The sequence below is a fragment of the Yersinia sp. SCPM-O-B-9106 (C-191) genome (assembly GCF_026183365.1).
Classification (GTDB): Bacteria; Pseudomonadota; Gammaproteobacteria; order Enterobacterales; family Enterobacteriaceae; genus Yersinia; species Yersinia rochesterensis.
The window spans coordinates 2,419,486-2,477,156 of the sequence record NZ_CP110791.1 but is presented as its reverse complement, the minus strand read 5'-3'; the positions used below and the strand labels follow the sequence as shown (position 1 = coordinate 2,477,156).

Genomic DNA, 57,671 nt, shown 5'->3' with positions numbered 1-57,671 from the left:
TGAATCTCATAACGCGCTAAATTTCCGAAAGATGCCGGAGTATGCTTAAAAGCTGCTCCGGTTTTTTATTGGTCAGTTCCGGTCAGTCCTGACTACCCCAAAAGCCTGCATGGTTCGCCCAGCAGGCTTTTTTATTTCCCCAAACTGGGGAGGTGGAGCATGAAAATGCCTGAAAAAACATCCTTGGCTTCGTACATTACTGGGGTGGTGATGGTGATTATTGGCAAGTTAGGGAGGCTGTTAAATGATTTAACCCTCAATGATTGGGCCATTGTTATCGGCATCATTATCTGCGTCGCCACGTTCTTCTTAAATGCCTATTGGCAACGTCGTCAAACCAAAGCCATAGAGAAAGCCGCCCGCGAAGGATACGCCATCATTCGAGGAGTTAAATAATGACCATATCCAAACGTTTAATGACGAAGATTGCCTGTGTCGCTGCTGGTGGTGCGATGGCTATTACCATTGCCTTGATTGGTGGTCATGACGGATTAGAAGGGCGAGAATATACCCCTTACCCTGATGTGGTTGGTGTGCTGACAGTGTGTGATGGCCATACTGGCAAAGATATTATTCCTAGCAAACGTTATAGCGATGCTGAATGTGATGCTTTGCTACACCAAGACTTGATCCCGGTATTTGCCGCCATTGACCGCATCGTTAACGTTCCAATGCCCGATTTCCGTAAAGCTGCCTTGGCATCATTTGGCTACAACGTCGGTATTACTGCCATGACCAACTCCACCATGGTGAGAAAACTCAACCGTGGCGACACTTCCGGCGCGTGCGATGAGTTGCGCAGGTGGATTAAGGCCGGTGGTAAGGTCTGGAAGGGGTTAGTCAATCGCCGAGAAGTCGAGCGCGAATTATGTCTGATGCCATAAAACCGTTATAAATTAGCTAATAACACCTATTTTTAAGCTGTTTTGGTAACGCTACGTGAAATCTGAATCACTGGTGAATGCCATTACCCCTGCTTTTTTCATAGTAAACGGCATTAAGCCTGGATCCTGATATGTCCACAAAACTCCTTATCGCGATTGCCAGCGTTCTGCTGGTGGTGATCCTGTGCCTTGGCGGTACCGCTTTCTATTTCCACAAAGTTGCTGTTGAAAAGGACGGGCAATTATCACAACTGCAAAGTGATCTGGATGAATCAAAAGCCACCCAGGCATTACAGGCTTTTCAGTTCCAGCGCTCCAATGAGATAGCGGCGCAGGCCGGTAGCTATAACGTCACCATTTCTGCCAAAAGCGAGGAAAGGCAAATTGAAAACCGCAAAGACCTCAAAGTTGAGGAATGTGCTGATCGGTATCTCCCTGATGCTACTGCTCAGCGGATGTACGACTATACGGACGGTTTACGTGCCAGGGCAATGCGCCATTCCGGCCAACCTGACGGAACCGCTACTGGTGCCACTTCCCCCCACAGAATGACATACCGCCAAGCAGTGCTGTGGCTTGACCCGTTGCTGACCCTGTTAGACCGGGCCAATAACGATAGAGAGTTGATCCGCAGTCTGCCATCACAACAATCCACGGGGAATAAATGAGCTGGAGTCAGTCATTACAGAGCTACTTCCCCAGAGGTGGCTCAATAATGGCCCACAACAGACCAATAGAACACTATGGCAAAGCATGATTGGGAAGCGTTACAAACTGCCTTTCTGGCTGATAACGCGGATACCGGGATTACCGCTCAGCAATGGTGTGAACAGCATGGACTTAATTACCAATCTGCACGCCGCTATATCAAACCTCGTGCTGCGCAGTCTGCGCAAAAGAAACCCCGTAGAACTGCGCACAATGCGCAATCCGACACTACTGCGCAACAGTGCGCAAACAGTGATGACGTGCAACAGGAAGAACAGAAATTATCATCGGACGCAGACGATGACCGCGATCCCGAGTCAGAGCCAACGGAGAAACCGAACTCCGGCCGATCGGGCAACGGGCAATTCACTAAAGGCAATCGTCATTCAGAAGGTAATGCAGGTAATCCTAATCCGGTGGGTGCTTTTACTCCCGGCAATCAGGCAGCCAGAAAGCATGGCGCTTATGCGCGCTATCTGAATGCAGATGATTTGTTTGAAGCGGCGGCTGATTCAGATCTTCATGACGAACTGATATTCACCCGCGCTCGGGCCTTATCGGTGACTAAAACCATGCGCAAAATCCACGAGGATTTAGCAGCAGCAGAATCCGTTGAAGCGCGTATAGAACTGTATGACAAGTTACTGAAAGCGGAATCAGCGCTGGATAGAAATATTGGTCGCATTGAATCCATTGAGAACAGTTTGAGCAAGCTAAGGTTGGATGCCATTAACGGGCCTCGTTTAACGGCGGACATGTATCGTATCAAAGCGGCCACTTCTAAGCTGAAGGCAGAAACACAGAAACTCACCTCAGAAGGCAAGGGCGTGACAACGCCGCTCAGTGAAGCAGTGAAAGAAGTTAGGGACTCAGGACAGGACGGTTTGCTGTGAAACAAGACGATAGACTTAACGATGCCGATATTGCCGCAATGAGTGAAGCAGAACAGATAACTTATATCAAAGCTCACTTATCTGATGTTTGGTGGCGGTTGAATAACCTGTACAAGATCGTCAATGAAGAGGGCGAACTAGTGACCTTTCGCATGCGCCCGGCACAGCGAGAGTTGTTCAAGAATATGCACTATCGAAATATCATTCTAAAAGCTCGCCAATTGGGCTTCTCAACAGGGATAGATATCTACCTGCTAGATCAGGCGCTTTTTAACAAAAATCTCTCCTGTGGGATCATTGCTCAGGATTTACCGGCGGCAGGGGAAATATTCAGTACCAAAATATCTATTCCGTTCGATAACTTGCCTGTTTGGTTACGCGCAACGTTTCAAATCAATACCCGACGTGAAGGTGCCAATGGTGGGCATATCGAGTTTGCTCATGGCTCCAAGATCCGTGTATCAACCTCCTTTCGCTCCGGGACGGTACAACGGCTACATATTTCAGAGCATGGAAAGATTTGCGCCAAGTATCCGGCCAAGGCGAAAGAGGTCAGAACGGGAACGCTCAACGCCATCAAAGACGGCTGCATTGTCTTTATTGAATCTACCGCTGAAGGTGTTGGTGGTGATTTCCACACCATGAGCACGCGAGCCATGGATTTAGGCCAATTAAAGCTACCGCTCACATCACAAGATTATAAATTCCATTTCTTTGCCTGGTGGCAGGATCCTAAATATCAGACCTCAGTGCCAACGGGTGGCCTGCGTTTAAGTAAATACCATCAGGAGTATTTTGCTGCTGTTGAGCAAACGATGGGTATCACTTTGCTCGATGAACAAAAGCAGTGGTATATCCGCAAAGAGATTGAGCAGCAGGAGGAAATGAAACAGGAATTTCCCAGCACGCCGTCTGAGGCATTTCTAACATCTGGCCGCCGCGTATTCGCCGCCATCAATGTCATGCAGGCCGAAGGTCAGTGTAAGTCTCCGTTGCTGGTATATGACATTGAGCCTGTCACTGGCAAACGAACCAAAGTTCAGGCGTTACGTGCAGGTAATGCAGAAGAACTTCAACGCACATTGCTGAATCACTTATTAGTTTGGGAGTTGCCAGACCCTGATGAGGATTACGCTATTGGTGGGGATGTGGCTGAGGGCTTGGAAAATGGCGACCGATCATCATTTGATGTGGTGAAAAAGTCTAGCGGGGAACAGGTCGCCCACTGGTTCGGCTATCTGGATGCTGAGTTATTCGCTCAACTGATGGCCCACGTTGGCCGCTGGTACAACATGGCATTTATTGGGCCTGAGCGTAACAACCACGGCCATGCTGTCATACAGAAGTTACGTGAAGTTTACCCGCACCGCGCTATCTACTCAGAGCAATATCTCGATCGTGACCATGATGATGAAACGCCAAAACTGGGCTGGCTAACTACCGCACAAAGTAAGCCGGTCATCATCGAGGGGCTTAAATCACTGCTTCGAGAGAATGCTTCTGGCGTCCGCTGGATTGGTACCATCAATGAATTGAATACCTACGTTTACGATGCAAGAGGTCGCATGAATGCCCAAACCGGTTGTTTTGATGACCAGGTGATGAGCTATGCCATTGCACAAGAAATGAGAGCCCGTATGCCAGCACGCCCTAAACATACGCCTATTGACCGTTCGAAACCTAAACACTGGATGGCTATCTGATGAATACCGCGACCAATCAACCTGAGCCTGCTCAGCCAGTCAACCGCGACCGATTTACGCTTGAGCGCTTGATGGATATCTCTTCAGATATTGACCATCAGCCAGACTGGCGCACCAGTGCTAACACGGCTTGTGCTTATTACGATGGAGATCAACTTGCGCCGGAAGTGGTGGCCAAGCTGCGGGAGCGCGGGCAACCATTGACGCAGCATAACCTTATCGCGCCCACTATCGACGGCGTGCTGGGTATGGAAGCCAAGACCCGCACCGATCTCATGGTGATTGCCGATGATCCCAATGAGGAAATGGAAGTGATGGCCGAAGCCGTCAATGCTGAGTTTGCTGATGCCTGCCGATTAAGTGGTTTGAATAAGGCCCGCAGTGATGCCTATGCCGAGCAAATCAAAGCCGGTTTATCATGGGTTGAGGTACGCCGCAACAGTGACCCATTCGATAATAAATTCAAAGTCTCTACCGTTCATCGTAATGAAGTGTTCTGGGATTGGTTCAGCCGCGAGGCGGATCTAAGTGATTGCCGTTGGTTAATGCGTAAGCGCTGGCTGGATGTAGACGAGGTGAAAGGGACTTTCCCCGATAAAGCACAAATCATCGATTATTCCCTCAATGAATGGAAAGGCTTTGTTGATACCGTTCTGGCTGCCGGGCAAGAGTCTGACCTGATCAGTGCCTACGAAGAGTATCAATCGTGGAGTCGTGAGAGTACCGAGTGGGTAACAGCCAACCGCAAGCGCGTGCTGCTTCAGGTTATCTATTATCGCACCTTCCAACGCCTGCCAATCCTGCAATTAAGCAATGGCCGCGTTGTAGAATATGACAAGAACAACGTAATGCATGCTGTGGCGGTGGCCACTGACCGGGTTCAGGTCACCATGGCGCGAGTCAGCCGGATCCGCGAATCGTGGTTTGTCGGCCCTCATTGCATCATTGACCGCCCCTGTACCGCGCCGCAAGGCATGTTTCCGCTGATCCCGTTCTGGGGCTATCGTAAAGATAAGACCGGAGCACCCTATGGTTTGGCTTGTCGTGCCATTCCCGCACAGGATGAAGTCAATTTCCGCCGCATTAAACTGACCTGGCTATTGCAGGCCAAGCGCGTGATTAAAGATGCGGATGCGACCAACATGACTGATAAACAGTTGGCCGAAGAAATCGAGCGCCCGGACGGGGTGATTAACCTCAATCCCAACCGCGCCAATAAAACCACAGCGGCAGATGCATTAAACATCCAACAGGACTTTCAAGTTGCACAGCAGCAGTTCCAGGTTATGCAGGAATCCATGAAGTTGATTCAGGACGGATTGGGGGTTTACTCAGCGTTCCTCGGGCAAGACTCTAACGCATCCAGTGGTGTTGCAATCAGTAACTTGGTAGAGCAGGGTGCGACTACCTTGGCGGAAATCAACGATAACTATCAGTTTGCTTGCCAACAAGTGGGACAGTTATTGTTGTGCTATTTGCTGGAAGAGTTAACCAAGCGCCGAAATTATCCGGTAGTGATTAATCGTGATGATCCACGCAAGCGCAAAGAGGTGGTATTGAATGCCGCCGAAGAGGCTGGCCGGATGAATAACGATGTCTCGCGTTTACGGGCGCATATCGCGCTGGCACCAATTCAACAGACGCCAGCCTATAAATCTCAACTGGCACAACGGTTATCTGAAGTTATTGTCGGGTTGCCACCGCAGATTCAGGTTAGCGTGTTGGATATGTGGGTAGAACTGTTAGACCTGCCAAATAAACAAGAATTCGTTGAGCGGATCCGTGGCGCATTGGGTACACCAAAATCGCCGGATGAGATGACACCAGAAGAACAGCAGGCGGCACAGCAGGAACAACAGTTACAGCAGCAACAGCAAGAGCTGGCAATGCGTGAGTTAGCAGCGAAAGTTGAACGCTTAGAGGCAGAGGCTAAACGCATTAATGCCCAAGCGGAGCGCGAGGCCACATTGGCAAATGGTCAACGTTTCAATGACGCTTATACTCAGGCGAAAACCGGGCAGGTGCTGCAAGATATGCAGAATGTGACTGAAGAAATAGGTGCGTTACATGAAGAAATGATGCAGAGCATTCAGGGGCAAATTGACCAAATACCACTCTAGCTATTGCATGCCCGCAAGATACGCGCTAAATTTCCGAAAGATGCACTACATTGCATTGAATTAAGCCTCGCCTAACCGCGGGGCTTTTTGCTTTCTGGTATCTCTGATTTTCATCTGAATTACTTGCCCACAATTCGTGGGCTTTTCTTTTTCTACCATCAAGGTTCATGCCGCTGAGCGCTCTTATCCAAGAGTGCTTATTCGCATGGGCAGCGATACGCCTTTCTCATTCGGATCTATCCGGTAAATAGTCATGCAGGAGTCATAACGTGGACATTGAATTAACAGGTAATGAAACGCCAGAAGAGTTGGAAGCACTGATCGATGGATTTGGTGATGTGGATATTTCTGATGTAACACAGACAGCCGCGGTAACGACTACCCCAGCAGCTGTTGTTGTGGACAATACTACTGAAGATACCAATGCAGTAGTCAATACGGGCGATAAGAAAGACGAGCTGACGCCGGGCGCGACTACAGCACAAACCACTGAGACTACAACAGCCGAAAGCACTGAGAAGCCGAAAGGTATTCTCAGCAAAGACGGTCAGCATGTTATTCCTTATGACGTACTGGTGGCTGAGCGGACAGAAAAACAGCGCTTAGCAGGCACCAATCAGCAAACGGCAACGGAGTTAGCTGAAGCGAAACGCCAACTGGCAGCGTTAACGCGACAAATTAACTCTGCTGGTATGCAGCCCGTTCCCTTACCTGAAAAAGCACAGGTTACCCCTGAGCAAATCAATTTCATCCGTGAAAACTTTCCTGAGATGGCGGCAGTGCTGGACACCGTGGTGCAGAAAATCGATTACCTGCAACAAGGCCAGCCAGCACAAGCTACCCATCAGCCGAGTAGTAATCCAGTTGCAGATGCCATCAATGCCGTACCTGATTTGAAGTCATGGCAGGATCAAGACCCTGACCGCTTCACACTGGCGGTACACATTGATACTAATCTGCAAAATGACCCTGCATGGAAAGACAAGTCTTTAACTGAGCGCTTTGCGGAAGTAGCGAAACGCACCAAGGCCGCTTACGGTGAATCGGTCGAACCGGTTCAACAACAGTCAGTTCAACAACAGTCAGTTCAACAACAGCCGGATACGACATCCACCACCACTGCGGCCACGCAGAGCACCGCAGATGTGCAACGGATTGCAGCCGAGAAACTGGCCGCTGCCACTGCGGCGACTCAAGTCCCTGGCTCACCGTCGGATCTTGGCGTAACAACAACTCATACAGCTTCGCCCTTGGAGCAGGCCGCTAATGCTTCTCCGGATCAGCTACAAGCCATGTTTGCCGGGATGACGGATGCCCAAATTGAGGCGTTGTTAGACCAGGCAATCTAGTCATCCAATTGACTTAAACCTCAACCCGCTTTGGCGGGTTTTTTATTTATGGAGTATCTATGACCACTATCACCTCTGCCCAAGCGAATAAGCTGATGCAGGTAGCGCTGTTCACGGCTGCAAACCGTAACCGCTCATTTGTTAACGTGTTAACCGAACAACAGGAAGCGCCGAAGTCGGTCAATCCTGATAAGAAAGGCACCACGCAAACCAGCCACAATGCGCCAGTTGTGCGTATCACTGACCTGCAAAAGCAGAAGGGTGATGAAGTGGATATGCAGATCGTCCATAAACTGTCTAAGCGCCCCACTATGGGCGATGAGAAATTGGCTGGTCGCGGTGAAAATCTGGCATTTGCGGATTTCGCACTAAAGATTAACCAAGGCCGCCACTTGGTTGATGCGGGCGGGAAGATGTCTGAGCAGCGTTTCAAGCACAACCTGAATAAGACCGCCCGCACCTTGCTGGGGACTTACTTCAATGATGTGCAGGATCAGTCTGCTACCTTCCATCTGGCCGGTGCGCGTGGCGATTACATGGCCGATGACACCATTGTGCCGCTGGCAGATCATGGTGAGTTTGGCAAAATCATGATCAACGATGTATTGCCGCCCACTTATGACCGTCATTTCTATTCTGGTGATGCCACCTCCATGGAAACCTTGGATGCAGCGGACCTGTTCACGCTGGCTACTGTCGATAACATCGCCTTGTTCCTTGATGAAATGGCTCATCCATTACAGCCGATCCGCATGTCTAAAGATGAGCTGGCTAATGAGGATCCGTACTTTGTGCTGTACGTGACACCGCGTCAGTGGAATGACTGGTATACCTCCACGTCCGGTAAAGACTGGCAAGCCATGATGACCCGAGCAGTGCAGCGTTCTAAGGGCTTTGATCACCCGCTATTCAAAGGCGAATGTGCGATGTGGCGTAACGTGCTGGTTCGGAAATATGGTGGTACGCCAGTCCGTTTCAATGCCGGTTCTAAAGTGCTGGTATCCAATAATGACTTGGCGGCCTCAACCAAGATTATCACCACCGGCACCACCATTGACCGCGCTATGTTGTTAGGCGGTCAGGCATTGGCGAATGCTTACGGTACCGGTGATGGCGGTGGTTTCTTCGGTTATAACGAAGAGAAAGTGGACCACAACAATGGTACTGAAGTGTCAATTCGTTGGATTAACGGTTTGAAGAAGATCCGCTTCAAACAGAAAGATGGCCGAGTCAATGACCACGGCGTCATGGTGGTGGACTCAGCGGTCACTCTGGGCAAGTAACGCCCAGGAATACCATTCATCAATGCTACAAGGAGCAGACATCGGTCTGCTTTCTTTTTGTCTGGAGAAAAATGTTATGACCATTATTAAAGCGCCGTCTATTGGTGACGCGGTATATCAAGGCCCACAAGGCAACTTATCGTTGGCTGAAGGGCAGATTATTTTAAAAAATGCCGCTGTGGGTGACGTGATTGAGTTTCTGGAACTCCCTATCGGCATGCGTATTTATGGGGTGAGTGTCGTCAGTGAAGCCCTTGGCGCGGCTGTTACCGTAGAAGTTAAAAGTGGAACTACCTTACTCGTCGCGGCTACCAGCCATGCCGCTGCTGTCGCGAAGAATGTGCCAATTGTTCCTTACAGCACGCAAGCCGCTGGCGAGAAAGTGACTGCGGTGATTGCGGGCGGTGTTGCCAGTGGACGCCTGGTGATTAATATCCTGTATGTCGCTGTCGGTTACTAATTTCACATTATTCCCCTCTAAGCCCACTTCGGTGGGCTTTTTACTGTCTGCAATCTGGAGTTTCCCATGCCTAACAAAATCGCCGTGGTCTATATCGGCCTAAAAGAAAAAAAACGTGACACCATTACCGGTAGTCGCTTGGTATTTCCGCGCCATAAACCGGTTGAGGTTGAAAGTGCTATTGCCCATCAACTGCTGGATTTCCCAACGGTATTTATTCGTCACGATGAGTTGGAGGATGCGTTGAATCTGCAACAAGCCTCAGAACAAGAACATGCAGAGCTGGCGGCGCACCTCATAGAACAAGCCAAACTTGAGGCAGCAAAAAATAGCTTTGTCCTGAAGATGGGGAGCGATGAGGTTGATATTGCCAAATTGACTTCTGTTCAACTAGCAACGTTAGTCGAATCTGAAGATCTGGATATCAAGCAGGGTGCTCAGGAAAAGGTCGATGATTTCCGCGTGCGTGTTCGTGAAGCCATTCAGGTCAAGAACGCTGTTATCACTGGGGCCGAATAACCATGGCAACACTTGACGCATTTCTGCCGACCATACGAAAGCATATCAGCGGCCCGCTGGATATCATGATGAAGCAGGCCGCATTGGAATCTGCGATCACCTTTTGTCGTGAGTCATTACTCTGTCGTGAAACTGTCACTTTTAATGATGTTATTCAGGGTGCAACTTGTATCCTGACGGACAGTGATCTGGTGAAATGCGTCAAGCGTCTACGGGTATTAAACCTCACAAATCAGGTGAGTAATGCCAGTGCGCCGGGTGTTCTGTTGACGGCTGGCATTGAGTTTACCGTAAAGTCTGCCAATCAAATCATTTTCAATCAGCCGTTTACCAAAGTGACTGTGGATTTTGCCATTGAACCCAAGCGTGAGGTGACTGAAGTGCCTGACGTTCTGGCAGACGATTACGCAGATGTGATCGCCATTGGCGCTCTTGAAGATTTATTTATTATGCCGGGCAAACCGTGGACGGATCCGCAACGCTCACAATACTTTGGCGCGCGTTTTGTTGATGGTTACCGCCGGGCATTCCGTGAGGCACTGGATAACTCCCCGATCACTGCTTTCAATAACCCTGTCCGCAAACACGAGTTCTTCTAATGGTCACCATTGCCGAGATTATTGGGCGGGTTAACACCCAGCTAAAAGATACTGCATGGCTACGCTGGCCGTTGGCGGAGCTATGTGATTATTACAATGATGCTGTCCGGGCAGTCATTCTGGCGCGGCCAGATGCCGGAGCCACGACCGAAGTGATTACCACTGACGTAGGGACTAAACAGAAGTTGCCCGCCGGTGCGATCCGCTTAATCGAGATGATTCGTTTAGTAGACGGCAGGGCGTTAAGGCCGGTACCGAGAGATGTACTGGATAGTCAATATCCTGACTGGCATCAGATGACGGGTCCCGTTGAACGTTACACCTATAACGAATTGACACCCAAAGTGTATTACCTGTTTCCAGGAGCGGTGAAATCCATAGGCATTGAGGCAGTAGTTGCCAGAGTTCCTGCGGCGGTTGCTATCAATGATCTGGCAGATAAAACACCGGTACCGATTGATGAGCTCTATGTGAATCCACTGGTGGACTGGATGCTGTATCGCTCATTTAGCAAAGATGGTGACGCTGGGGCCAATCTCAATTTAGCCATGCAGCATTACCAGGCATTTAGCGATCAGTTGGGCGTTAAGCAAAACTCTGAGAGTTTCGCCCAACAATTGAAAGAAGCACAGTATCAGGGAGGTGGGCAGTGAGTATAAAAGTCTCCGGCATTATGATTAATCCTGCGGGTGAGTCGGTTGCGAATGCACAAATCACCCTAAGAGCAGTTACCAACAGCCTTACGGTACTCACTGGATTTTCAGTAACAGTTAAAACAAGCAGTTCTGGTGCGTACAGCGTGCAATTAGAGCCAGGAAGCTACTCACTGACAGTGGCGGCTAATGGGCACAGTTTTGTCTATGGGGCTATCACTCTGGATGAGACTACTGGCCCCAGTACGCTCAATCAGTTGTTGAAGCAACAACTCATGGAGTCTGATTTAACACCTGACTTAATTCTGTATTTCCGACAGATTCAACAGCAGGTAAGCAACGACCTAACAACAATCAAAACTCTGGAAAAGAGTGCGAGTGATTCAGCGACAAATGCCAGTAACTCTCGAAATGAAGCCAAACAGTATGCAACTGACCTTTCAACGGCGTTAGCAACCGCAAAAGGGTATCGTGACCAATCAGGAGTCAGTGCTAATACGGCCAAAGGCTTTAGAGATGAAGCAGAAATCTTTGCTAATAGGGCTAAAAGCTCTGCGGAAAGCATTGATACTCCGGCCTTAGAGCAGAAGATAAATAGTAAACTACCACTGGCGGGCGGGACGCTAACCGGGGGGTTGGTACTGCGTTATAGTGCATCGATTACTCTCACTCCCGTTGACGCAACCGCCTACAACTGGATTCACTGGACTCAAGTTGACGGCTCACCGGGTTTTCGTATGGGGCGTTTAGCTAATGATGGAGCGCTCATTATTCAAGACTATCGCACAGGTGGTGCTAGAGCGCTTAGTCTAGAGAATGGTCAATATATTTGGACTAGTGGAAATCTTAATGCAGATAACGCTGCGCAAAAGTTAGGACTAGGGTCGGCCGCTAGCAAGAATGCGCAGGCAAACACTACAGATGCAGATGCAAGTAAATTGATGGGTGTTGGGGGGTTTGGTATTGGGTCCACTGCTGGGATTAATTTAGCTCAAGATAATACAGCCAATGCTACAACGCTAAAAAACGGGTTCTATAATAGCTTAACGCAATGGGTTGGTACGCCGGGAGGTATATCTGGTCAGCAATCTGGAATTATCAACATTGCAGTACACCCGTCTGGCGACGCGTGGAGATCACAGATTCTACTATCGTATAGCGCGCAAGGAAAAATGTTCTTTAGAGCGACGTCAGAGGGGGTATGGAATACATGGCGTGAAGTATGGCATTCAGCTAACACAACAGTAGACTCCAATGGCTTCCTTAAAAAAGCTTCCCCGGTTGTGAAGTTATACGGCGATGGTAGCTCTGAAACAAATGAAGAGTCGGTGGCGGTAACAACAGAACGCATTAGTGAGGGCGTTTATAAAATATCTGGCGTACTAGGTTTTAACGCTGATGATAGTTGGGGTGGTGTAGATGGGGGCATAGAAATCCCGACAGACAAAAATAAACAGCCATTAATTTGGATTGATTATGAGCTGGAAGAAGATGGTAATTTAATCATTAAAACCTATCACCGCACACACCCGACTTCCCCCGAGTTTGCACAGAATATCATCAAAGATTACGAAGATGGTCAACCGATTGATATCCCTGTGGGGCGTTTTGTTGATCTGCGCGTTCAGATGCCAGAGGTTGAAAAAAATTCAGTATCAATTGATACTGAGTAATTAACGCGCTACATTACCCAAAGATGCCAAGCCTCACTCTTTAGTGGGGCTTTTTTTATGCCTGTCGGAAATCCTCCCCTATGTCAGCTATCGATATCACTACCATGCGTGGCGAAATGCCTCGGGCAGTGCCACATCTATTGCCAGAGCAAGCGGCGACTATTGCCAAAAATTGTCATTTTCGCCACGGCGTGATTACACCCATCATGGCTGATGTTGATGGTGGGAAAACATTCAAGTTGAAGCCAACCACCATCTTCCGTTATCGCGATAATTATTGGTTTGCCTGGACTGACTTGGTAGATGCAATCCGCAGTCCGGTGGCTCAGGATCAATATGAGCGTGTGTATTTCACTGACGGTAAATATCCAAAAGTCACTAGCAATCAAATTGCCACGCAAGGTACCGGTAATTTCCCTGCGGCGAGTTATCGTTTGGGCATTCCTGCGCCGAGCAATCCAATTGAAATCACTTCAATTAAACCGCCGGCTGATCATAAAGAAGATGACCCGACCGATGATGATACCCGTTTTTATGTTGAAACTTATGTCACTGGTTATGGTGAAGAGGGGCCACCGGGGCCGGTTTCGCAGGAAGTCACCATCGTCCATCCCGGCAGTACCGTGAACCTTGCTCTGCAACCGCCCGGCAGCCAAAACTCCAATATAACCCGCCGCCGTATTTATCGTTCTGCATCGGGTGGTGGCGTTGCCGATTATCTGCTGTTGATGGAATTGCCCGTTGCTGTACTTACTTATCAGGATATTTCACTGGATAAAGAGCTCGGGCCGGTATTGGAAACAGAAAACTTCCTGATGCCGCCTGATGAAATGATTGGTCTGTGTCTGATGGCAAATGGCATTGCCGCAGGTTTTGCTGGTAATCAGGTGATGTTCTCCGAGGCTTTTCTCCCTTATGCCTGGCCGGAAAGTTACAAGCAAAGCACCGAGCACGCTATTGTGGCCATTGCCCCTATTGGTGCTGGGCTGGTGGTGGGAACAAAAGGGCGGCTCTACTTGTTCAGTGGCATTACCCCGTCAAATATTACCAACGCTAAGTTACCGGTGATGCAAGCCTGTGTGAGCCGTCGCAGTATGGTGAGCATGGACAACTTTGCCATTTATGCCTCACCCAATGGCTTGGTGTCGGTAGATGGTGCTGGGAATGCGTTAGTCGCGACTGAGCAAATTATCGAACCGCGTCAGTGGCGTAAAAACTTCAATCCGGAAAGCATAAAAGCATGGCAGGTTGAGGGGGAATATCTGGCTATTTACCAGACAGCGAAAGGAACTAGCGCTGGATTTATTTTCGACCCGCAAGCCATGGATATTCGCCATCTGACTACTGTCTTTGACACAGCATTTAATGATTTAGAGACTGATACGCTCTACACCATCAAAGGTGACAAGCTCACTATATCGCAGAATAGCACGACACCTTTGCCCATAACATGGCGTAGTAAGCCATTCCTTGCGCCTGCCGGTACATCATTTTCATGTTTGAGAATTATGAGTGACAGGGTGATCCGAGTAGGCGTCAATTTGATTGTTGATGACGTGCTGGTATTGTCTCTGCCGCCAGGTAGTTTAATCGATGGCCTTTTGAAGCTCCCCCCTATTACTGGCCGGAAATGGATCATTGAAGTGTGGGGTTATGCTCAAGTTGATCGCATTACTCTGAGTACCTCTATGGTGGAGATGCCAGCATGACCAAAGGTTTCCGCGCGGGTCGTGATGCGGCTGCAATCTCTGAAAATATTGAGGTGTTGACCGGGCAACGGGGTGACGGTCGCAATCGCGCCGTGACTTATGCAGACTTGGCTGATCTGGATTTGGCAAAATTACGTTCTGGGGCAGGCGGTAAATTACAGCTCAAACCCAGTCCAAATGATAATACTGGCCCAGTCCCCTCTTTTCCCACCCAGCCGCGAAATTTTAAAGCCAACGGTGGTTTTAGCGCCGTACTGCTTGAATGGGACATGCCTAATTATCGTGGACATTCAATAACCGAAATTTATCGCAGCACCGAAGATAACCTGGCTAATGCTGTGATGGTGGCCAGTTCTGCTGCGGCTGTCTACGGCGACCCGGTTGATCCGGGCTGGCAGGGTTTTTACTGGATTCGTTTTGTCAATTCCGCCGGTGTTGAGGGGCCATTCAATGCCAGTAAGGGAACGCCTGCAAAAACGGCAGTCGATATTGATGAGCTGATTGACCTGATTAATAAAGAGATAAATGATTCTCCATTAATCGGTGAGTTGGCGAACAGCGTCGGTGATTTAGATAAAAACGGTGGTCAAGCATTTCAAAAAATGTGGAGCACCAAGGTTAATGCCAGTGGCATAACTGCCGGGATCGGAATAGTCGCAGGCAAAGATGCCAGCGGAAAACCGATATCTCAAGTTGCTATATCGGCCAGTCAGTTTTTTGTCTTTGACCCGAATAATCCAACGGATACTGGAACCTATGCAATCCCATTCTCAGTTGTCGGCGGGAAAGTCGTCATTACAGAGGCTGTGATTCGTGAAGCCACTATCAAAATTTTGAACGCCCAAACGATTATCGCTGATGAAGTTAAAGCAGGGATCAGTATTTCTACCCCGACACTTAAGAGCGCCACTATTAACAACGGCAAGTTTACGGTTGACGCCGCCGGTAACCTGAAAATTGGTGACCTCTTTAGTGTTTCAAATACCGGCAGAATCACTATTAGGCAAGGTGCGGGCAGTATCGGCTTGGTTATTACTAACGATAGAATAGAGGTTTATGATGAAAAAGGTGCGCTTATGGTTCGTCTTGGCAAGCTTGATTAGTTTAACGGCTTGTATGTCAGTGGGTAAGAATCCTCCACCTGAGTTTAACTTTAATGGTGTATGGCAGTGTCGCGCTACGGTTTAGAAGTATTTCGCCCGGATGGCACATCAATTGTTATGGATAACAAAACAACGATCACAAAGATTGTTGGTATGGGCAGTAAGGATAATTCGTTCGGGGAATGGAATACGGGGATTACTGTACCCGTTGGCTATGACTATTTCTTATGGATGTCTTCTTATGCCTGGCTTGATTACACCGTTAGTGGTAGTCAGTGGGTACCTGGTGGATTCGCTTATAATCAACCTTATTTGGATGCTAATCGTACACTGAAAGTAAACTCAGTTAATTACTATGGTGCTATTCCATCCTCATATTATGGTGTTTATATCTGGCCCGCTTCTGGATCGGTGGGCGGTTATGGTATCCAATTTATGGGGGTTAATAACTTCACCGGTATTAGCAATATCAGCCAATTCTCTTGCTTACTGTTTAAGGGAGAAATTGATATTTATGATGGTTGGCTTCCCAGTAATATTAATCCGGCATTCGCAGCCGATCAGGTGATGTGTTATTTCTACACAACAGATGCCAGTAAAACAATTTGCATGTCGCCTGACCCCAATGACCGCCGATATCGGGTTTTTTATGTCAATGGTGGAGGCGGGGCGACCATCAGAGCCAAAGTATGCATTTTTGGCAGTGGTGTTTTAACCCGAAGCCAATATGGCTTGGAAATATACTCTAAACAGAATGGCTCAGTGGTTTATAACTCTGGCTACGATATTCTGGCGCGGCCTAAATTGGTCCCTTTGACGGATGCCCCATTAGGCTCAATGCGCTCTGTTGAGGGGATTGCCCGGCCAATGTATGCGCCCTGTAATATTGGTGCGATGTACAGTTATCCGTGGCAGGTCTATGTCTGGGTAAACAGCAATGGCACGGAGATTGGCCCCTCGTGGGGCTGGGCTAAAAATCAGCCCGCGTCTCATGGCCCCTTTACCTATTACGTCTCAACTATCCCCATCATGGTGTTGGATGCGGCAAACTATTTTAAATTCTAAACTGGCGCGTATCGCCAGCGATGCCGGAGATCCGGATCTGCTTATTCATGTCCAAGACGCCTGCCGTAAAAAGCAGGCGTTTTGCTTTTCGGCAGATGATGCGGTGATCGTCCTGCGCCCACGCATCAAACAGGGCATCCCTTATGTGGTGGTCTGGCTTGGTATCAGTAGCGGGCAACAAGGTTTGGTTAAGTACACCCCAGAGGTTCAGCAACTGACTCGCATGATAGGCGGGCGCTGGGCTGAGTTTTACACGGCACGCAAAGGGTTTATCCGCATTGCTCGACGGCTCGGTTTCGAGCGCATGCCTGATAAAGATGGACTGATGAAATTCAAAATACCGGTTTAATGTAAACAAGTAGATAAGCGAAAGCCCCGAACTGTTAGCCGCAGTCGGGGCTTTCTACTTTCTGCACCTTGAAAAAGGCAAGGGAGAAGATGGGTGAATATTAACCTAGGAGAATGGGTTGTGAAAGCTCTAGAACTGTTTGAACGAAGTAAAACACTCCGGCGCATGTATTACTCCACTGTACTGGTCGGCATTTTATATGGTGTGGCCAGCGTGCTATCCGTAGTTCGTTGGTGGTGAAAATGGGAGGTCATTATGGGCAAAGGTGGAAGTGGTAGCACTGAGATTAAGGAAACCTCTCAGGAACTGGCAGCGGCTGAAATTGCCGGTAAGCAATGGACGCTATACCAGAACGAACTTAAGCCGATGGAAAATCTGTTTATTAGCAAAGTAGACAGTATGAATAACGAGTCGAAATACGACGATGCCGCCGGTACCGTCAATTTAGGCTATCAACAGGAGTTTGGTAAGGCACGCCAACAGGCGGCTACTGAATTGTCTGCGGGTGGTGTTGATCCGAGCAGTGGCAAATTTCAGGGAACCCTACAAACTTTGCAAAGTGACCAAGTGGCCGGGCAAATCGACACGACTAACCGGGCGCAAACCTCGCAACAGGATAAGTACGTTGCCGGTTTGCAAGATGTGGTGGCAATGGGGGCAGGGCAAAAAGCGGATGCACTATCTGGCTACAGCAACATTGCTAATCAGAGTTTGAATAAAGCCACCAGTGATGCCCAAAAATCGCTTAGCGACCGGCAAGCTATTGGGCAGTTAGTTGGCGCTGCTGGTGGAGTAGCCGCACGCACTTATGGCCTAAAAGACGCCAATAGTAGTAAGTCCTCTGGCGTTTTCGGTGGTAACTAATAACAGGAGATAACCATGGGACAAGCATCTGATACCTATGCCAATCTTATTCGTGATCAGTATAACGATTGGCTCACTCGTTTTTATCCAAAGCAAAAAGAGCTAATGGGTTTGGCTACCAGCGGAGAACTGATGAATCAGCAATTAACCCGCGTCAGTGATAGTTCTGCCAACAGTCTGCGTTCTGCTCAGTTGGGTACGCAAAATCAGTTAGCGCGTTATGGCACTACTCAGACGGCAAACCCGAACGATAACAGTTTAGGTCTGCGCTCGGCACTGGCCACTGCCGGGGCGAAGAATGGTATCCGTGAGGCTGAGCAAGACCGGCAGATGAATATCTTAACGGGCGGCAGTGCCAGCCTACGTGAGCAAATGAGTATTGGCGGAGGGAGTCACTAATGGGATACGGACTGATAGATGTCGCACGGGATACCCGGCAACAAGCCCTACAAGGGATGGGGGATGCATCTAACCGTGAAATGCAACGCGAGTCCTCAAATCAACAACTCAAGATGCAACAGCAGCAAGGCAAAATGAGCATGGTGGGTGTTGGCGCGGGGACGGGTTTGGCAATGGGCGGGCCACTCGGGGCCGGTATTGGGGCCGCAGTGGGCTTGCTGGCGGGCAGCATTTTCTAAAGGATCATTATTATGGGCGTACAAGGTTTAGCAGACGGCTTCTTGGCTGGCTTCAATACGACCGATCAGGCAATGAGTCGCAATCGTGAGCTGGGCTTGCGAGATGCCGCACAACAGCAACAGATTAAAGACTCTGACCGTAACTATGGCCTGGCTAAAGATCAGGTGGATTGGCGCAAAGAGACTGATAATCGAGAACACCAATATAAATCACAGCGTGACAGTGTGGGTGATGAGCAGTGGAATAAAAACTACGGGTTAGCGCAAGCCAATCAGCGCACGGCCAATGCCAGTTTGGGCATGCGGGCGCAGGAACTCAACATGCGTAAAAGCGAGTTTAATTTCCAACGTTCACAAGCCGAGCGGCAACAGCGCATGCAAGAAGAAATGCCCGTCGTTCAGGCGATGTATAAACAGATTGAAACCACTGGTCAGGTAGACCCTCAATTGTATGGGCAAATATCAAAGGATAATCCGCTACATCCGTCCCGCTTCTTTGGTCAGGACGCCATCAATAACGTGATGGAGATTAACCAGATTATGCCGAAAGTGCTCTCCGGGGAAATGAACTATAACGACCCGAAAGTATTAAAGACGATGAATACTGTGTTGGCCCCTCATATTGAGCGCAATATTGATGAAGTCGATCCGGAGTCTGGCAAGAAGGTTAAGAGCAAAGAACTGGCCCATATTGGCATCAGCGAAGATGGCAAGTTTGTTATTCCTGGTCTGAAAGTCACTTATAGCGATGGTTCAACCGCCAACAAACCTATGACTCAATTCGGTTCCTCTGATGTGAATGATAACCAGGTAGCGAAAACCCCTATCGATGAGTTTATGAATAAGGTCAGAGGTTACAGCCAGATGGTCGGTCAGCTTAACCAGCCAGATCGCGCCAAGTTTATTGGCAGCATGGTTAACCCGCCAGATAAAGCCGCCATGCGTCAGGAAAGTGAAGGCTACCGCAAAGAGCTGCTGGATATTGGTAAAGATGAAAGTAAGCAATTAGCCGCGCTGAATAAAGACGGTGCCATGATGGATGAGAAGCAACTGGCCGCTGCAAAACAGGAAATAAAAAGCAGCTCTGAGCAACGCCGCCAGCAAGCTTCTGAACTCTATGGTGTTGGTGGGGGCCGTGGTTCTCAGAATCAATCCGGCATTGACCCGGTTGAATTGGAGGCATTTGCCGGGGAGTACCAAAAAGAATTTGGTGAAGCCCCTGATCTGAATAGCCCACAGGATCAGCAATTCTTTATGGCATGGAAGCAAAAACGGCAGCAACCACAGCAAATGAAAGAACCATCTCAGAGTGCGCAACCTGGCTCTACTCAGGGTGGCCCCGTTCCTGATAGTAATACAGCCCAACAGTTAAGGGAAATGAAGCGCATTAATGAAACAAGGCAGCAGTAATACTGACCGACATCTGAAAGCTAATAAAAATGCCATGTCATTAATATAAATCATCTTTTGTAAGGATAATATTAATGAAAATGAATGCTGAAGATACTCTGGAATGCCTTACTGCCTTATTAGATCTATTAACACTTTGTGATGAAAGCACCTCTACTGAGACAATCCAAAATGCATCTTTTCTTGGCTTGGTTTTGGTTGCTAGATTAAAGGAAAAAAAGACAAACAATCCTTAACTTCACATTGAGCTAATTACGCGCTAAATTACAGAAAGATGCCGAAGTGAGCTTTAAAAAGCCCTTCGGCTTTTTTATGCACGAAATCTAGCCTCGACAGGTTCGCCTGCCAGGGCTTTTTTATTCCAGTTTCCCCAGCACAACGCATGTGCTTCAAATCATCGAACCTGATTAGAAATGAGCCTTTGAGGAGCCAGTACGGTTGGTACGCCTCGATGGGCTGGTTTCCTATGCGCCAAAGGTTCATTTCTAATAAGGAAGTGCCAATGAACAAACAAATAGTAGTCATCCCACAATTTTATTTTCGAGACATGGTGGTTATGTCAGAGAACAAAGTGATAACCACCTCACTTAAGGTTGCTCAATGCTTTAGCAAGCGTAACAAAGATGTTCTAAGGGCAATTCGAAACCTGAAATGTTCCGATGATTTTACCCAGCGCAATTTTGCGCCCACTGATTTCATTGATAAAAATGGCGATATGCAGCCGATGTTTAATATAACTCGTGATGGTTGCATGATGCTGATTATGGGATTTACCGGTAAACCTGCAACGGCGATTAAAGAGGCGTATATCAATGCTTTCAACTGGATGGCAGAGCAACTAAAGCGTCGTCGCGCAATTGGCGAACAAGCACAGCATCTATTTGCCATAAAAGAAAATGTTTCGAAGGTTAAGGGGACTATCGGTAGTCGATTGATGAATGCGCGAAAGAAGGAAAAACACAGACTTAATCTTGAATATGAACGTATTAAAGTCCTCTCGCAGCCGGATCTTATTAATACTATCGAACAGCCTCACAACGAGGCTTTTTTTACGTCTGAAATTTGGAGCGCCAAATGACTTACGATCCGCAGCAACAACGTCCAGAAGAGCAAACCAATAACAGTAATCGTGAAACACTCAATATCCAGCAACCAGGTGAGAATGCGAATACTGGTTTTGACTGGGGAGCAGTCAGGGCTGCGCGTGAGGCTGCGGGACGGCAGTCAAAAGTTCCGCAGGCCAACGACCCTAGCATAGGTTTAAAAGATGTACTCCTTTCGGTGGCGGCAGCGCCTGCGGATATCATTAGCGGTAATGCTCAACTATTTAAGGCGGGTAATCAGCACTTAGATGGTAAGGCATCAGAATACCGAAGTGGTGAAAAGAAACCGCTGATTGATATTCCGGTTAGTCCTGAAATGTTGAGGGTGATGCAAGAGAACAGCGGCAATCTGTTATCACGTGCTGGTAATGCAGTGATTGGTGGGGTGGGTGATCTTGCTCAAAGCGCTTCGAAAGAAATCAAAAGCAATTATAGCGATGGCGCTAAAGAAGCTGCGGCGATGGATTTTATAACTTTTGAACGTGACAAAAATAAAAATGTTACTGGAATTAAAGCTGGTGCTGGCCTATTCGATAAAGATGCATGGATGATTAATGCAATCCCATCAATATCGCAAATGTTTTTAACGGCAAGTGGGGCAAAGCTAGGGGCTAATGCGGTTGAAAGGATGGCTGAAAAGGGAGCCTACAATCGTTTAATTAAGGTGCTTCCTGAAGAGGCGGCAAGGGCCACAGCAAAAGAAACTGCTCAGATGGCAAAAAGGAGAGCCCAAGTCACGGGGTTTGTTGGCGTATCGACGGGTACCGCTCAAGGTCAAGGCGGTATTGATATGCGTGAAGAGACTAATTCCATCCCCTTTGATCAATTACTCGAAAGCACAACATTCCAAAAAGCGTTTGCTGATATTGATAGCGACCCCTCTAATTCCTCATTAACTGACACACAAAAATTAACCTTGGCTCGAAGCCAGGTTGCAGAACAAGCTGCTAATAGTGTTACTGCTGATCCTCGGATGCTGGCTATTAATATTGCCGCTTCTACATTGGGGGATCATACCCTAGCAAAATTGCTTACTAAAAAGATGGCAACTAAAAGTGTTATTTCTAGTGCAGCGACGGGAACCTTCGCGGAAGGCAGTACTGAGTTTGCTCAAGGTGCCTCCCAGCGATATGTCCAGAATCAGCAATTAATTAACACCGCAGGCCAAAAAATTGACCCGATGAAAGATGTTTTTGAAACAGGGGCCAACAATGCAATTGTTGGGGGTGGGATTGGTATGGGGGCCGGTACTATCGGTGGGATTCGAGGTCGCAGATCCGCAGCAGAAACCACACCAGAGACTCCCGTTGATATCGAGGGTTCGCCAGTATCTGAAAATATCGATCCCTCCCTACAGCCAGAAGTGACACCGCAGGCAGAAAATCAGACTTCCCCTGAAGTGGCTGTACAACAGAAGTCAGTGAGTGAAAATGGCGTACCCAACTCCCTGATTGATGATTTCCGCGATACCCCAGCTTACTTACGTCAGGATCCTCGCGTGCAAGGCTTTGCTGATGATAGCGATGTTCAGCGTTCACTGGCAGAGCCAGAAGCACAGCCGACCGCACAAGACCTTATTCAGCAGCAAATGGAATCAGGAGAGCAAGGTTTTACACCTGATGAGTTAGCGATACTTGAGCAAGCCGACCAGATTCGAGCACAAAGAACGCCACGCCTGCCAGCGCCCGGTAATATTCATCCGGGAGAAGGCTTCCCCATGCCGGGGCCAATTCAAGGTGATGAATCTCAAGCCGGTGCAGCACCACAATTCACCGCTGGGGAGCAGGCTCGTGGGCAAGTGTATTTGCCGAGGGAGCCGGCAGAGCAGCAAGGCGCGGTGCGGGAGACCCAGACCTACGATGGTCAAACGGATCCGCAGGCCATTACCGATAAAAACATCATCTTTGCCGAGGGGCCAGTCACTAACCCAGATGATGTTCAATCTGGGCAAACTCCACAATTTGACGGGGGGCAGCGTAAAGATGTGCGCCGCTTTACTGAGGCTATGGGGGAACAGTCTGAAACAGCGATTACCGATCAGCGTCAGCGTGCTGGTGGTGTCCCTATAGATGCACGTACCGAAGCTTATGCAAAAGGTGAAACTCTTGGCGAGTTGAGATTGCATCACGGCAAGCCATTCCCTAATGAGAAAGTGGCCAGATTCACTAAGTGGGCAAAAATGCCAGGTGCTGTTATTGAGCCAGTAGGCGACGGTTTTGGCGTGCGATTACCTGCAAAATCAACTGATAGCGGTATTGCATCAACCAAAGAAGGTCACATTGAGCCAGAAAGTCCACAAGGTGAGTTGAGATTGCACCACGGCAAGCCATTCCCCAATGAAAAAGTGGCCAGATTCACTAAGTGGGCCAAGATACCGGGGGCAGTGATTGAACCGGTTGGTGATGGTTTTGGTGTGCGATTGCCACCTGAACCAACAACGGCTAATACGAAAACAGCGCCCTCTAATGAGGGCGTTGTTGTATCTGATGAGCAGCCAGCCGGTGAATTAAGATTGTATGGCGACCAACCCTTCTCCAGTGAGAAAGTTGCTAAGTATTCCAAATGGGGCAAGATGCCGGGTGCCACGATTGAACCGGTAGGAAAGGGGTTTGGTGTTCGCTTACCTGTACCTGAGTCTGCACATCAAACCAAAAAAAGTGATACGAAAATTGATGATTTTGGTGAAGAACTCAAGGGGGCAGCAAAGCATAAGTGGGGCCAGTTAGCTGAATCATTGAAAGCCGAACATGATATCGAAGAAATTAAAAAGCAGCCTTTGTCGAAACTGTTCCCCCATCCTGATTATGCCAAAATGCATGAAAACGGTATTGAACCTGAGAAATTGGCATTGCTGGCAGCATTGCGTTCATTTATCCCAACTAAACCGGGCTCCCCTTATAAGCTAAATCAGTGGGCAGAACAGGTTAAGGGCGTTCGTGATTTAGCGGGTTCCATTATCAATAGCCATGCGAGTGTTGACGATATAAAAACCATTTTCCGCAGTAAGTCCTCCTTACGTTCTGCCGCAGATGCTATTGACTTAATCTCGCAGTTTAAGCCTGAGCAGATGGCCGAAGCGTCAAAATACTCAATTCGTTCCGGCCATTACACCTATTTTGACGGCAAGAGCTATCCCGGTGGGAAAACCCTATATGAGCTGGTTACCCCTGGAGGGATGAAAACTGATATTTCAGCGGGTTCAATGCCGGAGCTATTACCCAAAGCCAAGGAATTTATTGAGACCAAGATTAATAGTGATAAAGGAGATGACGCGCTTAAACAGGCTCAGTTAACGCCTAGACAGGCTAAGTTAGAGATCTATACCCGACGGGCAGACAAGAGTGTGTTTATTGGCTACAAAGGGGCTATGGGCGTTTTGCCGCTGAAAGCGGGCTTCAAAACACCTACCGAAGCACGCGCTTATCTGGCAGAGAATCGCGCTGAAATAGAAGCCAAACTGGATAAATTACGCAAAACATCGCGAGAAGAACAACGCAAATTAACCAACGAGCCCCGGATAGGAATTGAACGCCGTAATGGCAATGTGACGCCTGAACAATTTAGTGATGCCTTCGGCTTCCGGGGAGTGCAGTTTGGTAACTATGTTGAAGGAGCACGCCGCCAAACTGAATTAAACGATGCTTATGACTCGTTGGTTGATATGGCCGAACTACTGAATGTGCCGCCAAAATCGCTGTCATTGAATGGCGAATTGGGTCTGGCATTTGGCGCGCGGGGTAAGGGAGGGGCTAAAGCACATTATGAGCCTAGGCAAGTGGTTATCAATCTCACCAAAGGTAATGGCGCGGGCTCACTGGCACATGAGTGGTTCCATGCACTGGATAACTATTTTGGTACCTATGATGTCCATGGCGAGTCGTCCGGTAAACGTTCATCCGAATTTATTACCGATCGTAGACGTCCTCGTTATGAGTTTAGCAGCGGCAAAAAGCAAGAAATCATCCATCCGGTCAGGCAAGAGGTACATGACGCCTTTAAGAGCGCCGTCGATAAAGTTACCCATAGTGGAATGATGGAACGCGCTGCATTGCTGGACGGTGGCCGAAGCAAAGCTTACTGGACGACTAAACTGGAAATGTCAGCGCGGGCTTTTGAACGCTACCTACTGGATAAAGCCCAGAGTAAAGGCATCACTAACGACTATCTGGTGAACCTGCGCAAAGCTGACGAACACGCCAACCCGGAAACTTATGCTTACCCAACCGAAGCGGAATTAAACGGCGGCGTACGCCAGGCATTTGATCACCTATTCCAAACGCTCAAAACCAAGCCAACCGATAAAGGTATCGCTTTCTATTCGCGTAAGGGTACTGACATTGGCAAAGGCAATGTGATTTCAGATACCGGTCATACCGCCGCTGGCGACAAACCCACTCAGGGAATACGGCAAGGGCGGGCCCAAGTCATCGCTGATGTCTGGGTGCGCAATTTGAATGGTGCAGCCAAAATCAAAGTTAAGGTAGTGCAAACCCAAGCTGAAGCGGCTGCCATGATGCCGAGTGGGATCCCAAAAGAATTCGGCATTATCCATGCCATTTATCAGCCGGAACTCAGCCGGGTGATTGTGGTAGCGGATAACATTACTTCTGACCGCGAGCTTCGGGCTAAATTGCGTCATGAGGTCTTGGCGCACCACGGGCTGGCTTCCGTCATTGGTGATGTGGAATACGACCGTATCATGCGCGTATTACATCAGACTCGTGACAGCAAAAATAAAGAAATTCAGGATGTTTGGCGGGAAGTCGATAAGTCATATCGCAATGAGTCCCCTGAAATGCAGGCTAATGAATTCTTAGCCCACATGGCGGAGCGCTCAGAACTCAGCGGTCTTGGGGCGATGTGGGACCGTTTTGTTTCTGTGCTGATCAATGCGTTGAAGAAAACCGGCATCATGAATGTGAATGATATTTCGCCAACTGAGATACGCAATATTCTGCGCACCGTCGCTGGGCGGTTTAAAAAGACGGCTATGTATGATGGCGAACAACCCGGAACGCGGGAGTTTGATAATACGTTTTCACGCTCTGATGCTCTGTATTCCAAAGGCCGCAAAGATCCATTCAAACCCGATAGCTATGACGCTAAGCAGTTTGCATTTGAAGTTGAAAATATAGCGGCAATGGAGCATGCCCCACGTCATCAGGTTCGCTTAGGTGACACGCCCGCCGTTTATCAGGCGCTTGGTGCGCGGAATATTGAACTTACCATGCCTGCGTCCGTGGTGCATAAAGCCACTGACCCATCCGTACGTGATCACGCAGTACGACTGGAGGATATGAAGCGGTTGCCTGAGTTAATCTCGGATCCTGTGGCTGTCATGCGTTCTGCAACGGAGAAAGATGCGTTAGTCTCACTGGTGGAAGCTCATGATGCTAATGGGAATCCAGTGATTGCCGCTATTCATCTGAATGGTAAAGGTGCTGGATTTGCAGAGGTGAATAAGATTGCGAGCGTGTACGGAAAAGATAACCGTGCTGCACTACAAAAGCAGTTGGACAACGACTTGCTGTATTTAGACAAAGAAAAAGCCGCTAAATGGCTTCATGCAACCGGGCTCCAATTGCCCGGGGCGAACACCTTTAGCGGCTCAAGTAAAAATATACTCTCCAAGCAGGATATTCGCAATAGTGATGCGCTTTACTCCCGCACTACCAACCCATCAATGGATGCTGAAACCAACCGCAAAATGGGCTTCAACGTTGAGCAGGGGTGGTTTGATAAGGTCAAGACTTTCTACGGCACCGTGACCAGCAAAGATAAAACGGAACTGAAAGCCTGGCTAAAAGAAACCGGTCGTAAACTCAATACCAAAACCTTTGATGGTATGGCTCCGCTGAAGTATGCCGAGGATGCCGCTGGTATCAATGATGCACGAAGCTCTGCCTACATTGGAGCGCGTATGGCTGCCGGGGCAGGCTCTGTTACTGCCGCCACTTTAGAGCATGGCTTGCCGCGCTATAACAAAGCCGAAGGGATAGTAGAGCGACAATCCGGTACCGGTAAAGAGGACGCTCTTATGGGTATTCTCGACGGACTGGGAAACCATCGGGAAAACTTCTTTAAATGGATCGCCGGCCATCGCTCTGAACGGCTGATAAAAGAGGGCAAAGAGAACAACTTTAATGCCGACGAAATTGCTTATATGAAAACCCTTAACCGGGGTAATGAAGCCTTATTCGACAGCCAGAAGAAAAAATATGATGCTTTTATTAAGTCGATTCTGGATCTGCAACAAGATATGGGATTGATTGATCCGGAAAGCCGCGCACAGTGGGAGGATGCTTGGTACTTGCCTTATTACCGTGAAGCAGAAAATGGCGAGGTGAAAGGGCCGTGGACCAGCAAAGGCATTGCCAACCAGAGCAGTACCGTACGCAAGTTAAAAGGCAGCGATTTAACCATCAAGGATCCTATCGAAAACCTGTTTAACTATGTGGCGAAATCGGTTGATGCTTCAATGAAAAATGAGGCCATGCGTCGCTCAGTGGTCAATCTTGTGGATACCGGCGTGCTGGAGGTGATTGAATCACCTAATAAAATGGATTTTGAGCGTATCGGCAAAGATGTGGTTAAGGTGTTTATTGATGGGCAGGAAAAACTGGTTCAGGTTAATGATCCGGAACTGTATCGCGCCTTTACTATGATTGACCTCGAGCGAAGTAACTCCACCTTTATGAAAGCAGCACGCACGGCTAAAAAAGTGCTGACCGTCAGCACCACATCAATGCCTGATTTTATTATCCGCAACTTCTTACGTGACTCAATCCACTCATGGGCCATCAATAAAGATGGTTTTAAGCCAGTTATAGCCTCATGGGCCGGATTTAAAAAAGCCCTACGCACCGATGATAGTCTGGTGGATATGATGTTTGCTGGCGCGACTTTTGGCGGTGGTTATTCCAATGTCTATGATCCCGCGTCTACGGCCAAAACCATCCGCAGCGTTCTGCGGCGTAAAGGTTACAACGATAGCCAAATCCACGAATTTGAATCCTCTATTGTCCGTAACAGCAAAGAGGTGATGGACAAGGTCGAACTGGGGTTACATAAATATAAGAACCTCAGTGAAGCTGCGGAAAACGCTAACCGGCTGGCCACTTATGATGCTGCAATTAAATCGGGGAAAAGCAAAGCGCAGGCGGCATTTGAGTCGCGTGACTTGATGGACTTCAGCATGATGGGTGCCAGCAATATCATGATTAACCTGAGTGATATGCTGCCGTTCTTCAACGCCCGCATGCAGGGGCTGAGTAAATTAGGCCGAGGTATCAAAGAGAACCCGCGTGAAGTGCTGAAGCGCGGCGGCATGATTACGGCGGCCTCTCTGGCACTGATGGCGCTGAATTGGGATGATAAACGTTATGAAGAGCTACAGGACTGGGATAAAGACACCTATTGGCATGTATGGATTGGTGATCAACATATTCGCTTTCCAAAACCGTTCGAGTTTGGCGCGATATTTGGCACTTTACCCGAGCGATTTATTCGTGCGCTGGGCGGTAAAGATACCGGGGCTAAATTCGGCAAGCTGGTGGCGCATAACTTTATGGAAACCATGGCATTCAACCCTATCCCGCAAGTCGCCATGCCGATTGCTGAAGCTTATGTTAACTATGATTTCTTCAAAGGCGGCCCGATTGAGAACATGGCCGACAGCAATTTGATGGCCGGAGCCCGTTATAATGACCAGACCAGCCTGTTAATGCGTGAAATAGGTGAGGCGACCAATATGTCACCGAAGATGCTGGATCATATTGTGATGGGTTACACCGGTAGCTTGGGCGGCTATGTGATGGGCGCGACCAATCTGCTGATGCGTAACCTGAAAGACTACGGCGAAACCCCGGCCATGCGGTTGGATGAACTGCCGGTGATTAAATCCTTCTTTAGAGGTTCAGATCCGGCCAAGTCTACCCAATTCACCGAAGATTTTTACCGCATGATGACTGAAGCCAATCAGATAAATAGCACTATTAACAGCTTCCGTAAGCAGGGGCGTGGCGATGATGCAAATGAATTGATAGAGGACAATAGAGGGAAGTTATCGCAGCGTCAGGGGCTAACAGCGACTCAGAAACAAGTGAAGGCACTGAATGCCCAGATTGAAATGATGAGGCGGGACCGGATACTAACGGCGGATCAGAAAAGGGAGAAGATTGACCGGCTGATGGCAACCAGAAACAAACTAGTACAGCAGGCGGTGGAAAGGGTGAATCCGTATTTTAATAAGTAAATTGAAAGGGAGTTTGGAAGGGCTCCCTGAGTTATTAACGGCCGAGCAAAGCAAATTTGTCACGATTATAGATAGCCTTAATTACCAACTCGAAAGAGCCTCATCTGGGGGGATCAGACCTTAGAGTTGGAACGTGCCAAAAGCTGACGTATCAAACACCAGATATTAAGTCCCTATCAGTGTATTATAGCAAATCTACACATCTCCTTACTTGAAACTTCCCATCCTCCCTCAATCTTATTTCTGCTATAAACTCTAATCCCTCTTTCAAATGCTCATAAAAATTTGCTGGGAAAGCAACCTTATGAAAAAAAACCTCATTCGATGATGAACCAACTTGTACAAAACCAAAACCACGTTTTGGATTAAAGTTTTTAACAATACATTTCTCTAACTGAAATTCATTTTTCCCTTCCACAAAACCGTAGATTGAACTTACTTCTATCCCTCTTTTCCCTTGTTCTAAACTGCAATAAACAATATCTGAATCATATATATTTTTCATTTCATTGATTTTTAGATTGGTTAATTTAAAATATAAATCTTGGTTCATTTCCTTAATAGATAGAAAACCAAAACCTTTTTCAGGATCATAACGCTCAACTTTACCAACTAACTTCTCCCCTAGGAAACTGGTCATGTTATCCGGGATGATTCCATTAGTTCCATTTCTATCTACACTAAAAGACTTTATATCCCTAATTAACTCCATCTGACATTCATACTGTTCCTTATCTTGTGTTGATGTAACAAACTTACTATCTTCGCGAAGTAGGTACTCTGAAAATAGCTTTCTAATACTAGATGTTATTTCACCGAAAGAGGAATTAGATTTTGACTTGTAATATCCCTTAATGTTGGCAACAACTTCAGGGTCGCTAATACCTGTTGTGATTGCCATTTGGTAAAAATAGACACTGTTTTTCGTTGATAAATCATAATGAGCCAATCCTTTATAGCTAATTGCTAGCTTTTGATTGTCATCTAGCACACTTGTAGATGGGTCATATGGTTCAATTAATCTCAATGATACTAACTCTGTCAGACATCTTTGTATATCGACGGAATCAATATCTAGAGCTTCAAAATATTGTACTATCGATTGTACAGTACAATGTCTTTCTTCAACATCACGACCTGTCAACTTGGTGACTTTTAAAAGAACTAGAATCCTAAGAATTAATAATGGTGAGTGTATCTTTGAAGAATTTACCTTAAAGGTAGAAATAACTCCAAAGTCATCACCAGTGCTAACTCTGTAAGCTTCATAATCGCCACGTATGAGAGCATCAATAAACTTCGAATAATTTATTGGCTCAGTAGTCAAATAAGTTGTGATTAAATCTTCAATTCGCATAACTGGAGAAGTTATTATTCTTTTAGAAAGATTCATTATAGAGCGAATATTATAGTTCGTAAGTTCCCCTAAAGTTTTAGCTGTAAAGCTATTTTCGACAAAAACATCATCTAAAACTTGCGCAAATTTTTTGATGTTTTTTAACTCAATCCTTATCCCTTTACTTGTTAAATACTCTTTCTTTTCAGTCACATCGGCTGTGACAAGCTTTTTATTTAAAAAGTCAATTCTTTTTCTGAAAACTTCTCTTGGTGATGGTGTTGGTAAAAAGAAAGACCTAGACTGATGGATAGTAAAAATATCAGTTTTAGAAAAGCTCCATGCGGATTTATCAGTCACAGGAAACATTAACATGCAATATTTAACTTTACGTCTATACGCATTGCAAAACTGAAATATCCGAACCTTAAAATCTAAAGAAAACTCATCTATATTATCTACAATAACAATTGGCAATTTATTCCTATTATGAATTGCAAAATGCAGCAGGCTTTCAAGATATCCTTCTCTATTAGTCTTAACTTCTTTTTCAAGGAATTCTGAAAATTTAACATCAAACGCATTTCTGTCATTTTCATATATCTTTTTCAAATAACCAGAGGTCATTCTTTTATAATGACTAAAATACATCCCCTGAAGTTCACTATATTCCGGATACCCTTCATTGAACAAATCACATTCTAATAATGTTATTATTCTTTCAGATATCCATGCAGTCGTTGTAGTATCATTCCCCGTTGCATCAAGACAATTTATGTTTAGTGTCAGGCAGTTTTCTCTAGTTCCTGTAGGTAATATTTTTGAAAAAAACCTATTGATATATGTTGTTTTTCCAGAGCCTGTCGGGCCAACAATAAATACTGACATATCTGAATCTGCTGGAAGCTTGGCTTGAACATTCCCTTGAATTAATTCACTAAGTTCTAACCCAACTTTATTTTTTTCTTTCGGTAAATTGTTTAAAATACTCGTTGTTATTTTTTCCAAAGAGTAATCAGCGATCCTACTCTCATTGGATTCAACAAAACACTCATTCATTATCTCAGAGTTATCGTCTCCGATAAGTTGAGTAAAAAAACCATTAAATATCTTCTCAAGATCAAAAGCAATTGGTGATTTCTTAAGTATGTTAATTTCATCAATTTCCAATGGTGCTTTAAGAGGGATACTCAAATTTTGACGACTATTATGAATTGTATCAAACATTATATTATATATTTTCTCTGAAAAGCATTCATATGCTAACAATTCATAAAAAATACTAAATGAATTTTCTACTGCCTCTAAAGAAGGAAAAACGAAAGCTTCTTTATCTTTATATTTTGCCCCATGAACCCAAGTTTTAAATATTATCCATTTAATTCCATCAGTTACAACCGAAATAGGTATACCTTCTTCACTTGCATATGAAAAAGCTTGCTGAATTCCAGGCATTGATTTTTTTAATGATGAGCCAGATAATTTGAGAGTTCTATATTTATCCAATATCGAAGATTCAATATCAAGTATACCAATTCTTTTTGCCTCAACAACCAAAGTTGATTCTTCGCCAATCTTCATGACATAATCTGAATAGCCACTATCATGCTTATTTTCGCATGCGAACTGTGTAAAAGACCATCCTAAACATTCAGTAAATATTCTGTTGATAATTTGAACTTTAGCATCTTCCTCGCTCTCTATGGATGCTAGATTCCCACGAATATCAGAAAGCAAAGATTTCAACTTTTGCTCTGCGAAATCAATATTACCCATCACTCCTCCGCTTTGTTATAGTAATTAACTTTTCCTGAAACAGTTAATTCTGACCAATTATTTAAATACTGCGTCTATAGAGGCAATCGCAGAAAAATTGAACTGTTCGCATTAGTTTTCTTATGCTATATGATTTCCTTATTTGTTTCTATTGTGGGCGTGCAAAAAAAATCAATCACTCGTTCCACTATTGAAGTTATGTCACTTTTTACACCAAATCGAAGAATAATAAGTTCCAAGTATTAAGTCACCATTGGATTAAAAACTGAATCACCATGGATGCTCTAGACACTTTGAATCGGTGGGTATATTACATCGGCTCCTCACTATGAGCTGGCTGTCAGATTGAGGAGAGACTAATTTCATTACAGTATCAATAGCTATTTGATAGCGTCATTCACAATGACGAACAGGACCAATAACAGAATAAATCCGATGATCCCTAAAATGATGCTGGCGTTACTATCCATGTGCATATTGTCTTTACCTGCTAGCAGGTAAGCGGCGATAACAAACGGAACACAGAGAGCAGGGTGGATAGTGATCATTACGGCTGCCAGTATTAAGCAGACTATAAATAGTGTCGATGTCATGTTTTCCTCATTTTAGCGCCCGAACTTTTCCCGAGAATTTTCGAAATAGCTGATAAATATATGATCATGTTGATCTTTTAAAGACGGTGTTAAACGTATGCTAAAGGTCATAACTCTGATTATCTTATTGTTTTATATAGATAAATCTAAGAATTCTCACCTTTAGGAATCGTATTCGGTCTTTTTTTAACTTGTTGATTTTAAAGGTGAATTTTGTGGTTTATCGAAATTTTATCAAAATCTGATATTCGGCCTTTTATAGCATCACGTATTCTTTCCCCCTTGTATCAAGATACTTGTTCGTCATTTTCTCCGATTTATGCCCTAGTAGTTTCATCGCAAATTCCTTACCTTTTTCCTTTTCATACAATCGTCCGGCTAGACTTCTGATCTCATGAAAAGTTGGCGGACTCTCATCAAAACGTAAATCTGTCATTTTCCTAGCTGTCACAAATTTCTTAGTCAGACTATCTGGGTGCAGTGATCCGTCAGGGCTATTTTTTCTGATGCCTGCACTTATCATAAAATCTGTATTACTCGCTAATCGACATCGATCAATTACTGTACCTAGCCGCAGGCCGACAGCTTTAAGTTCAAGGTCTAAGGGTAGGGAAATCTTGGCTCCGGTTTTGCCTTGGTCTATCTGTAATCTGCCATCAACAATCTGGTCAAAGCGCATCAGAGATAAATCCTCACGTCGCTGGCCAGTGACTAGCGCCAGATCCATTGATAGCCCAAACCACGCCGGTAATGTGTCAGCGACCTCACGAATAGCGAGATACTGATCCAGTTCCAGGCGCTCACGTTTTACTACCGGTTTAGCTGAGCGTGTCGGTGTCACTGGATTATTATCTATATGGCCCTCGACAATCGCCTCTCGGAAAATATCAGACAACACTGATCGCATGGTGGCAGCCATGGTTTTTTTGTCCTGTGCTACCCAAAACTCTAAAAACTCGGCAATATGTCGCGTGCTGATTTTAGCTAACACCTTGTTACCCATCTTTTCGCTGATCATGGCTATTTGTCCCTTGCGAACTTTATAGGTGTTTTCGGCCAATTCCCGGCGCTTATAGATGACGTCATATCGTTTTAGCCATGCTGCCAGTGTGAACTCCTGCGTGCCTTTGAGCTTTTCTAGTAGCGCGACAGGAGTGTAGTTTTGTTCAATGAAATTATTGGCTTCTATGGCTTGAGATATGGCGTCTCGCCGGGCAATTTTGCCGAGAGATAATTCCTTTCCAGTTAGCGGGTTGCGCCAATAGAAAGTTTGTTGAACACGCCTAAAGGTGAGGTTTTTGGGCAAATTAGCGTCATACTTTCCCGGCCTTTTTGCCATAACCCATCTTCTCCAATATTGGCGGTATCGTAGAATGTGAAATGTTCAGCGCTTTCGCCATTCTGTAGCTTTTGGGCTGTATATAAATGGCACCAGGCCGCACGCGATATTGTCTGCCGTGTTTTTCTGCCGCAGGGTAAATATTGCCATTTCTGGCCCACCGTTGGAGGGTTTGAATCGTCGGCTTATCAGTCGTATAGGTTTCATCACACCATTCGGTTAATGTCATTAATTTAGCCATTGGTCATACCTCGATATGACCGGCCAGCATAGTAACGCGCTGACCGGTTCGGTTTTGATTTTTAAAAATCAGTTAGCGGACGGCTAACGAACGTTCGCCGGTTTCAAACTTTGTTCCAGGTACCGGATTAATAAATACCTCGTCAATTTCTTTTCCTTCTTCAAGTGCTTTTACTTTTGCGATGGCTTGCGCTTTTTCAATTTCGGCCTTTATCAAATCCATTTTGGGAGTGCTGATAACGTCCGTAACTGATTGAACATCCACCATTTCGTCAGGTAAAAAATCCACATCATATACCACTAGTTTTACTGAGGCTTTGCGTGCGGTGAACGTGTTAAGGCTGGTTTTTAACGTGTCTTGTTTTGATGTAATAAGACATTCAAGAAGATACTTTCTGAGTAAATTAGATTGTTTTATCCAGCTTTTTTTCCGGTCCGCATAGCGTTTAGCTTCTTTATCACAAACGTCTGCATGACCATCAAGAGTTCTGATAAATGACATAGTGGCGTCGAATTTATCTTCAAGCATTCCACCAAGACCGTCTAAGGTGTCTTTTACCCGTGTGGCATTACGTCAGCACATATCGCCAGTTAGTCAGATATTGGCTAACCGGTGCTGCCGCTGCCCGTCGGTTGTATCGCCATGTATCGGTAAACAAGGCCATCCGCGATGCTATGGAAGCCAGAGAAAAACGGACGCATATCACGCAAGATGCCGTTTTAAATTGGTGGTGGGATATTGCCACGGCCAACGCCAACGAAATTTCAGAGTTTCGCCGTTTATGCTGTCGTCACTGCTGGGGGATTGAAAATAAATACCAGTGGACTAACGAGCAGGAATATCAGGAAGAGTCGGAGAAACGAACCAATAACGGAAAACCTGCGCCACTGGATGATAGCGGTTACGGTTTTGACAGTACGCTAGATCCCAATCCAGATTGCCCACGTTGTAATGGTGAGGGACAAGGCAGGGCGCATTTTCATGATTCGCGGGATTTATCGATTTCGGCACGCCGCCTTTATGCCGGTGTTAAGCAAGGCAAGTTTGGCTTAGAAGTCATTACTCGTAATCAGGACGACGCGCTAAAAATGGTGGATCAGCATTTGGGTATGCTGAAAAATAAGACCGAAATCAGCGGCCCTGATGGTGGTGCCATTAGCCAGGTGAGTTACACGCCAGAAGATTATGCGAAAGTACAGCAGATGTTAGAGGGTAAATTGCTGGGGTTGGATTGAAAACTGACAATCAGACGCGATTGCCAGCTTCACTGTAGGCTTCTTCACGATCCCGTTTACCCACGGCAACCACAAAAACCGTGATTTTTTCGTCTTGCACCTGATAAATCAGGCGGTATCCGGCGCTGCGTAGTTTTATTTTGTAACAATCAGGTAAGTCGCGCAGTTTATTGGCTTCAACGCGTGGATTTTTAATCACTTCGAGCAGCTTTTTCTTAAATTGCTGGCGTACGGTATCGCCGAGCTTATGCCATTCCTTTAGCGCCCGGCGATCAAAATCAAGATTATAAGTCATCCAGTGACACCCTGACCGGTTGTGGATTGGCTAAACGTTCTCTGACTACGGCGACCAGTGCTTGATCTTCATCGGTCAGCAACACGGATTTAAAGGGCAGTTTGCCACTTTGTGCCACATATTCCAGTGTCTGGCGCAGCAAATCAGAGGGGGTGACCCCCAGCTTTTCCAGTACCGCATAAGAACGATCTTTTAAGTCATCATCAATGCGAATATTAATGTTACCCATTTTTGAACCTCACTTATGTAATGACATCTGTAATTACAAATGTCATTTTGTCCCTATCGGGCAAAAAGTGCAAGGGGAATAATGGCGATAAATCACCCAACCATGGCGCGATAGCAGGATCACCACATGAGCGATATTCTCGAATGGGAAAATCTGGATTTCCCGTCGCGTGTCGCCCTGAAATCCCGATCGGAAAAATCATTTCTTAATTTCACCCTCATTTGGTTTGAGCTGTTGCAGAGTGACCGGCTATTGGTGAACTGGCATCATAAAATGATGGCCGCAAAGCTGGATGATTTGGTCAATAACCTACTCGCCCGGCAAGTTCGACTATGGCCTCATCACGTTTGCTGTTGGTTTTGATATAGCGCGGTGCGCAACTGGGCAAACATTTCGCACTTTGGGAGTAAGGTTGGCAATTAGACCAGCCAATGAATTTCCGGCTTTATTAAGGTGCTTGGGATAATATTTTACTTAAATAGCCGTGTATTGGTTTTTGGGGAAAAGGTGAAAATTGTCTCTTGAACAGAACACTGTATCAAGAGACAATTTTTATATTTAGCTATTCGGCAGTATTATTAATACAATGATTGAAGAATATGATTGGCTGCTTCCACTCGGACAGGATTAGGGTAATTTTTATTAGCTAACATCACTATTCCGATCTTCTTCTCTGGAATAAAAGCAATATATGCGCCAAAACCATTAGTACTACCCGTTTTGTGTACCCAAGATGCTGGAACAGCAGAATATGGAGGCATCAATGCGTTAATTTTATGAGGTTGCAAGGCAATTTCATTGCTACTGGAAGCAATGACTTCTTGTGAATTAATAGGCCAGTCATACATTTCCCATCCCAGCCCTTGGAACATGTTCCCTGATCGGTAATAACGTGATTGGGCGGCGATGATGGCTTTCTTTAATTTATCATTATCAGCCAGAAGTTTTTCAGGCTCAATATTTGCCTGCATAAACTTTACCATATCTTGTGCAGTAGATTTTACTCCGTAGGCTTCAGCCGCCAGTACCCCTGGAGTGACACGAACCGGTTGACCGTCTTTATATCCCCACGCGTAGTCTGATTGCATGTAATCGGGAATAGTTATAAAGGTGTGTGTTAACTTTAAAGGTTGAAAAACATTTTGGGTCATATAGTCTTCAAACGACAAATTGCTTTTTTTCACTGCCAGTGTGCCGAATAATCCAATACTGGCGTTGGAGTAGTTTCGCATCACACCGGGTGCCCACTGTGGCTGCCATTGCTGGTAGTATTGCCACAATAGTTTCATGCTAGTGACAGAATCAGGAACTTGAAGAGGCAGACCACCTGCGGTATATGTCGCCAAGTTCAGCATGCTAATATCTTTCCACTGAAGGCCAGTTAGTTCTGGGCTATATTTTGTTGCAGAATCACTTAGGTTAAGAATACCTGTTTGCTCAGCATATCCACCGACTACCCCAGTGAAAGTTTTACTGACTGAGCCAAGTTCGAATAAGGTATTTTCCGTTACCGGGCGGCGATTTTTTATATCGGCAAAGCCATAGTTAAAGAACAAGGGTTTGCCGTCATAAAACACAGCAACGGCCATGCCGGGAATATCCTGTTTTTCAATTAATGGAGTCAGGGTGTTATTGACAATAGTCGCTATCTGCTGTTGTGTGAGAATCTTTTGTTCAGATGCATAAAGAGGCGATGCTGCAAGAGTGGTAAAAATAAGAGAACTGATAATCGAGGTTTTCATTGTGAAGATATCTTCCATGGGTTATTAAATGGCAAACAGTCACTTCTGTCCGTAACTAGTTTAGCTTGTATATTATAACGCACTGTACGCCGTTGACCACTGGTCAGAAAAAGAATAACTGAATTCAAGTTACCACGTAATGGATGCGTTGTTAGCGCCAACCTTTAAGGACTATCTGTGATGTTGGTATTACTCCGCTGTCTCCCAGCTAAGCAGTCTTGTAGAATTTGTAACGTATCGTGGTATAGTCCGATTTTTACGGAAAATTATGCTGACTAACTCATCCATTCGTCTTAACAAATACATTAGCGAGAGCGGTGTCTGCTCGCGCCGCGATGCTGATCGTTACATCGAACAAGGAAATGTTTTTATTAATGGCAAGCGGGCTGCGGTTGGCGATCAGGTATATGTCGGGGATGTGGTGAAAGTTAATGGCCAACTTATCGAACCGCGTGACGAAAACGACTTAGTATTGATCGCATTAAATAAACCAGTTGGCATCATAAGCACCACGGAGGATGGTGAATCCGATAACATCGTTGATTTCGTTAACCATAGTAAACGTGTTTTTCCTATCGGGCGTCTCGATAAAGACTCGCAAGGATTAATCTTCCTGACGAATCACGGCGATTTAGTCAACAAGATCCTGCGCGCTGGGAATGATCACGAAAAAGAATACGTGGTGACGGTTAATAAACCGGTGACTGACGAGTTTATTCTCGGCTTGGGTGCGGGTGTGCCGATGTTGGGAACTGTGACCAAAAAATGTAAAGTGAAAAAAGAAGCCGCCTTTGTGTTTAGCATCACATTAGTGCAGGGTCTTAATCGCCAAATCCGCCGTATGTGTAAGCATTTCGGTTATGAAGTGACCAAGCTTGAGCGCACCCGTATTATGAACGTCAATCTGAAAGGCTTGCCGCAAGGCGAGTGGAGAGATTTGACCGACGATGAACTGACAGAATTATTCAAGCTGATTGAGAATTCGTCGTCTGATGAAAAACCGTCAAAAAAGCCGAAAGTTAAAGTAGCTGCAGATAAAAAACCCGTCATTGTCCGAGCTAAAAACACTGAGAAATCAGAAGGTAACTCTGCTGCCCGTAAGCGTTTCACTCAACCAGGACGTAAGAAGAAAGGGCGCTAATTACGCGTGATTTTTACTCTCCTTGTGGTTAATTAATCGTATTTTTTGTGAACCTAATGGCGTTGTATTTTATAACAACGCCAAATTTTGAGTTATTTTTAGTCGGGCGCTTAATTAAATCAACTTAATGGGATAAACATAGGGAGTAATAAAGACAACTTAATTACGATAGCATTGGCTATATCCAGGAAGAATGCCCCGACCATCGGAACAATAAGAAAGGCTACGTGAGATGGCCCGAAACGATCGGTAACCGCCTGCATATTGGCAATTGCCGTGGGTGTAGCACCTAAACCTAAACCACAATGCCCAGCGGCAAGAACCGCAGCATCGTAATTTTTCCCCATAACCCGGTAAGTTACAAATATTGCGTATAATACCATCAGCAGTGTTTGCGCCAGTAGAATAGCCAACATTGGGAGGGCCAGTGAGGCTAACTCCCATAACTTTAAGCTCATCAACGCTATTGCCAGAAAAAGGGAAAGACTGACGTTACCCAATATAGAGACTGCACGGTCAAATACCTGATAAAACCGAGTGTAAGCGAGTATATTACTGAGAATAACCCCAACAAACAGGACATAAACAAATACAGGTAATTCAAATACTGATCCCGCCAGCAGTTCTCTAATATAGCCACCGACCATCAGACAAATGGTAATCATGGCGATGGTTTCGACCAAAACCAATGAGGTGATTATTCGCCCTGACTGAGGTTTTTCGAAAGTTGTCGGTTGCAACGCATCCTCTGGTCTTCCATTAGGTGTCGCAGAATGTTTAATTAGATAAAGTGCAACAGGCCCGGCGATTAACCCACCTAATACCAAACCAAAGGTCGCGCAGGCCATCGCAACTTCAGTAGCATTAACTAACCCATAATTCTTAACAAACACACTGCTCCAAGCGGCCCCAGTACCATGTCCGCCAGACAGAGTAATAGTCCCGGTCAATAATCCCATTAAAGGTTCCAGCCCGAGCATTTTAGCCATACCAATGCCAATTGTATTTTGTAATAACAACAGACCAATAACGACGACGATAAATTTTATTAATACCTTTCCACCCGCCCTTAAACTGGCGAGATTAGCGTTAAGACCAATTGAGGCAAAAAAGGTCAACATCAATGGGTCACGTAATGACGTATCAAAGTGAGCTTCCCAACTTGTGGTTTGGTGTATAAGTAGAAATATTAATGCAACCAGTAAGCCGCCAGCGATGGGGTCAGGAATAGCATATTTTTGTAATAAAGGAATTTTTTTGACGCACTGCCTTCCTAGTAATAGAACCAGGCTTGCAGCGACGAGTGTGCTATAAGCATCGAATTGGAGCATTTTTGGAATCCTTTATATGTAAAAGCAATAACCCGTTATTTACGGTGTTCTTTACACATGTTCAGATATCGCATGAAGGATGATTCATTGTAAATCTCCTGGTGAACGGATGTTTACTCATTGTTATGGCCTATTTTTTGATAAGTGTTTATATGCCATAATTTAATACTCATATTGCCTTTGATACTTAATTAAAGCGTAGCAGGACTTTCTATTTGATTACTCCTGTCGCAATAATTTTTTTTCGCATAACAGACTGTTTACACAATGAAGAGAGCACGCGGGGTTATGACTGTTGGGAGAGTTAAATTTAGGCAGTAAAACTAACTCTACATGTATTACTCAGATTTATCACTATCAGAGTGGCGGTAGACTTCACCACAAATCAATACTACATCGGGTCTTCTTTGATGAAGACGAGCAGCTACAGCCATACACTCATGGCGTGTTGCGTAAATATCGTCAGTGACGGGCAGAGCCTCGCAAGCATCCATTCCGCAGGTGCTAACCAGTAAAGCAAATCCTATGAGCATATATTCTCCTTATTTATAGGATTTATATGAGTATAGCGTATTTACAGAAGAGGTCGCACACTCGTTTTTATCGAGGCAATAGGCGTTTCCTTGGGAGATGAAAAATCAACCAAATTTGGTAATAGCCACTCCAGCCATAATAATGGCACTGGCTATAAGCCGTAACACCGAGGGTTTTTCTTTTAACATCCAGATAGAAATAATCATTGCAAAGAGGACACTCGTTTCGCGGAGTGCGGCTACCAAGGCAATTGGCGTACTTTTCATGGCCCAAATGACAATGCCATAAGCCAGTAATTGCATGGCCCCCCCGATGATGCCGTGACGCCAATGTTGTCGGATTTCACGAAAAACCACATTGCGATGCAGAACCCAAAGTAGCCCAAACATGGTCATGCCATTGAACATAAATAGCCATAAAATATAACTGAGCGGTTCAATACTGGCACGGCTTCCTGCTCCATCGGATAGGGTATAACAGGCGGTAAATACCGCAGTTGTTAATGCGTAGAGGATGGCCCTGAGATTAAGTTTATTTGGGCCATGGCGACCATCAAATGTCATCATGATGACCCCAGAAACCAAAATAACGGCCCCTAATAAAGCCATTGTTCGTGGGATTTCAGACAAAATTAACCACGACAGCAGGGCGCTTAATAATGGTGCCACACCGCGGGCAATCGGATAAATTTGCCCAAACTCTGCTTGCTCGTAGGCTTTACTGAGAAAGAGGCAATAGCCGGTGTGAAAAGCGACTGACAGGAGTAACCAAGGGATCGCGCTAAGTGAGGGTAAACCAACAAAGAAAATACCGAAAAATGAGATGACACCGGAAAAAAAAGCCATTACCGAAATGGCCACTAAACGGTCAGCACCAAATTTGACTAAAGCATTCCAGCTAGCATGCAATAACGCCGCACCCAATACCGCAATAAATATTTCCGTGCTCATCCCATCCCCTTATTTAGGCGTATTAGTTTACCTTGGATGGCTTTGTTTGGCATGAAAATTAGTGGTGTAAAATCAAATAGGATTTTTAACATTAGGATTAGAGGCGTTTAAGATTTAATGAAAAGGAGTATATATGCCGAGCATCCTCGATATAAAAAGGTATTGAAAATGAGACTGAATAGCGTTGCGGCTAGTGCTTCCTAAAAAAGCGGTATTTTGGCATTATATCGGTATGCAGTGTTTTTTTAGGATGAGTGATGAAACAGTTCCCGTTTGATAAACGTTACGAGATTGAAGATGCCAACGGTGTTGTTGAGTACTATATTGACGGCGATGAGTATATTCGTGGTCAGGATGGTGTGCCGGGTTATCGAATTGCAGGTTATGAAGTGTACGAGCATAATGCTGAAGCCAAACTCGCAGGTTTCCTGGAAGGGAAACATATCACAACCCCGGATGCGGATATTTTGCTGACGATTTTAGATGATATACCCGCAGAAGATTAATCTTCGTTAGTGTGTTTTTCGGCTCTGGGCTGCGATATAAATGTTATTTGCAGCCTATGAACAGGCGAGAAGTAGCACATGAGATAGGTTTGAGGGCATAAGGCATATGGTTGCTCAATTTACTATGGAAAACATTGTCGGGCTGATTTTGGTCATCAGTTGCATCATTGCCTTATTAATTGTCTCAGTGTGGGGAATGAGACGGCACCATTCTCGTTATAGGTTTATATTACAATTTGTAAGCTTCCTGCTGTGGTCTGTCATGGTAATTGTGGTGGGAAAAATCATCAATAATGCACTTGTTGACATAAAGATAAACTTTATCACGCCCAAGACAGTTAATTTTATCTGTATGTCAGTTATCCTGCTGATGTTGATGCGTAGGATGTTTGTATTATTTGATGTATTAGAAAAGCGACAGGTGGCAAAAGGGAGTGATATCACCAGCGCTAAAATCATCTCGCGCATGCTGAAAATTACCTTCGTGGTGGTGGTCGTTCTACTCTATGGTGAACATCTGGGCATGAGTTTTTCCGGGCTAGTTACCTTTGGCGGTATTGGGGGGCTTGCTGTCGGTATGGCTGGAAAAGATATTTTGAGTAATTTCTTTTCTGGCGTGATGCTTTATTTTGATCGCCCTTTTAATATTGGAGACTGGATACGTTTACCCGATCGCCATATTGAGGGTGTTGTTGTTGAAATAGGTTGGCGGCTGACAAAAATAATGACGTTTGAAAATCGTCCACTGTATGTTCCTAACTCCATATTCACCGACATTAGTGTTGAAAACCCAGGCCGCATGACCAACCGCAGAATAAAAACCACTCTGGCGCTGCGTTATGAGGATGCGGATAAAATAGGAATAATTGTGGATGAAATGCACAATTTTTTAGCCAATAATGATGATATTGATCAGCAACAGACCTTATTGGTCTATTTCAATGGGTTTGGCGAGTCTTCTCTCAATATTATGGTTTATTGCTTTACTAAGACCAAAGTATGGGCTGAATGGCTGGCAGTTCAGCAAAACTGTTATTTGAAATTTATCGATATAGTGCATCAGCATGGCGCAGACTTTGCTTTTCCCAGTCGCACACTTTATATCGAAAATAATACAGAGCAACCGGAAACTTCAGCGAACAGTAAAATCGATTAACGTCATCTTTTAGTAATAACCCGGTGGAGCCACTATGAATCAGCAAGCCATTACGTTGTATACAGGTGCGGATTTTTTCAGCCTTTAGGATGGTCGGAAGAATTTATTCAGTGAATGGTGCATTGCAGATACTGATTTGACGTTAATGCTTAACCGGCTGGCGCTCAATAGTGACGAACTGCCGGCATATTTGCGTAAGTATGCAAGTTATCAATGGCAACGGCCTTCAGTACAGCAATGGCGTGCGTTGTCACAAAAATAGTGAATCCCAGACGGTGGGGAGAAACTCTTGAAACCAGCATAGTACGGCTGGTTATTACTCTAATCCCTCACAGCAACAGTGGCTTAATCGGTAGCTCGGTTTTAGGCGATTGTCATGAAAATAATATAAAGTTAGTGAGTTACCTATGGCCGAGTTGCTGGAAAAAATAATGATAAAAAGTGGGAAGTTAATACGTGTCTCGGTGCTACTGACGGGCTTTTTTTTATTAGGCGCTTGTAGTCAATTACCCAGAAATCCAGTACCTGTGGCGCTAATGCCGGAGGCCGAAATCCCTGGAATGCCCAATATTCGCGCGGGAGCCGGGCATATTAGCCCAATATTTGAAGCAGATTTACTGCAATCCTATCAAGACGAACCGAAAGAGATGTTCCGCGTGGCTGATGGAACTCATGTTTATCCTCATTTAGCTTTATCAGGCGGAGGCCCTAATGGCGCCTTCGGTGCCGGTTTTTTGAATGGCTGGACTAAAACGGGCAAACGGCCGGTTTTTAAAGTGGTGAGTGGGGTATCAACCGGCGCCCTGATCGCGCCTTTTGCCTTTTTAGGCAGTGATTATGACCAGGCGCTGCATGACTTTTATACCACGACGACCACCCAAGATATTTTCCATTTGGATAATCTGCTCTTTCGTCTATTTTTCCGCGAGTCATTGGCGGATACCAGTCCATTATCTCAGCTCATTGATGGTCATATAACACCTCAATTACTGAGTGAAATAGCCAAGGCCCATCAACAAGGGCGGCGGTTGTATATGGGCACGGTTGATCTTGATTCGCAGCGCTTTATTGTGTGGAACATGGGGATGATTGCCACGAAAGGGACTCCGGAAGCTTTAATATTATTCCGTAAAGTGATGCTTGCTTCCTCCTCCGTCCCCGTCGCTTTTTCACCCGTATTTTTTGATGTGGTGGCTAAAGGTAAACATTACGATGAAATGCATGTCGATGGCGGTGTTGCGGCGCGAGTTTTTTACAATGGTGGGGTATACAGTTCCAAAGTGGTGCGTGCCAGAGCGGGCTTAGCCGAGAGTAAAGAAGACATTTATATTATTCACAATGGTCAGCTTGGCCCACAACCGGCACCCACCCCGCGATTGGTCCGAAATATTGCTTTGCGCACGCTGGATTCAACCAGTAAAGCGGCATTAGTCGGCGATTTATACCGAATTTATGCTTTCTCATTGGCTGAAAAATCAGGATTTCACTGGATAACTATTCCACCGGATATTGATATTAACGGCGCAGAGATTTTTGATCCGGTGAAGATGGAGCATTTATATCAGGCGGGTTATGCCGAGGCTTTACAGGGGCCTAAGTGGGCGTTACGGCCGCCGGGTGCTATTGAGATGGGGACCTTATTGCAAGATGCAATCTCTAACGCGAACGTGGCAACAGACTCACATTAGACTGAATATAACGACATCTGGCTACATCTGGCTAAATAGAGGCAGCGAGCCATCAACAACTGCGGCACCGATATAAATAATAAAAAGTGAATAGAGAAAGAAATTACTGATCATTTGATACCTCGGTTACCTACGCGAGTAAAACATGTGACCATGTCAGATCCATTACACTATAGACTTTAATTGAATAAAAAGCGCACAACAAATGAATAAATAATGAATTTATTGTGACTGATTTGCGACAAAATCGACTTTTTTTAGAAAATATCGAGATTGCAGATCAGACTTTTCGGGCCAATAAGCGCATGGGTCAAACGAGCTAGAGGTAAGAGTCACTGATAATATTTGTTGGATTTCGTTTTTTATCAATCGGTTAGCCTAAATAGAAAACAATTTAAGCAGCATACGAGCAGAGAGAGTGAGATTGTGCTACACTATGCGACCGATAATCAAGGATAAAACATGAAAAAAGTCTCAATCATTGCTCAGTGCTTAATAAACGCTAAGAGTTTCAGTGAGATGTCCGAAGCTGAATCCTCGATAAAAAAGGTTTTCAACGACAGTTATTCCGATCATTCGTTTGATGAATGGAATACGGATGTTTCTACGTTGAGTGCGAACCGTATTATCAGCCTGGTTGCTGGTGCTTCCAAGGTTCGGGTCAGAGGGTTGATCCAAGAATTATGGAATCACTGATCCCAGACCAAGGGTTTCCAATAACCTGCCTACCATTTCACTACGCCAAGCATGCCAGCCATGCAGCGTGGTGAATGTTTCCCCCTCGTATCTTTCCATTTTCTGCTTGTTTCTTTCCATTGTCTCCTGCAAAACCGGTTATTTCCACTGAGTGAGATCTCATCCGGTAAAGATAATCTGAGTAACGCTGACCACGCCACGGTTTAGGGGCGTTGGTTAACGTAATCTAATGAGGTTGTACAACTGAGAGGCGAGTATATGTCATTTCTTGATAGCATCAGAAAACTGGTTAGCAGTGCCAAAGTGAACATTAAGTGCCCAGATTGCGGCGCAGCATCTGAACAAAGCACAGAAAAAGTGCATAAAAATACAGCGTTAGTGTGCCCAAAATGTGGCTGTTTATTTTTGCCTAAAGACAAACAGTAGTGGCGGTTCAATCAGCCAAAAATCATAGACGCCCACCGCAGCAGCATTAATGCGCCACAGATGCAAAGTAACACCAAAAACATTTTCCAATGTTTTGTATGTAAGCGTTTGGTCACCATAGGCCTTTATTTTTACCTCAATAGATTTGTTTGATTTGAAATTGTTTGATTTGAAATTGTTTTACGGGATTTATTTTTTTACCACAATTTAGGTATAGTAGCGAAAATTTATGTTGATGCGAGAGTGAGTTCGTAGCGTTAAAGTATAATATGCGCTGCATCAATAATATTACGAATAGGAATAATGAAACTATGGCTGCAATTCCACAAAAATATGAAAACGCTGAACGTTGGGCTTTTGGTGATACTGAACAAGTCGCGGATGATTTATTGGCATTGGTTCTCAATGGTACTAAAACGGCAACTTGTGCTGCATTAGATGAAGAAGGTGTCCCGCTGGCGGGTGATGTTTTTGTTGTGGTCAATGGCCGCAATGAACCAGTTTGTGCAGTCGAGTTGACGGATGTTGAGCTGAAAACTTTTGCCCAGGTTGATGAGGCGCATGCTTTTGCTGAAGGTGAGGGCGATCGTTCGTTGGCTTATTGGCGTAAAGAGCATCAGCGGTTTTTTGAAGAATACGAACTATTCTCCCCAGATATGATGCTGATTTGTATGCAATTCAAACTGTTGGAAACATTCTGATAGCAGAGTTTGTGATGCAAGCAGCAAGCGCTGTTTAGCGGCCAGCTTTATCGAATGTAACGGTTTTATCGAATGTAAAATGAAGAAACCGCCACTCATAAATTTTAGCTATGGGTGACGGATCTTTAAACCGTCAAGTGACCTTCATCACCCAAGCGTCTTGATGTCGGTCATAATGTTTTTTGTAGAGCAGCTTATCTTTACCGTCTAATGTTGCAGGAATACTGGTATTTTCATCCCATCCATCTAGCTGCATACACAATTCAGGATCTGACTTGCACGGGATACTGAGCGTGTTTTCGCCTTTCTCCAATGGTGCGGATAATACCGCGTCATCCACTTCGAAACTTCTGATTTTTACCACAGTTTTTCCCATAAAGACTCCTTCTTTACCGAGTGGTATGAGGTATGACCAGACTGGTCGCCTTATTGAGAATAGCCGAGCTAAAAAAAAGCGCCAGAAGGTGGCGCGAAAAAAATGCCGCTAGCCGCTAGCGGGGAAGCTCGGCCAAATTAAACTGATTACGACCATTCTTTTTAGAATAATAAAGTGCCTGGTCAGCAGTCTGCACCAAATCAGCCTGATCAGTAATATTGCTGTGCAGTTGAGATTGATAGACGGTGACCCCCAGGCTGATGGTCACTTTGCGGAATTTGCTTTCGCCGTGTTTGATACCCATCGCCCTGATAGATTGCAGAATATGTTCTGCCACTAAACTGGCACCTTTTTGGTCCGTGTCTGGCAAGATAGCGGCGAATTCTTCTCCGCCATAACGGGCGACAATATCGGTGCTGCGTTTCAATGATTTACGCAATGTCCTGGCGACCAACCGCAGACATGCATCACCAGAAATATGGCCGTAGCAATCATTGAAATTCTTAAAATAATCTATATCAATCATTAAAACGGCTAATGGCGAGTTTGAGCGCCTTGCCCGCATAAATTCATGGGCCAATACTTTCTTGAACTCTCGGCGATTAGGTAATTTGGTTAGCGAGTCAGTTCTGGCTTGAATTTCCAGACGCCGGTTAGCCTTAATCAACTTAAGTTCCAGTAACTTGCGTTCATGGATATCTTCTGCAGTGCCGTACCAGCACTCCACATTACCCTGATCGTCAATGCTGGGGACGGCGCGGATACGCATCCAGTTCCAGCCTTTTTCTACATGGCAAAAACGTATTTCGACGTCGAGTGGTTCCTGTGTTTGCAGAGAATGTTCCCAACTTATTAATGTGGGGTGGCGGTCATCCACATGAATACTTCGCAGCCATCTATCATCCAGTGCTTCTTCGCGGGTTAACCCCGTGATTTTTTCAAAGCGAGAGCTGATATTGGTGATCATGCCATCTGGCGAGGCTGTCCAGGGGATCTGTGGGTTCAGTTCCACCATATTGCGATAATGTTGTTTACTGCTGCGCAGCTTTTCTTCCATCTTTTTCAGCGCAGAGATATCGATCATCGCGACAGACAGGCCACTGACCTGACCATTTGGATATCTGGCGGCATTGATGCGCATGAAAAATACCCGTTGTTTATCCGGCATCTGAAACTCAGCATCAGGGATGCTATCGTTACAATAGGCTTTGAGCAGGGCATTTTTCAGAATAGGGATGATGCTGGGCAAGAAATCAGCCACTTTACGGCCATTAACATCTACGGTTTTTTTATCTAATAATTCAGCAAGATAGTCATTGACTGTAAGGTAACATAAGGTTGTATCGATAAAGCACAGTCCTGCTGGAGCACTGGAATAAATCGATTCCAACTCAAAAAGGCGTTTATTGGCATCATAAGGTAAATTGCTCAGATTACGGTCTATTCCCCGATAACCTTTGAATTCTCCATTATTGTTAAAAAGCGGGATACCGCTGCTTTCTACTAATACTTCGCTGCCATCTGCGCGGATACTACGATTTTGTATACCCGCAAAAGGAATACGCGCAGCCGCGATATTGGCAAATATCGCACCCACTCGATTAGCTTCATCTTCGGGCATAAAATCAAATGGGGTTTTACCAATCACTTCATGCGGGAGACGACCTAGCAGCTCGATAGATTTTGCAGATGAAAAGGTATAACGGCCGGCAACATCAACTTCCCAGATCCAGTCTGAATTATTTTCGATGATATCCCGTAAGCTGTTCATTTCTTTTAGCAGAGTAATGTCAGCTGATTTCTCCCGATTATCATAATCAGTCATGGTGCCCACTCCTGTTTAATCGCGGCTTTCCTTAGGTAGAAGTCTTTCGGCTATTATTTAAGCCCGCAGATTGTATAACAGGGACAGATTTAGTACAGCTCATTCGGAATTTTCTTATCTTTAAGTTGTTTCTTAACAATTATTACACTGAAAAATAAAGGGAAATATATAGCTCTCCACGGCAACGCAGGATAAATACGACATCCCCATAATTAACAATTAATACACAAGTACCAGACTTACATTATCCTGATAGTCGCCTGGAGTTCGTTGGTTCTGACTGGCGTTAATAGCGGCGTGATAAGGAACAAGTTGAGCGGCACCCGTTCCTGAGCCAGGTTGCATTGAGGTTGAATCCCATAATGTGGTGCCAGAAGCGCCTTGATACAACTGATATTGCAAATAGTCAGTGACGGTCGTGGAGTTCAGTTTCATTTGCCGCCAATTGGTTACGGGATTATCCCCAGCAGTGACATAAGTATTAAAGGTCGAGCCTTTAGTGCAGGTGAGAGTGATATTTTGGCTGACGGGGTTGAATTGGCCTACTAACGCAAAACCACCGAAATTGACGTCTGGGGATTTATTAATAGCGCAATCTTTACTGACGACCAGAGTGACCGTCACTGACGAAATATCGGTGCCGATACCGCTGCCACTCCAATATCCACCTACGCATGCGCCCAGTGCGGCGACTTTGCAAATACTGTAAGTCCAGGCCAGATTAATGACATCCGTATAAGTCCCTGCACTGATATTGACGTTAATTGCGCCATTAATCCCGGTTCGGATATAGATAGGGAGATTTGCGGTGATCCCCGTTAAACCGACTACCAGTAGATTAGCGCTGCTGTAATCCAGTACACCATTGAGACCCAGCGCTGGGCTAAAAGATCCATTGCGATAAATCGAGTAAGGAATTAGGTCTCCGGCCGAATTTTTAAGGTTAAGATTATTCGTAGTGCTGGTTATTTTGGCTGACAATGAATAGGACGATAATAAACTGACCCCCAGACCGGAACAAGACATCGCAGTGTTGCCCTGAGCATTGACTGCGGTGGTATTGGCCGCGACTGATGAGCTTGGTGGTAAGGTCACAGCGCCGGGTGAAAATGTGCAGGAGTCAGCGTGGGCTGAGGGAACCATAAATCCTATCAGTAATATCAGCAGCGCGATAATACCGAAGAGATTGCTAGCATCGTCTGCTCTGATGTTCTTCTGGGTCATATGTTCTCCGTTATTTCCGCTATTTTTGTTTATTGGCAGATAGCTTTCGCTTATTGGCATATCAGGGTGCCGATATTCTGTATTCCTACACTGTTTTTCAGTGCGAATTGCACAGTGCAATGGGCACCATTATCCGCTCGGATTATTTTCAGTTTGTTATTGGGTTTAGTTTGTTCAATATAAGCAATGCCATCCCAGCCGACATAGCTGACAGGTTGAGTATCGAGGGTAAATATCGGGCTGCCTTTGGGTAAATCTTTGCCAGATTCATCAGTAATATGCAGCGTCGCGGCGGTAATTTGTTGCAATGGAAAATCGACTAAATAACCGCTACGTTCGCTAATAGCCAGGCGGCGTTCAACTTCCGGCATGGAAACATCCGCCGGTAGGCTCATTGGGTCTATCTGGAATTTTGCCTGATAATAAGAGGTGACATTCGGAATTAATAAATAACCGTCGTCGTTGGTAATGCCTATTAATTGATTTTCATAACTCACCGGAATTTTGCCAAAACCGTGGGTTGATACCAGCGCAAAAGCATCATTAATAGTATTACTGGCATAGACCCCATGGTTCATCATGACCAGTGATCCGCTGACTTCTCCCCAGCGACGATAATCGCTGGTATTGCCATACACACCAACCCGGCTCTCCATCACGCGGGTTCGCCAGATGAGGTCGGCTTGCTGATAACTGCTGTTTTCACCGGTGCCATTGGCATAAGCCAAATTCCAGCCAAACCCGCCATTGGTCGGGGTTGCACGGCTATAGTTGACACGTTGGCTCCAAGCGTTATTCGTGTCGCGCACACTGCTGATACTGCCCGCCCCCCAGTCCCCCAGCGGGATGCTGAAGACCATTTGTGCGTTGTAGCCTTTGCTGCCCAGCTCTCGGTTGACCGAGAAATAAAAACTAGTATTACCCACGACAGTGGTGCTGTAGCTGAGGTTGACCAGGCGGGTTCGCTCTCCTAATGCATCTCGGACATCAAAGTAACCGGAGCCGATAGAGCCATAGGCACCCAGCCCGAGGCTGCCGGTGATTTGGTCTGTACGGCGACTGGGCCGATATTCACTTTTATAATTTGCCAGGTCACCGTAGTTTTCACTGCGAGTAATACGCTGTGCATTTAAACTGAAAAATGCATTGCTATAGCTGTAACCGAGTGCGTATTGGTCACCGCGCCCGCCATAGCGCAGAGGCGAGTAGGAGGCCGGTAAATCGGCATTTGTTTCTGTGGGGGCGATGCCACTGCCTAGCACTTCATCACCGGCTTGACTGATACTGTAGGAACCATTTAAAACACCATAATTACCGACACGTAAGCTGGCACCACTTCCCATGACATTCAGTTGTTTGGCAATATCTGCCCGGCCCTCAAGTGTCAGCCAAGGGGTAGTGCCATAACGAAGCACTCCGCTGGCAACCGGGGAACCATAATCAGCAGAATGAATACCATAGTTTTGGCGTAGCATGCCGCTGGAAATACTGAAGTCCCATAAACCGGGCTTGAGCAGATTACTGGCGACATAGAAAGGGATTGAGGTGCTGACCTGGCGGCCTAATGCATCCGTGGTGACCACGGTTGCTTGCCCGGCACCATTGATTCTTGGCCCATTATCAATGACAAAAGGGCCGGGGTTAACCATTGCCGATTGGGTTCTAAAGTTATCAATATAGAGGTCAACGGTACTGGGGATTGCTGCCTGACCTGCAAACTGGGGCAGCGGGTAAGTGACTAAGTCCGGGCGGATGGCAAAGTTGCGTGATACTTGAAATCCACCCAAGCGGACTGAACTGCTCCAGGTGAGTGAGTTGGTTATCAGATCGCCCGCCGTGTAGCTGAGCATATGATTTTCATCATTTAATCGCCACTGAGTATCGTATCGGACATACCCTTTTTCGACGGTGATGTTATCGGTATCCGTCAAACTAGTGCGATAAACTCCGGTGTTACTGAACAAACCGAAGTGGTCGAATAGGCGCTGTTCTGTCCAGGCCGAGACATTACTGGGGGGGCCGCTATTATCTCCCTGACTGGCATAGACATCATAGTTAAAGAGCAGCCCAAGGCTACTTTGAGCTAGATTATAGTCCTCGGTGGTGGTGGTATTAACCCGCTGTCGCGGTAACCATTCACTAGGAATATCAATGAGTAACCGTTGGTTATCACCTTGATAGGTGACATGCACTTTATCCATAGCATCAATGGCAACTTCGGGCGTACTCGCTATGGATGAGGGGAAACCGACGGCTTTTAGCTGCTCGGACGTCAGATAATAATGCCCGCCACGGTATATCACCGGCACAGCTTCACCGAAGTTGCGGCCATTAACCACCAGTTCAAGATATAAGGTCGTGTCAGGCATCACCGCAGCAGATGGCGGGGGAGGCAAATCATCCCCCAATACCGTTAGTGGTATAAATACAGGAGATATCATTGAGGCATACATCAATGTCAAAAATGGCGACAGCCTGAATTTGATAATCATGCCAAACCCTAACGTGTTTACATTTATTCCTGTTTATCAACGCATTAACCCTGCATTAATCAATAAAGACTCTTCATCTGGATAGTCTATTGATGGGGAATAACAATAGGTTTTGGGTGACTATTCACCAAGGCTGTTAATTGACCGCCACTTGCTGAAGCCGGAACTTGAAAACGCATTTCATTACCTGGCAGCACGTAGCCCATCAGCCCGCTATTAATATTTTTATTTTGTAAACTGACGTGAGAAATTCGGGCATGAGTCTGTCCTTGATTACGGATCGCCAACCACGTTTTACCGTTATCCTGAATGAACTTATAGCCAAGATTCAGCGGAAAGAAGGTTGCGGGGTTATTTGCATCTTCAGATTTCAGACCCTCACCATAGATAAATAACGGAATGGAGTAGCGCATCTGAAATATCAGCCCCATATTCAAAGAGGGCATAGGCGCGTCTTCGTTGGGATCTTTGCGGGGGATTTCATCAATCAACACTCGGAATGCTTGTTCCTGGCCTGCGGGCACCGGAGTGTTTTTAATCAGGCGGATCAGTTGGCGTTTACCCGGCAAAATAGTCGCTACGGGTGGGCTGGCAATAATAGCCGACTGATTGCTGTAATCTTCCTGCCCCGCTTTTTGCTGCCAGCCTAATACGCGGATTTGCATATAAATCGGCTGGCTGTCTTTATTTTCTAGCCACAGCGCCGTCGCTTTCTCATGACTGTTTATCACAGGATCAATAGGCCAAATCAGTACTGAGGAAGCGGCATGGAGTGGGCTGCTGGTAAGGGCCATGGCGAATGAAACTGTCAATGGGAGCAAGGTCATTGATGCGAGCGATGTTAATTTAAGCATGGTGAACTCCTTGTCGGTAAAATACCCACATTAAATAAATAGCCATTTAATAAGTGACGGTCACTAATAGCGTATCGGTGTAGTTCCCCGCGGTGGGGAGTGTGTTGGTGGCAAATAATTGCGCATATAAAATAATTTGTTGCAGCGTACTGTTTGCGCTAATAACTTGCGCTGTTCCGCCGTTACTGCCATTGCCCCAAATAACACTGCGGGCGCTGTTCTGAAATATTTGATAAAACAGATATTCACCGGTGGCACTGTTGAGTAACTGCCTGCCAGCGGAAATATTGCCGGTGGTATTTGCCCCGCTATTGAGTGCCAGAGTCATGCTGGGTGTACCACTGCATTGAATCATGATTGAACCGGCGTTTTGGCTGGAGACGATATTAATTACTGTTGATAATGAAGATATATTGCCAAAATTTAGTGTGCCAAAACTGCTGCTATCAGTTGTTCCACTGCCTAAAATACAGCCGGGTAATATGGTTGCTTTGACTGCAAAGGGGCTATTTAAAGTCTCCCCATAACTGCCGGTCACGGGTAAGCCGAATAAGCTAAGAACCAGTAATTGAATTAAGGTGGGATAGAAACTGTTATGTGCCATATTATTCTCTCCCTACCAATTGACAGTAACTTGAATGGTGTCGGTATAAATGCCGGCAGCCGGAGTGCTCTGTATCGGGATCAGCCCATAAACGGGGAGGGTAACGGGTTGCCCGGTGGCAACTTGTGAAACCCCCACGGTGTTGTCCCAAATTTGGCTATGCGCTAAGTCGGTATACAGGTTGTAATTCACATGCTGACTGGTCGGCCCGCCAGCCAAATAACGGTTATTGACACTGCCGCTTTGGCCGGGGCTGAGTAATACGCTAAAGCTGGTGCTTTTGCTGCACTGGACGGAAATCGCTCCGCTGTTGGCCTGACCGGTAACCGCTATCGGGGTGTTCAGCACGGTGGCTGAGCCAAAATTTAAGGTGCCAAAGCTGGTGGTACCCCCCACTGTGGTGCCCGCGATGCAGGTGGGCAATAACGTCGCATTGACTGTGATATTGGCAGTTTTAGTCACGGCATCAGCCGGATAGGTTCGCAGTAAGAACAGAAAAAAAATAAACCACAAGAGCGCCGTTTTATCTCGAGTTATCCGTGAGTTATCCGGGGCAATATCCCATGTCATGCTGGCTACCAACTGACAGTCACGTTGACGGTGTCGGTATAGGTGCTGACACTCGGCGTCGCCTGCACCGGAACTTGCGCGTAGACAGTGAGCGGGATAGGGGTAGCAATAGAGGTTGCGGTCCCGCTGAGAAGACCTGCGCCAGTGGTTGTCCATGGGACGGAATAGGCGTCGTCGTTATATAAATTGTAATTCACAAACTCTGAACTCCCACCGGCCAACCGGCGCTGGGTACCGGTGACATGGGCTCCGTTATCTATCCCGATACTGTAGGCGGTTCCGGCGCTACAGTATAAATTTAGCGTGCCATTGGCCGTGCTGCTATATGGCTGTTTAATCTGGACATTTAAGTCTGGCACCGAGCCGAAGCTGATTGTGCCTAAGTTGGTCAGGCCACCAGGGGCAGAACTGTCATTGAGATAACATCCTTTAATAATCGTTAATGTCGCACCTAGCGTCCCGCTTATGGTACCGGCACTTTCCGCTGACGGAGCGGATTGCAGTAAAACCATCGCACCTAGAATAAGTAAGGGTTTCTTCATTATTGCTTCCTTAATCATATAATTTGTAGCCAGGCAATCTAGAGTTGAGTTAGGCCAATGACGTAGCGCAACTGATGTTTACGACACAAATGATTAAAAAATCTAGATGATTAATTAATAGCAGTAAGATTCGAAAAGTGTCCAATTTTGATCAGAAAATCACGCATCCATCTCATATCTATCATTTATTGTGTTTTTTACTGGAAAAACAATGACGGTCATCTAACCGCCATGTTTAAGGTAAATTGATATTTTAGAGTTTTAATTTTTAATGTGAATCCTTTCAGCAGCGTGATAAACAGGCAGTATCTGTGGGGTGAGAGATGCCTATTGATTAGATTTGTTTCTCAATTGGTTCGCGGAAATTCCTAATGCTATTGTTGCTAATAGTGCGGTGACGCCGTAAGTCAATCGCATTCCTCGAATAATATCCGTCGCTGCTGCCAATTGAATATCATGAGAGGCTGACGCGAAAGCAAAAATCGCTCCCATGACCGATGCGCCAGTGATCAGCCCAAGATTGCGTGAAAGGTTAAGCATGCCGGAAACAACACCCCGCTGACCCGCGCTAACAGATTGAATCACTAGGGTATTGTTAGCGGTCTGGAAAATGGCATAGCCTGCCGTAATCAGGCAAATGGGGACGACATAGCCGAGCACACCTAAGTCTGTGGGAATTATCGCCAATATCATGGACCCGAAAACGACAGCAACTAATCCACTGGAGACCATTATTCGAGCACCTAATTTATCCACTCCATAGCCCGCCGGAATACCGCTCAGTGCCGCGACTATCGGGCCAGCAGACATTGCTAACCCAACCCATTGCATTGGCAAGCCCAGCGCGCGGGAAAGATAAAATGGCCCGACAATTAATGTGGACATCATGATGGTAGCAACCAATGTGCTCATGATTAAACTTCCGCGCAACACTGAATGGTGCAATATAGCGGTTTGAATTAAGGGGAATTTCGCCCTTTTTTCTGCCCAAACAAATAGTCCGACACCGATGGCTGCCGCGGCTAATAACGCTAAATTACGTGCATCAAATGTGCCATGTCCCCATGTCATCGACAGCGCATACAGCGCGAGAGTCAGACTTAACAGCAACATGCCGAGGGGATCAAAACCTGAGCGAGGCCGAGGTATTTGAGTCTGGCTGGTTGGCAAGTAACGTGATGCCAGGAACAGGGCCAACAGTCCAAAAGGGATATTGATTAAGAACATAGCAGGCCAACCCGCCCCGGCAATGAGCATGCCGCCGAGAGCGGGGCCAAGGGCGGTTCCGATGGCGGATACTGTGCCGAGTATCCCCATAGCGCGCCCGGTTTTTTCTTGGCTAACGGCTTCACCGACCAATGCCAATGTCAGTGTCATCATGGCGGCAGCCCCTAATCCTTGTAAGACTCGGGCGGCAATCAACATCCCCATGGTCGGAGCCAAAGCACAGCCCACCGATGCCGCAGTGAATAATCCAATGCCGGTTTTTAGCAACAGCCGCTTGTTAATGATATCGCCCATGCGCCCAATACTGATGGCCGATGTGGTTATCGCCAGCAAGTAGGCTAAAACCACCCATTGCGCATCCTGAAATGAGGCATTTAAAGCCTGCGTTAATGTAGGTAATCCGACATTGGCAATGCTGGTGGCTAAGGAAGAAAGTAGCATTGGCAGAGCGAGACTGAGCATGGTTTTTCGCAGATGGGCATTTTCAACTATCGGGTCAGCAGATATTGGGCCAGCAGATATTGGGCCAGCAGATATCGGGTCAGCAGATTTGAGTGAGTTTGTGTTGTGAGTATTCGCTTTCATGTAGGGAGGCTCCAAATAAGACTTATTCAGGAGACTATTTCATTACCTGATGGGGCGGAAGACGCATGTAATGCAGTTTATTAATGCATCTAACGCCATGTCATGACGGATTATGCTA

Annotated in this window: 54 protein-coding genes and 3 pseudogenes (1 of these 57 running past the window's edge); 36 read left to right on the top strand and 21 right to left on the bottom strand. The window is 46.0% G+C overall.

The window, feature by feature from the left end:
• The 25 genes from OP863_RS11385 to OP863_RS11265 form a co-directional block, all read left to right on the top strand.
• A protein-coding gene (locus OP863_RS11385) for a hypothetical protein (RefSeq protein ID WP_265525286.1) crosses the window boundary here: on the top strand, positions 1–20 show its final stretch. The gene continues 661 nt to the left of window position 1, outside the view; only the last 20 of its 681 coding nucleotides appear in the window; the start codon falls outside the window, past its left edge; its stop codon occupies positions 18–20.
• A 139-nt stretch (positions 21–159) separates the two neighbouring features.
• A complete protein-coding gene (locus OP863_RS11380; RefSeq protein WP_230852348.1) occupies positions 160–396 on the top strand; it encodes an HP1 family phage holin in 237 nt (78 codons plus the stop codon).
• A gap of 5 nt (positions 397–401) precedes the next feature.
• The gene (locus OP863_RS11375; RefSeq protein WP_416222827.1) at positions 402–884 is read left to right on the top strand and encodes a lysozyme; all 483 of its coding nucleotides are present in this window, start codon (positions 402–404) and stop codon (positions 882–884) included.
• 131 nt (positions 885–1,015) lie between these two features.
• Complete coding sequence (locus OP863_RS11370; RefSeq protein WP_265525284.1) at positions 1,016–1,552, top strand: DUF2570 domain-containing protein; 537 nt, start codon at positions 1,016–1,018, stop codon at positions 1,550–1,552.
• Positions 1,553–1,627: 75 nt separating this feature from the next.
• Positions 1,628–2,485, top strand: a complete 858-nt coding sequence (locus OP863_RS11365; protein WP_265525283.1) for a terminase — start codon at positions 1,628–1,630, stop codon at positions 2,483–2,485.
• Between the two features lie 38 nt (positions 2,486–2,523).
• On the top strand, positions 2,524–4,188 hold the full coding sequence (locus OP863_RS11360) for a terminase (protein WP_265526260.1): 1,665 nt from the start codon (positions 2,524–2,526) through the stop codon (positions 4,186–4,188).
• Entirely contained in the window at positions 4,188–6,308 is a 2,121-nt protein-coding gene (locus OP863_RS11355; protein WP_265525282.1) for a portal protein, read from the top strand. The genes OP863_RS11360 and OP863_RS11355 overlap by 1 nt, the downstream gene beginning before the upstream one ends.
• Positions 6,309–6,577: 269 nt before the next feature.
• Positions 6,578–7,657: a hypothetical protein gene (locus OP863_RS11350; RefSeq protein WP_265525281.1), complete on the top strand. Its 1,080-nt coding sequence runs from the start codon at positions 6,578–6,580 to the stop codon at positions 7,655–7,657.
• A 59-nt stretch (positions 7,658–7,716) separates the two neighbouring features.
• Complete coding sequence (locus OP863_RS11345) at positions 7,717–8,940, top strand: N4-gp56 family major capsid protein (protein WP_265525280.1); 1,224 nt, start codon at positions 7,717–7,719, stop codon at positions 8,938–8,940.
• A gap of 22 nt (positions 8,941–8,962) precedes the next feature.
• Entirely contained in the window at positions 8,963–9,400 is a 438-nt protein-coding gene (locus OP863_RS11340; protein ID WP_265525279.1) for a hypothetical protein, read from the top strand.
• A 66-nt stretch (positions 9,401–9,466) separates the two neighbouring features.
• A complete protein-coding gene (locus tag OP863_RS11335) occupies positions 9,467–9,919 on the top strand; it encodes a hypothetical protein (protein ID WP_265525278.1) in 453 nt (150 codons plus the stop codon).
• 2 nt (positions 9,920–9,921) lie between these two features.
• Complete coding sequence (locus OP863_RS11330; protein ID WP_265525277.1) at positions 9,922–10,518, top strand: hypothetical protein; 597 nt, start codon at positions 9,922–9,924, stop codon at positions 10,516–10,518.
• Positions 10,518–11,171: a DUF6682 family protein gene (locus OP863_RS11325; protein WP_265525276.1), complete on the top strand. Its 654-nt coding sequence runs from the start codon at positions 10,518–10,520 to the stop codon at positions 11,169–11,171. Before OP863_RS11330 ends, OP863_RS11325 begins: the two co-directional genes overlap by 1 nt.
• Positions 11,168–12,844, top strand: a complete 1,677-nt coding sequence (locus OP863_RS11320; RefSeq protein ID WP_265525275.1) for a prophage tail fiber N-terminal domain-containing protein — start codon at positions 11,168–11,170, stop codon at positions 12,842–12,844. The genes OP863_RS11325 and OP863_RS11320 overlap by 4 nt, the downstream gene beginning before the upstream one ends.
• An 80-nt stretch (positions 12,845–12,924) precedes the next feature.
• Positions 12,925–14,553, top strand: a complete 1,629-nt coding sequence (locus OP863_RS11315) for a hypothetical protein (protein ID WP_265525274.1) — start codon at positions 12,925–12,927, stop codon at positions 14,551–14,553.
• Positions 14,550–15,656 carry a phage tail tip fiber protein gene (locus OP863_RS11310; protein WP_265525273.1) on the top strand — a complete coding sequence of 369 codons (1,107 nt, stop codon included), beginning with the start codon at positions 14,550–14,552 and terminating at the stop codon, positions 15,654–15,656. The genes OP863_RS11315 and OP863_RS11310 overlap by 4 nt, the downstream gene beginning before the upstream one ends.
• 66 nt (positions 15,657–15,722) lie before the next feature.
• Positions 15,723–16,721 carry a hypothetical protein gene (locus OP863_RS11305; RefSeq protein ID WP_265525272.1) on the top strand — a complete coding sequence of 333 codons (999 nt, stop codon included), beginning with the start codon at positions 15,723–15,725 and terminating at the stop codon, positions 16,719–16,721.
• Complete coding sequence (locus OP863_RS11300; RefSeq protein WP_265525271.1) at positions 16,696–17,070, top strand: hypothetical protein; 375 nt, start codon at positions 16,696–16,698, stop codon at positions 17,068–17,070. The genes OP863_RS11305 and OP863_RS11300 overlap by 26 nt, the downstream gene beginning before the upstream one ends.
• A gap of 255 nt (positions 17,071–17,325) precedes the next feature.
• Complete coding sequence (locus OP863_RS11295; protein WP_265525270.1) at positions 17,326–17,934, top strand: hypothetical protein; 609 nt, start codon at positions 17,326–17,328, stop codon at positions 17,932–17,934.
• Positions 17,935–17,949: 15 nt separating this feature from the next.
• The gene (locus OP863_RS11290; protein WP_050880630.1) at positions 17,950–18,333 is read left to right on the top strand and encodes a hypothetical protein; all 384 of its coding nucleotides are present in this window, start codon (positions 17,950–17,952) and stop codon (positions 18,331–18,333) included.
• Complete coding sequence (locus OP863_RS11285; protein ID WP_053012593.1) at positions 18,333–18,572, top strand: hypothetical protein; 240 nt, start codon at positions 18,333–18,335, stop codon at positions 18,570–18,572. The genes OP863_RS11290 and OP863_RS11285 overlap by 1 nt, the downstream gene beginning before the upstream one ends.
• A 12-nt stretch (positions 18,573–18,584) precedes the next feature.
• Positions 18,585–19,982, top strand: a complete 1,398-nt coding sequence (locus OP863_RS11280; protein WP_265525269.1) for a hypothetical protein — start codon at positions 18,585–18,587, stop codon at positions 19,980–19,982.
• Between the two features lie 74 nt (positions 19,983–20,056).
• Positions 20,057–20,218, top strand: a complete 162-nt coding sequence (locus OP863_RS11275) for a hypothetical protein (RefSeq protein WP_265525268.1) — start codon at positions 20,057–20,059, stop codon at positions 20,216–20,218.
• Positions 20,219–20,484: 266 nt separating this feature from the next.
• A complete protein-coding gene (locus OP863_RS11270) occupies positions 20,485–21,060 on the top strand; it encodes a Rha family transcriptional regulator (protein ID WP_265525267.1) in 576 nt (191 codons plus the stop codon).
• Complete coding sequence (locus OP863_RS11265; protein ID WP_265525266.1) at positions 21,057–29,339, top strand: LPD38 domain-containing protein; 8,283 nt, start codon at positions 21,057–21,059, stop codon at positions 29,337–29,339. The genes OP863_RS11270 and OP863_RS11265 overlap by 4 nt, the downstream gene beginning before the upstream one ends.
• A 184-nt stretch (positions 29,340–29,523) precedes the next feature.
• Here OP863_RS11265 and OP863_RS11260 read toward each other — a convergent pair whose 3' ends face one another.
• The 5 genes from OP863_RS11260 to OP863_RS11240 form a co-directional block, all read right to left on the bottom strand.
• Positions 29,524–32,451 (bottom strand): cold shock domain-containing protein, encoded by a 2,928-nt coding sequence (locus OP863_RS11260; protein WP_265525265.1) that lies wholly within the window; start codon positions 32,449–32,451, stop codon positions 29,524–29,526.
• A gap of 380 nt (positions 32,452–32,831) precedes the next feature.
• Complete coding sequence (locus OP863_RS11255) at positions 32,832–33,044, bottom strand: hypothetical protein (RefSeq protein ID WP_265525264.1); 213 nt, start codon at positions 33,042–33,044, stop codon at positions 32,832–32,834.
• 256 nt (positions 33,045–33,300) lie between these two features.
• Positions 33,301–34,383 (bottom strand): tyrosine-type recombinase/integrase, encoded by a 1,083-nt coding sequence (locus OP863_RS11250; protein WP_265525263.1) that lies wholly within the window; start codon positions 34,381–34,383, stop codon positions 33,301–33,303.
• Positions 34,358–34,624, bottom strand: coding sequence for an excisionase (locus OP863_RS11245; RefSeq protein ID WP_265525262.1), 267 nt, complete (start codon positions 34,622–34,624; stop codon positions 34,358–34,360). Before OP863_RS11245 ends, OP863_RS11250 begins: the two co-directional genes overlap by 26 nt.
• Positions 34,625–34,696: 72 nt before the next feature.
• Complete coding sequence (locus tag OP863_RS11240) at positions 34,697–35,152, bottom strand: siphovirus Gp157 family protein (protein ID WP_145592026.1); 456 nt, start codon at positions 35,150–35,152, stop codon at positions 34,697–34,699.
• 89 nt (positions 35,153–35,241) lie between these two features.
• Here OP863_RS11240 and OP863_RS11235 point away from each other — a divergent pair.
• Positions 35,242–35,859: pseudogene (locus tag OP863_RS11235) on the top strand (terminase small subunit); the annotation flags it as partial.
• Positions 35,860–35,869: 10 nt separating this feature from the next.
• Here OP863_RS11235 and OP863_RS11230 read toward each other — a convergent pair.
• Both OP863_RS11230 and OP863_RS11225 read right to left on the bottom strand, forming a co-directional pair.
• The gene (locus OP863_RS11230; RefSeq protein ID WP_038632447.1) at positions 35,870–36,154 is read right to left on the bottom strand and encodes a type II toxin-antitoxin system RelE family toxin; all 285 of its coding nucleotides are present in this window, start codon (positions 36,152–36,154) and stop codon (positions 35,870–35,872) included.
• Positions 36,144–36,383 carry a type II toxin-antitoxin system RelB/DinJ family antitoxin gene (locus tag OP863_RS11225; protein ID WP_012105237.1) on the bottom strand — a complete coding sequence of 80 codons (240 nt, stop codon included), beginning with the start codon at positions 36,381–36,383 and terminating at the stop codon, positions 36,144–36,146. Before OP863_RS11225 ends, OP863_RS11230 begins: the two co-directional genes overlap by 11 nt.
• Before the next feature lie 126 nt (positions 36,384–36,509).
• On the opposite strand from OP863_RS11225, the pseudogene OP863_RS11220 reads away from it, so the two are divergent.
• A pseudogene (locus OP863_RS11220) lies at positions 36,510–36,686 on the top strand (terminase); the annotation flags it as partial.
• A gap of 275 nt (positions 36,687–36,961) precedes the next feature.
• Here OP863_RS11220 and ampC read toward each other — a convergent pair.
• The gene (gene ampC, locus OP863_RS11215) at positions 36,962–38,125 is read right to left on the bottom strand and encodes a class C beta-lactamase (protein WP_071841717.1); all 1,164 of its coding nucleotides are present in this window, start codon (positions 38,123–38,125) and stop codon (positions 36,962–36,964) included.
• Between the two features lie 268 nt (positions 38,126–38,393).
• On the opposite strand from ampC, the gene rluF reads away from it, so the two are divergent.
• Entirely contained in the window at positions 38,394–39,266 is an 873-nt protein-coding gene (gene rluF / locus OP863_RS11210) for a 23S rRNA pseudouridine(2604) synthase RluF (RefSeq protein WP_145592025.1), read from the top strand.
• Positions 39,267–39,385: 119 nt separating this feature from the next.
• On the opposite strand, the gene gltS is transcribed toward rluF, so the two are convergent.
• The 3 genes from gltS to OP863_RS11195 form a co-directional block, all read right to left on the bottom strand.
• On the bottom strand, positions 39,386–40,597 hold the full coding sequence (gene gltS / locus OP863_RS11205; RefSeq protein ID WP_265525260.1) for a sodium/glutamate symporter: 1,212 nt from the start codon (positions 40,595–40,597) through the stop codon (positions 39,386–39,388).
• Positions 40,598–40,935: 338 nt separating this feature from the next.
• Positions 40,936–41,130, bottom strand: a complete 195-nt coding sequence (locus OP863_RS11200; protein ID WP_038632469.1) for a hypothetical protein — start codon at positions 41,128–41,130, stop codon at positions 40,936–40,938.
• A gap of 105 nt (positions 41,131–41,235) precedes the next feature.
• Entirely contained in the window at positions 41,236–42,081 is an 846-nt protein-coding gene (locus OP863_RS11195) for a DMT family transporter (RefSeq protein WP_038632471.1), read from the bottom strand.
• Between the two features lie 257 nt (positions 42,082–42,338).
• Between OP863_RS11195 and OP863_RS11190 the strand changes: the two genes are divergently transcribed.
• From OP863_RS11190 to OP863_RS11165, 6 genes and pseudogenes are all read left to right on the top strand, one after another.
• Positions 42,339–42,587 (top strand): hypothetical protein, encoded by a 249-nt coding sequence (locus OP863_RS11190; protein ID WP_145588180.1) that lies wholly within the window; start codon positions 42,339–42,341, stop codon positions 42,585–42,587.
• Positions 42,588–42,693: 106 nt separating this feature from the next.
• A complete protein-coding gene (locus tag OP863_RS11185) occupies positions 42,694–43,743 on the top strand; it encodes a mechanosensitive ion channel family protein (protein WP_145588182.1) in 1,050 nt (349 codons plus the stop codon).
• Between the two features lie 88 nt (positions 43,744–43,831).
• Positions 43,832–44,005: pseudogene (locus tag OP863_RS11180) on the top strand (glutathione S-transferase); the annotation flags it as partial.
• A 169-nt stretch (positions 44,006–44,174) separates the two neighbouring features.
• Positions 44,175–45,431, top strand: a complete 1,257-nt coding sequence (locus tag OP863_RS11175) for a patatin-like phospholipase family protein (RefSeq protein WP_050291406.1) — start codon at positions 44,175–44,177, stop codon at positions 45,429–45,431.
• A 462-nt stretch (positions 45,432–45,893) separates the two neighbouring features.
• On the top strand, positions 45,894–46,127 hold the full coding sequence (locus tag OP863_RS11170) for a hypothetical protein (protein ID WP_038632477.1): 234 nt from the start codon (positions 45,894–45,896) through the stop codon (positions 46,125–46,127).
• Positions 46,128–46,385: 258 nt separating this feature from the next.
• Positions 46,386–46,553 (top strand): YnfU family zinc-binding protein, encoded by a 168-nt coding sequence (locus tag OP863_RS11165; RefSeq protein WP_215624503.1) that lies wholly within the window; start codon positions 46,386–46,388, stop codon positions 46,551–46,553.
• Between the two features lie 11 nt (positions 46,554–46,564).
• Here OP863_RS11165 and yniD read toward each other — a convergent pair whose 3' ends face one another.
• Positions 46,565–46,672, bottom strand: a complete 108-nt coding sequence (yniD, locus tag OP863_RS11160) for a small membrane protein YniD (RefSeq protein ID WP_086019094.1) — start codon at positions 46,670–46,672, stop codon at positions 46,565–46,567.
• 192 nt (positions 46,673–46,864) lie between these two features.
• Here yniD and OP863_RS11155 point away from each other — a divergent pair, with 192 nt between their 5' ends.
• Positions 46,865–47,254 carry an ASCH domain-containing protein gene (locus OP863_RS11155; protein ID WP_265525259.1) on the top strand — a complete coding sequence of 130 codons (390 nt, stop codon included), beginning with the start codon at positions 46,865–46,867 and terminating at the stop codon, positions 47,252–47,254.
• Positions 47,255–47,387: 133 nt separating this feature from the next.
• Here the strand turns inward: OP863_RS11155 and OP863_RS11150 are convergent, their stop codons facing one another.
• The 4 genes from OP863_RS11150 to OP863_RS11135 form a co-directional block, all read right to left on the bottom strand.
• Positions 47,388–47,630 carry a YebV family protein gene (locus OP863_RS11150; protein WP_038632480.1) on the bottom strand — a complete coding sequence of 81 codons (243 nt, stop codon included), beginning with the start codon at positions 47,628–47,630 and terminating at the stop codon, positions 47,388–47,390.
• Positions 47,631–47,745: 115 nt separating this feature from the next.
• Positions 47,746–49,455 carry a diguanylate cyclase gene (locus OP863_RS11145; RefSeq protein WP_145588185.1) on the bottom strand — a complete coding sequence of 570 codons (1,710 nt, stop codon included), beginning with the start codon at positions 49,453–49,455 and terminating at the stop codon, positions 47,746–47,748.
• Between the two features lie 219 nt (positions 49,456–49,674).
• Positions 49,675–50,679 carry a spore coat U domain-containing protein gene (locus OP863_RS11140; protein WP_038632484.1) on the bottom strand — a complete coding sequence of 335 codons (1,005 nt, stop codon included), beginning with the start codon at positions 50,677–50,679 and terminating at the stop codon, positions 49,675–49,677.
• 50 nt (positions 50,680–50,729) lie between these two features.
• Positions 50,730–53,120 carry a fimbria/pilus outer membrane usher protein gene (locus tag OP863_RS11135; RefSeq protein WP_235895023.1) on the bottom strand — a complete coding sequence of 797 codons (2,391 nt, stop codon included), beginning with the start codon at positions 53,118–53,120 and terminating at the stop codon, positions 50,730–50,732.
• Between OP863_RS11135 and OP863_RS11130 the strand changes: the two genes are divergently transcribed.
• The gene (locus OP863_RS11130; protein ID WP_235202971.1) at positions 53,038–53,256 is read left to right on the top strand and encodes a fimbrial protein; all 219 of its coding nucleotides are present in this window, start codon (positions 53,038–53,040) and stop codon (positions 53,254–53,256) included. The two genes, OP863_RS11135 and OP863_RS11130, sit on opposite strands and share 83 nt — an antisense overlap.
• 1 nt (position 53,257) lies before the next feature.
• Here OP863_RS11130 and OP863_RS11125 read toward each other — a convergent pair whose 3' ends face one another.
• The 5 genes from OP863_RS11125 to OP863_RS11105 form a co-directional block, all read right to left on the bottom strand.
• A complete protein-coding gene (locus OP863_RS11125) occupies positions 53,258–54,025 on the bottom strand; it encodes a molecular chaperone (RefSeq protein ID WP_038632489.1) in 768 nt (255 codons plus the stop codon).
• Between the two features lie 46 nt (positions 54,026–54,071).
• The gene (locus OP863_RS11120) at positions 54,072–54,629 is read right to left on the bottom strand and encodes a spore coat U domain-containing protein (RefSeq protein ID WP_038632491.1); all 558 of its coding nucleotides are present in this window, start codon (positions 54,627–54,629) and stop codon (positions 54,072–54,074) included.
• A gap of 12 nt (positions 54,630–54,641) precedes the next feature.
• The gene (locus OP863_RS11115; RefSeq protein WP_038632493.1) at positions 54,642–55,199 is read right to left on the bottom strand and encodes a spore coat U domain-containing protein; all 558 of its coding nucleotides are present in this window, start codon (positions 55,197–55,199) and stop codon (positions 54,642–54,644) included.
• 5 nt (positions 55,200–55,204) lie between these two features.
• Positions 55,205–55,741 (bottom strand): spore coat U domain-containing protein, encoded by a 537-nt coding sequence (locus OP863_RS11110; protein WP_186368385.1) that lies wholly within the window; start codon positions 55,739–55,741, stop codon positions 55,205–55,207.
• A 327-nt stretch (positions 55,742–56,068) separates the two neighbouring features.
• Entirely contained in the window at positions 56,069–57,553 is a 1,485-nt protein-coding gene (locus OP863_RS11105; protein ID WP_145588191.1) for an MFS transporter, read from the bottom strand.
• Between the last annotated feature and the right edge of the window lie 118 nt (positions 57,554–57,671).

What these genes read in the sequence shown, in the direction of transcription:
- OP863_RS11360 (WP_265526260.1), top strand. Translation starts at nt 2,524, where the DNA reads ATGAGTGAAGCAGAACAGATAACTTATATCAAAGCTCACTTATCTGAT.
- OP863_RS11125 (WP_038632489.1), bottom strand. Translation starts at nt 54,025, where the DNA reads ATGCTTAAATTAACATCGCTCGCATCAATGACCTTGCTCCCATTGACA.
- OP863_RS11225 (WP_012105237.1), bottom strand. Translation starts at nt 36,383, where the DNA reads ATGGGTAACATTAATATTCGCATTGATGATGACTTAAAAGATCGTTCT.
- OP863_RS11245 (WP_265525262.1), bottom strand. Translation starts at nt 34,624, where the DNA reads ATGGCTAAATTAATGACATTAACCGAATGGTGTGATGAAACCTATACG.
- OP863_RS11270 (WP_265525267.1), top strand. Translation starts at nt 20,485, where the DNA reads ATGAACAAACAAATAGTAGTCATCCCACAATTTTATTTTCGAGACATG.
- OP863_RS11185 (WP_145588182.1), top strand. Translation starts at nt 42,694, where the DNA reads ATGGTTGCTCAATTTACTATGGAAAACATTGTCGGGCTGATTTTGGTC.
- yniD (WP_086019094.1), bottom strand. Translation starts at nt 46,672, where the DNA reads ATGGTGACCAAACGCTTACATACAAAACATTGGAAAATGTTTTTGGTG.
- OP863_RS11345 (WP_265525280.1), top strand. Translation starts at nt 7,717, where the DNA reads ATGACCACTATCACCTCTGCCCAAGCGAATAAGCTGATGCAGGTAGCG.
- OP863_RS11260 (WP_265525265.1), bottom strand. Translation starts at nt 32,451, where the DNA reads ATGGGTAATATTGATTTCGCAGAGCAAAAGTTGAAATCTTTGCTTTCT.
- OP863_RS11275 (WP_265525268.1), top strand. Translation starts at nt 20,057, where the DNA reads ATGAAAATGAATGCTGAAGATACTCTGGAATGCCTTACTGCCTTATTA.
- OP863_RS11240 (WP_145592026.1), bottom strand. Translation starts at nt 35,152, where the DNA reads ATGCTTGAAGATAAATTCGACGCCACTATGTCATTTATCAGAACTCTT.
- OP863_RS11165 (WP_215624503.1), top strand. Translation starts at nt 46,386, where the DNA reads ATGTCATTTCTTGATAGCATCAGAAAACTGGTTAGCAGTGCCAAAGTG.
- OP863_RS11285 (WP_053012593.1), top strand. Translation starts at nt 18,333, where the DNA reads ATGGGATACGGACTGATAGATGTCGCACGGGATACCCGGCAACAAGCC.
- OP863_RS11140 (WP_038632484.1), bottom strand. Translation starts at nt 50,679, where the DNA reads ATGACCCAGAAGAACATCAGAGCAGACGATGCTAGCAATCTCTTCGGT.
- OP863_RS11340 (WP_265525279.1), top strand. Translation starts at nt 8,963, where the DNA reads ATGCTACAAGGAGCAGACATCGGTCTGCTTTCTTTTTGTCTGGAGAAA.
- OP863_RS11105 (WP_145588191.1), bottom strand. Translation starts at nt 57,553, where the DNA reads ATGAAAGCGAATACTCACAACACAAACTCACTCAAATCTGCTGACCCG.
- OP863_RS11145 (WP_145588185.1), bottom strand. Translation starts at nt 49,455, where the DNA reads ATGACTGATTATGATAATCGGGAGAAATCAGCTGACATTACTCTGCTA.
- OP863_RS11325 (WP_265525276.1), top strand. Translation starts at nt 10,518, where the DNA reads ATGGTCACCATTGCCGAGATTATTGGGCGGGTTAACACCCAGCTAAAA.
- OP863_RS11190 (WP_145588180.1), top strand. Translation starts at nt 42,339, where the DNA reads ATGAAACAGTTCCCGTTTGATAAACGTTACGAGATTGAAGATGCCAAC.
- OP863_RS11265 (WP_265525266.1), top strand. Translation starts at nt 21,057, where the DNA reads ATGACTTACGATCCGCAGCAACAACGTCCAGAAGAGCAAACCAATAAC.
- OP863_RS11195 (WP_038632471.1), bottom strand. Translation starts at nt 42,081, where the DNA reads ATGAGCACGGAAATATTTATTGCGGTATTGGGTGCGGCGTTATTGCAT.
- OP863_RS11295 (WP_265525270.1), top strand. Translation starts at nt 17,326, where the DNA reads ATGGGCAAAGGTGGAAGTGGTAGCACTGAGATTAAGGAAACCTCTCAG.
- OP863_RS11120 (WP_038632491.1), bottom strand. Translation starts at nt 54,629, where the DNA reads ATGGCACATAACAGTTTCTATCCCACCTTAATTCAATTACTGGTTCTT.
- OP863_RS11300 (WP_265525271.1), top strand. Translation starts at nt 16,696, where the DNA reads ATGCGGCAAACTATTTTAAATTCTAAACTGGCGCGTATCGCCAGCGAT.
- OP863_RS11110 (WP_186368385.1), bottom strand. Translation starts at nt 55,741, where the DNA reads ATGAAGAAACCCTTACTTATTCTAGGTGCGATGGTTTTACTGCAATCC.
- gltS (WP_265525260.1), bottom strand. Translation starts at nt 40,597, where the DNA reads ATGCTCCAATTCGATGCTTATAGCACACTCGTCGCTGCAAGCCTGGTT.
- OP863_RS11155 (WP_265525259.1), top strand. Translation starts at nt 46,865, where the DNA reads ATGGCTGCAATTCCACAAAAATATGAAAACGCTGAACGTTGGGCTTTT.
- OP863_RS11315 (WP_265525274.1), top strand. Translation starts at nt 12,925, where the DNA reads ATGTCAGCTATCGATATCACTACCATGCGTGGCGAAATGCCTCGGGCA.
- OP863_RS11330 (WP_265525277.1), top strand. Translation starts at nt 9,922, where the DNA reads ATGGCAACACTTGACGCATTTCTGCCGACCATACGAAAGCATATCAGC.
- rluF (WP_145592025.1), top strand. Translation starts at nt 38,394, where the DNA reads ATGCTGACTAACTCATCCATTCGTCTTAACAAATACATTAGCGAGAGC.
- OP863_RS11115 (WP_038632493.1), bottom strand. Translation starts at nt 55,199, where the DNA reads ATGACATGGGATATTGCCCCGGATAACTCACGGATAACTCGAGATAAA.
- OP863_RS11280 (WP_265525269.1), top strand. Translation starts at nt 18,585, where the DNA reads ATGGGCGTACAAGGTTTAGCAGACGGCTTCTTGGCTGGCTTCAATACG.
- OP863_RS11290 (WP_050880630.1), top strand. Translation starts at nt 17,950, where the DNA reads ATGGGACAAGCATCTGATACCTATGCCAATCTTATTCGTGATCAGTAT.
- OP863_RS11200 (WP_038632469.1), bottom strand. Translation starts at nt 41,130, where the DNA reads ATGCTCATAGGATTTGCTTTACTGGTTAGCACCTGCGGAATGGATGCT.
- OP863_RS11230 (WP_038632447.1), bottom strand. Translation starts at nt 36,154, where the DNA reads ATGACTTATAATCTTGATTTTGATCGCCGGGCGCTAAAGGAATGGCAT.
- OP863_RS11175 (WP_050291406.1), top strand. Translation starts at nt 44,175, where the DNA reads ATGATAAAAAGTGGGAAGTTAATACGTGTCTCGGTGCTACTGACGGGC.
- OP863_RS11250 (WP_265525263.1), bottom strand. Translation starts at nt 34,383, where the DNA reads ATGGCAAAAAGGCCGGGAAAGTATGACGCTAATTTGCCCAAAAACCTC.
- ampC (WP_071841717.1), bottom strand. Translation starts at nt 38,125, where the DNA reads ATGAAAACCTCGATTATCAGTTCTCTTATTTTTACCACTCTTGCAGCA.
- OP863_RS11335 (WP_265525278.1), top strand. Translation starts at nt 9,467, where the DNA reads ATGCCTAACAAAATCGCCGTGGTCTATATCGGCCTAAAAGAAAAAAAA.
- OP863_RS11365 (WP_265525283.1), top strand. Translation starts at nt 1,628, where the DNA reads ATGGCAAAGCATGATTGGGAAGCGTTACAAACTGCCTTTCTGGCTGAT.
- OP863_RS11310 (WP_265525273.1), top strand. Translation starts at nt 14,550, where the DNA reads ATGACCAAAGGTTTCCGCGCGGGTCGTGATGCGGCTGCAATCTCTGAA.
- OP863_RS11380 (WP_230852348.1), top strand. Translation starts at nt 160, where the DNA reads ATGAAAATGCCTGAAAAAACATCCTTGGCTTCGTACATTACTGGGGTG.
- OP863_RS11170 (WP_038632477.1), top strand. Translation starts at nt 45,894, where the DNA reads ATGAAAAAAGTCTCAATCATTGCTCAGTGCTTAATAAACGCTAAGAGT.
- OP863_RS11370 (WP_265525284.1), top strand. Translation starts at nt 1,016, where the DNA reads ATGTCCACAAAACTCCTTATCGCGATTGCCAGCGTTCTGCTGGTGGTG.
- OP863_RS11150 (WP_038632480.1), bottom strand. Translation starts at nt 47,630, where the DNA reads ATGGGAAAAACTGTGGTAAAAATCAGAAGTTTCGAAGTGGATGACGCG.
- OP863_RS11255 (WP_265525264.1), bottom strand. Translation starts at nt 33,044, where the DNA reads ATGACATCGACACTATTTATAGTCTGCTTAATACTGGCAGCCGTAATG.
- OP863_RS11355 (WP_265525282.1), top strand. Translation starts at nt 4,188, where the DNA reads ATGAATACCGCGACCAATCAACCTGAGCCTGCTCAGCCAGTCAACCGC.
- OP863_RS11135 (WP_235895023.1), bottom strand. Translation starts at nt 53,120, where the DNA reads ATGATATCTCCTGTATTTATACCACTAACGGTATTGGGGGATGATTTG.